Annotated in this window: 48 protein-coding genes and 3 pseudogenes; 16 read left to right on the forward strand and 35 right to left on the reverse strand. The window is 43.5% G+C overall.

Annotation, left to right across the window (positions count from 1 at the left end; translation table 11 throughout):
* A partial coding sequence (locus A8990_RS31885; RefSeq protein ID WP_342772948.1) for a group II intron maturase-specific domain-containing protein occupies positions 1-252 on the forward strand: 252 nt, incomplete at its 5' end.
* A gap of 422 nt (positions 253-674) precedes the next feature.
* On the opposite strand, the gene A8990_RS26315 is transcribed toward A8990_RS31885, so the two are convergent.
* From A8990_RS26315 to A8990_RS26325, 3 genes are all read right to left on the reverse strand, one after another.
* On the reverse strand, positions 675-2,156 hold the full coding sequence (locus A8990_RS26315; protein ID WP_116192014.1) for an LGFP repeat-containing protein: 1,482 nt from the start codon (positions 2,154-2,156) through the stop codon (positions 675-677).
* Between the two features lie 109 nt (positions 2,157-2,265).
* Entirely contained in the window at positions 2,266-2,664 is a 399-nt protein-coding gene (locus tag A8990_RS26320) for a helix-turn-helix domain-containing protein (protein WP_181909791.1), read from the reverse strand.
* A 20-nt stretch (positions 2,665-2,684) separates the two neighbouring features.
* Positions 2,685-3,233: an AraC family ligand binding domain-containing protein gene (locus tag A8990_RS26325; protein WP_181909792.1), complete on the reverse strand. Its 549-nt coding sequence runs from the start codon at positions 3,231-3,233 to the stop codon at positions 2,685-2,687.
* Between the two features lie 548 nt (positions 3,234-3,781).
* On the opposite strand from A8990_RS26325, the gene A8990_RS26330 reads away from it, so the two are divergent.
* Both A8990_RS26330 and A8990_RS26335 read left to right on the forward strand, forming a co-directional pair.
* Positions 3,782-5,521, forward strand: coding sequence for a proline--tRNA ligase (locus A8990_RS26330; protein WP_116192017.1), 1,740 nt, complete (start codon positions 3,782-3,784; stop codon positions 5,519-5,521).
* Between the two features lie 36 nt (positions 5,522-5,557).
* Complete coding sequence (locus A8990_RS26335) at positions 5,558-6,004, forward strand: GyrI-like domain-containing protein (RefSeq protein ID WP_116192018.1); 447 nt, start codon at positions 5,558-5,560, stop codon at positions 6,002-6,004.
* On the opposite strand, the gene A8990_RS26340 is transcribed toward A8990_RS26335, so the two are convergent.
* Positions 5,989-6,726 carry an MgtC/SapB family protein gene (locus A8990_RS26340; RefSeq protein ID WP_245996233.1) on the reverse strand — a complete coding sequence of 246 codons (738 nt, stop codon included), beginning with the start codon at positions 6,724-6,726 and terminating at the stop codon, positions 5,989-5,991. The two genes, A8990_RS26335 and A8990_RS26340, sit on opposite strands and share 16 nt — an antisense overlap.
* A 143-nt stretch (positions 6,727-6,869) precedes the next feature.
* A complete protein-coding gene (gene xerS, locus A8990_RS26345; protein ID WP_116192058.1) occupies positions 6,870-7,952 on the reverse strand; it encodes a tyrosine recombinase XerS in 1,083 nt (360 codons plus the stop codon).
* Positions 7,953-8,087: 135 nt separating this feature from the next.
* Between xerS (A8990_RS26345) and A8990_RS26350 the strand changes: the two genes are divergently transcribed.
* The 7 genes from A8990_RS26350 to A8990_RS26380 all read left to right on the forward strand — a co-directional run bounded on the left by A8990_RS26350 (position 8,088) and on the right by A8990_RS26380 (position 14,878).
* Positions 8,088-9,542 carry an RCC1 domain-containing protein gene (locus A8990_RS26350; protein WP_116192019.1) on the forward strand — a complete coding sequence of 485 codons (1,455 nt, stop codon included), beginning with the start codon at positions 8,088-8,090 and terminating at the stop codon, positions 9,540-9,542.
* Between the two features lie 220 nt (positions 9,543-9,762).
* Positions 9,763-10,125, forward strand: coding sequence for a GntR family transcriptional regulator (locus tag A8990_RS26355; RefSeq protein WP_116192020.1), 363 nt, complete (start codon positions 9,763-9,765; stop codon positions 10,123-10,125).
* Between the two features lie 5 nt (positions 10,126-10,130).
* Complete coding sequence (locus tag A8990_RS26360) at positions 10,131-11,027, forward strand: ABC transporter ATP-binding protein (protein ID WP_116192021.1); 897 nt, start codon at positions 10,131-10,133, stop codon at positions 11,025-11,027.
* The gene (locus tag A8990_RS26365; RefSeq protein WP_116192022.1) at positions 11,027-11,716 is read left to right on the forward strand and encodes a hypothetical protein; all 690 of its coding nucleotides are present in this window, start codon (positions 11,027-11,029) and stop codon (positions 11,714-11,716) included. Before A8990_RS26360 ends, A8990_RS26365 begins: the two co-directional genes overlap by 1 nt.
* Before the next feature lie 199 nt (positions 11,717-11,915).
* Positions 11,916-12,536 carry a cell wall hydrolase gene (locus A8990_RS26370; protein WP_116192059.1) on the forward strand — a complete coding sequence of 207 codons (621 nt, stop codon included), beginning with the start codon at positions 11,916-11,918 and terminating at the stop codon, positions 12,534-12,536.
* Positions 12,537-12,794: 258 nt separating this feature from the next.
* A complete protein-coding gene (locus A8990_RS26375) occupies positions 12,795-14,204 on the forward strand; it encodes an immunoglobulin-like domain-containing protein (RefSeq protein WP_116192023.1) in 1,410 nt (469 codons plus the stop codon).
* A 110-nt stretch (positions 14,205-14,314) separates the two neighbouring features.
* Positions 14,315-14,878 carry an NUDIX domain-containing protein gene (locus A8990_RS26380; protein ID WP_116192024.1) on the forward strand — a complete coding sequence of 188 codons (564 nt, stop codon included), beginning with the start codon at positions 14,315-14,317 and terminating at the stop codon, positions 14,876-14,878.
* 145 nt (positions 14,879-15,023) lie between these two features.
* Here the strand turns inward: A8990_RS26380 and A8990_RS26385 are convergent, their stop codons facing one another.
* Positions 15,024-15,509 carry a C40 family peptidase gene (locus tag A8990_RS26385; RefSeq protein WP_116192025.1) on the reverse strand — a complete coding sequence of 162 codons (486 nt, stop codon included), beginning with the start codon at positions 15,507-15,509 and terminating at the stop codon, positions 15,024-15,026.
* Positions 15,510-15,761: 252 nt separating this feature from the next.
* On the opposite strand from A8990_RS26385, the gene msrA reads away from it, so the two are divergent.
* Positions 15,762-16,751 carry a peptide-methionine (S)-S-oxide reductase MsrA gene (gene msrA, locus A8990_RS26390; RefSeq protein WP_116192026.1) on the forward strand — a complete coding sequence of 330 codons (990 nt, stop codon included), beginning with the start codon at positions 15,762-15,764 and terminating at the stop codon, positions 16,749-16,751.
* A gap of 81 nt (positions 16,752-16,832) precedes the next feature.
* Here the strand turns inward: msrA and A8990_RS26395 are convergent, their stop codons facing one another.
* A complete protein-coding gene (locus A8990_RS26395; RefSeq protein ID WP_116192027.1) occupies positions 16,833-17,249 on the reverse strand; it encodes a hypothetical protein in 417 nt (138 codons plus the stop codon).
* 182 nt (positions 17,250-17,431) lie between these two features.
* On the opposite strand from A8990_RS26395, the gene A8990_RS26400 reads away from it, so the two are divergent.
* The gene (locus A8990_RS26400; RefSeq protein WP_147306875.1) at positions 17,432-17,803 is read left to right on the forward strand and encodes a hypothetical protein; all 372 of its coding nucleotides are present in this window, start codon (positions 17,432-17,434) and stop codon (positions 17,801-17,803) included.
* 527 nt (positions 17,804-18,330) lie between these two features.
* Here A8990_RS26400 and A8990_RS26405 read toward each other — a convergent pair.
* Genes A8990_RS26405 through A8990_RS26420 form a run of 4 tightly spaced genes read right to left on the reverse strand, consistent with a single transcriptional unit; the run spans position 18,331 to position 23,430 of the window.
* Positions 18,331-19,818, reverse strand: a complete 1,488-nt coding sequence (locus tag A8990_RS26405; protein WP_116192029.1) for a TniQ family protein — start codon at positions 19,816-19,818, stop codon at positions 18,331-18,333.
* A 1-nt stretch (position 19,819) separates the two neighbouring features.
* Positions 19,820-20,797, reverse strand: coding sequence for an ATP-binding protein (locus tag A8990_RS26410; protein WP_116192030.1), 978 nt, complete (start codon positions 20,795-20,797; stop codon positions 19,820-19,822).
* 13 nt (positions 20,798-20,810) lie between these two features.
* Positions 20,811-22,790 carry a hypothetical protein gene (locus A8990_RS26415; RefSeq protein WP_116192031.1) on the reverse strand — a complete coding sequence of 660 codons (1,980 nt, stop codon included), beginning with the start codon at positions 22,788-22,790 and terminating at the stop codon, positions 20,811-20,813.
* Positions 22,783-23,430, reverse strand: coding sequence for a TnsA endonuclease N-terminal domain-containing protein (locus tag A8990_RS26420; protein ID WP_116192032.1), 648 nt, complete (start codon positions 23,428-23,430; stop codon positions 22,783-22,785). The genes A8990_RS26415 and A8990_RS26420 overlap by 8 nt, the downstream gene beginning before the upstream one ends.
* Before the next feature lie 853 nt (positions 23,431-24,283).
* Between A8990_RS26420 and A8990_RS26425 the strand changes: the two genes are divergently transcribed.
* On the forward strand, positions 24,284-24,559 hold the full coding sequence (locus A8990_RS26425) for a helix-turn-helix domain-containing protein (RefSeq protein WP_116192033.1): 276 nt from the start codon (positions 24,284-24,286) through the stop codon (positions 24,557-24,559).
* A 2-nt stretch (positions 24,560-24,561) separates the two neighbouring features.
* On the opposite strand, the gene A8990_RS26430 is transcribed toward A8990_RS26425, so the two are convergent.
* Positions 24,562-24,876, reverse strand: coding sequence for a Mu transposase C-terminal domain-containing protein (locus A8990_RS26430; protein ID WP_116192034.1), 315 nt, complete (start codon positions 24,874-24,876; stop codon positions 24,562-24,564).
* A gap of 134 nt (positions 24,877-25,010) precedes the next feature.
* Here A8990_RS26430 and A8990_RS26435 point away from each other — a divergent pair, with 134 nt between their 5' ends.
* Complete coding sequence (locus tag A8990_RS26435) at positions 25,011-25,355, forward strand: helix-turn-helix domain-containing protein (protein WP_116192035.1); 345 nt, start codon at positions 25,011-25,013, stop codon at positions 25,353-25,355.
* A gap of 14 nt (positions 25,356-25,369) precedes the next feature.
* On the opposite strand, the gene A8990_RS26440 is transcribed toward A8990_RS26435, so the two are convergent.
* A complete protein-coding gene (locus A8990_RS26440; RefSeq protein ID WP_116192036.1) occupies positions 25,370-26,188 on the reverse strand; it encodes a hypothetical protein in 819 nt (272 codons plus the stop codon).
* A gap of 250 nt (positions 26,189-26,438) precedes the next feature.
* Between A8990_RS26440 and xerS (A8990_RS26445) the strand changes: the two genes are divergently transcribed.
* Both xerS (A8990_RS26445) and A8990_RS26450 read left to right on the forward strand, forming a co-directional pair.
* Positions 26,439-27,494, forward strand: a complete 1,056-nt coding sequence (gene xerS / locus A8990_RS26445; RefSeq protein ID WP_116192037.1) for a tyrosine recombinase XerS — start codon at positions 26,439-26,441, stop codon at positions 27,492-27,494.
* A gap of 187 nt (positions 27,495-27,681) precedes the next feature.
* The gene (locus tag A8990_RS26450; RefSeq protein WP_116192038.1) at positions 27,682-28,134 is read left to right on the forward strand and encodes a YhjD family protein; all 453 of its coding nucleotides are present in this window, start codon (positions 27,682-27,684) and stop codon (positions 28,132-28,134) included.
* 457 nt (positions 28,135-28,591) lie between these two features.
* On the opposite strand, the gene A8990_RS26455 is transcribed toward A8990_RS26450, so the two are convergent.
* The 22 genes and pseudogenes from A8990_RS26455 to A8990_RS26565 form a co-directional block, all read right to left on the reverse strand.
* Positions 28,592-28,861, reverse strand: coding sequence for a hypothetical protein (locus A8990_RS26455; protein ID WP_116192039.1), 270 nt, complete (start codon positions 28,859-28,861; stop codon positions 28,592-28,594).
* Between the two features lie 151 nt (positions 28,862-29,012).
* On the reverse strand, positions 29,013-30,143 hold the full coding sequence (locus A8990_RS26460) for a restriction endonuclease subunit S (protein ID WP_116192040.1): 1,131 nt from the start codon (positions 30,141-30,143) through the stop codon (positions 29,013-29,015).
* Positions 30,140-31,573, reverse strand: coding sequence for a type I restriction-modification system subunit M (locus tag A8990_RS26465; protein ID WP_116192041.1), 1,434 nt, complete (start codon positions 31,571-31,573; stop codon positions 30,140-30,142). The genes A8990_RS26460 and A8990_RS26465 overlap by 4 nt, the downstream gene beginning before the upstream one ends.
* 26 nt (positions 31,574-31,599) lie before the next feature.
* Positions 31,600-33,966: an EcoAI/FtnUII family type I restriction enzme subunit R gene (gene hsdR / locus A8990_RS26470; protein WP_116192042.1), complete on the reverse strand. Its 2,367-nt coding sequence runs from the start codon at positions 33,964-33,966 to the stop codon at positions 31,600-31,602.
* 409 nt (positions 33,967-34,375) lie between these two features.
* A complete protein-coding gene (locus tag A8990_RS26475; RefSeq protein ID WP_116192043.1) occupies positions 34,376-36,115 on the reverse strand; it encodes a KAP family P-loop NTPase fold protein in 1,740 nt (579 codons plus the stop codon).
* Positions 36,116-36,312: 197 nt separating this feature from the next.
* The gene (locus A8990_RS26480; RefSeq protein WP_116192044.1) at positions 36,313-36,744 is read right to left on the reverse strand and encodes a hypothetical protein; all 432 of its coding nucleotides are present in this window, start codon (positions 36,742-36,744) and stop codon (positions 36,313-36,315) included.
* A gap of 5 nt (positions 36,745-36,749) precedes the next feature.
* Positions 36,750-37,229, reverse strand: a complete 480-nt coding sequence (locus A8990_RS26485) for a hypothetical protein (RefSeq protein ID WP_147306876.1) — start codon at positions 37,227-37,229, stop codon at positions 36,750-36,752.
* Between the two features lie 353 nt (positions 37,230-37,582).
* Positions 37,583-38,323: pseudogene (locus A8990_RS26495) on the reverse strand (histidine kinase); the annotation flags it as partial.
* A gap of 47 nt (positions 38,324-38,370) precedes the next feature.
* Positions 38,371-38,701, reverse strand: a pseudogene (gene trxA / locus A8990_RS26500) (thioredoxin).
* Between the two features lie 32 nt (positions 38,702-38,733).
* A complete protein-coding gene (locus tag A8990_RS26505) occupies positions 38,734-39,129 on the reverse strand; it encodes an Rrf2 family transcriptional regulator (RefSeq protein ID WP_116192048.1) in 396 nt (131 codons plus the stop codon).
* 945 nt (positions 39,130-40,074) lie between these two features.
* Entirely contained in the window at positions 40,075-40,932 is an 858-nt protein-coding gene (locus A8990_RS26510; RefSeq protein ID WP_425463933.1) for a methyltransferase domain-containing protein, read from the reverse strand.
* A gap of 186 nt (positions 40,933-41,118) precedes the next feature.
* Positions 41,119-42,021, reverse strand: a complete 903-nt coding sequence (locus A8990_RS26515; RefSeq protein ID WP_116192049.1) for an NAD(P)/FAD-dependent oxidoreductase — start codon at positions 42,019-42,021, stop codon at positions 41,119-41,121.
* 21 nt (positions 42,022-42,042) lie between these two features.
* Positions 42,043-42,978: a thioredoxin-disulfide reductase gene (gene trxB, locus A8990_RS26520; RefSeq protein ID WP_116192050.1), complete on the reverse strand. Its 936-nt coding sequence runs from the start codon at positions 42,976-42,978 to the stop codon at positions 42,043-42,045.
* A 111-nt stretch (positions 42,979-43,089) separates the two neighbouring features.
* Positions 43,090-43,404: a thioredoxin gene (gene trxA / locus A8990_RS26525; RefSeq protein ID WP_116192051.1), complete on the reverse strand. Its 315-nt coding sequence runs from the start codon at positions 43,402-43,404 to the stop codon at positions 43,090-43,092.
* Between the two features lie 382 nt (positions 43,405-43,786).
* Complete coding sequence (locus tag A8990_RS26530; protein WP_116192052.1) at positions 43,787-44,188, reverse strand: RrF2 family transcriptional regulator; 402 nt, start codon at positions 44,186-44,188, stop codon at positions 43,787-43,789.
* Between the two features lie 132 nt (positions 44,189-44,320).
* On the reverse strand, positions 44,321-44,617 hold the full coding sequence (locus tag A8990_RS26535) for an SRPBCC domain-containing protein (RefSeq protein ID WP_116192053.1): 297 nt from the start codon (positions 44,615-44,617) through the stop codon (positions 44,321-44,323).
* Between the two features lie 83 nt (positions 44,618-44,700).
* Positions 44,701-44,865: a hypothetical protein gene (locus A8990_RS31890; protein ID WP_245996234.1), complete on the reverse strand. Its 165-nt coding sequence runs from the start codon at positions 44,863-44,865 to the stop codon at positions 44,701-44,703.
* A gap of 426 nt (positions 44,866-45,291) precedes the next feature.
* Complete coding sequence (locus A8990_RS26545) at positions 45,292-46,206, reverse strand: phosphotransferase (protein WP_116192054.1); 915 nt, start codon at positions 46,204-46,206, stop codon at positions 45,292-45,294.
* 135 nt (positions 46,207-46,341) lie between these two features.
* Positions 46,342-47,295, reverse strand: coding sequence for a homoserine kinase (locus tag A8990_RS26550; RefSeq protein WP_116192055.1), 954 nt, complete (start codon positions 47,293-47,295; stop codon positions 46,342-46,344).
* Between the two features lie 282 nt (positions 47,296-47,577).
* A complete protein-coding gene (locus tag A8990_RS26555) occupies positions 47,578-48,024 on the reverse strand; it encodes a GNAT family N-acetyltransferase (RefSeq protein WP_116192056.1) in 447 nt (148 codons plus the stop codon).
* A 229-nt stretch (positions 48,025-48,253) separates the two neighbouring features.
* Complete coding sequence (locus A8990_RS26560) at positions 48,254-48,589, reverse strand: HIT domain-containing protein (protein WP_116192057.1); 336 nt, start codon at positions 48,587-48,589, stop codon at positions 48,254-48,256.
* Positions 48,590-49,663: 1,074 nt separating this feature from the next.
* Positions 49,664-50,946: pseudogene (locus A8990_RS26565) on the reverse strand (IS110 family RNA-guided transposase).
* Between the last annotated feature and the right edge of the window lie 469 nt (positions 50,947-51,415).

Below are 51,415 nucleotides of genomic sequence, written 5' to 3' on the forward strand. Positions count from 1 at the left end.
CACTGCGAACGATTCGATCAATGGATACGCCGAAGACTTCGAATGTGTCTGTGGAAGCAATGGAAACGGGTACGCACCCGGATCCGCGAGCTTCGAGCACTTGGCGTACCAAAATGGGCGAGTCTGATCATGGCGAATTCAAGGCGTGGTGCATGGGAAATGTCCCGAAACACAAACAACGCCCTTCCGACTTCCTATTGGGAAGTGAAAGGGCTGAAGAGTATGCTTTCTCGTTATTTGGAGCTTTGTTAACCTTTTGGAACCGCCGTATGCGGACCCGCATGTACGGTGGTGTGAGAGGACGGAGGCTAGCCGCCTCCTCCTACTCGATTCGATGATGCCTTGTGTTCGTGGGCTATGTTGGATAAATCCATCATGGAAACGCAATTTGGGCGGAAACGGCATGCTATGTTGCAAAAATCTCAAAAATCCACTCATTTTTGCTCAACACCCCCTAATTAGGCTTTTTTAACTCCAAATGAATGGAAAAATCCATTATAGCAGCATATTTGCCCTAATATCTGGAGATTAGAGTGGATAAATCCATTATAGCAATGGGGTCCTAGGTGATCCGGAGGCCAAGCAAAATCAGCTGGACTCTTTACTAACAGAAAGGAGCTATCCCGCACCGGGACAGCTCCTTTCCCGTTCCCTTTTCCTTTCCTAATCGCCATTCAGTGTACAACAACGCCGTTCGTCGGATCCCACGTCAAGTAGCCGCCTTGGAAATTCTGCCGTGTTCCTGCGCCATAAGCGAACTCATCGCCGGTCGGGAACTGGAGATAAGAGTGGTTCGAGCCTTGCAGATAGGTCTCCCAGAACCCGCTCCGGACCTGGAACGTACCGCTCGCGCTCGTCATGATGCAGCTAGCGCCAATACTGCCGCCGTCGTAATCCTGCACATAACCGTAATCCCAATAGTGAACATAAGCGCTGCCGCCGTTATCATATGGCGAGCCGTTCGTTGCCATGCCGCCGTGAGCATTGAAGTAGTTCAGAATATTGGTGTTCGTCGTGCCATTCGATAACTTGCCTTCATAGGCGCTTGCGTTCCGGTAATTCGTCCAACCGGTCTTTTTGTCCGAGGAGCCGAAGCCTGTCGTCTTGAAGATGCCATATTTCAAATCCGGCTCATCCTGCAAATAGAACCATACCGCAGTTTGCACATACGGTGATGCTTTCATCACGTTGTAGGCCGACGTGATGTTGGATGCTTGAACCGATTCGGACACCTCATCTGTCGTCCAGCCGATCTCGGTCATGAATATTTTCTTCGTCGTACCTGAGCCTTCATATGCCGCATAAGCGTCATGAATGTAGTTGATATAGTTGTTCAGCTGCGTCGTATTCACCGCTCCGCCTTGGTCGATATAGACGTGCTGACCAATGTGATCGAGCGGGTAAGAGCCGGTGTGGTCGTGAATCCAATTCCAGCTGCCGACTGCCGTGCCTTCGTAATAGGTATCGCTGATATAGTCAGCACCTGCGCTGCCCGACGAGTAGCCAGCGATATCATGGCCGAATACGCCGCCGCTGATGACCTGGACATCGTAGTTGTTGTAGTACTTCATCTGCGTATATACGTGACCAAGCATCGCGGCAAAGTTCGACGGATAGATATACGAGCATCCCGTATACACGCCTGGGGAAGGGTTAGAGCCCCAACAGTTCGGCTCATTCCAAACTTCCCAGTACTTAATGACCCCGTCATAATGACCCGCTACACGACCGGCCATATAGCCGAATGCATCGATAAAGTCGTTATAGCCATTGCCGCTGACGTTATTTTCCGCGTTGTTCTCGGTCCAATCGCTCTGCGTGCCTGGCCATGATTCGTTCGAGAGCAGGCCGATAACCTGGAGCCCTTTGCTGCGCAGTCGGTTCACTATCGTATCGTATGTGTTATAGAAGGCTGTCGTATCTGAGGTATACGGACCTAAGCGGAAGTTGAGCCGAACGAAGCCCGCTCCGCTGTCTGCAAGCTCCTGCGCAACTTGATCTGTGATGAGGATGTTGCCTGAATCGTCAATAGGACGGCCAAACTGAAGCCCTTGCGGTCCTGCGGCCGCGGCTTGCTTCACCCCTGAGAAGGCAAATGCGGTAAGCATTACTACGGCAATCAACATCGCGACCGACCATCGTTTGACTTGAACCATTCATCAAACCACCTTTCGAATGATTGTTACACCGAAATGCGCCTTCATTCGTAATTGTAAAAGGGTTTGGCGGATCTGCGTACTGGACATTCAGGACGCGGTCTTGGCACTAGTGAAAGAGCTCGCGAGTGCTTAGATGCTTGGAAGGAGCGGAATCCTCTGATGCTGGCGTATATTTTTCGGACAGGATTCGAATTTCACTTGGCGGATAACCGTAGACGCGTTTGAATAACTGGCTTAAATAGCTGCCGTCCGCGTAGCCGATTTCTTTCGCGATACATTTTAAGGAGTAGTCGGTGTGGCGAAGCAGGTGAATAGCACGGTTCATGCGGATATCGGTGAGATACTGATTGATCGTTCTGCCGGTAATGAGCTTGAACATACGGCCGAGATGACGAGCGCTGAAGTGAGCGTGATCGGCGACATGCTCGAGGGAAATCGGATGCTGGTAGTTATCTTCGAGGAAGAGAATCGAATCTTGTATAATCTCGTAGCCGGGTTCTTTCACAGGAATGATGTATGTCGCTTTCAGCTGCGAACCTCCGAGAGCCCTTGCTGAAGCAACAATATCTCGGCGATGAGGCAGCGAATGAGGGAGTAATGTCCGACATACGAATTATTGGCTTCCTTCGCGCAGGCAAAGAAGAGAGGAATAGCGCCAAATTGATCGTGGACTGCACCATTCACCGGTGTGCTTAGAATCGTGAGCAGCTGCCTTGCTTCTTGCTGGGAAGCGAAATAGGCGATCGCATCGATCTCGAACTGACATTGCAGGCAAAGCTCTGCCATCGGCTCAGTCTTGTCCGTCAATTGGGTATGAACGACCTCGGGTCCAGTTAAGTACAGCATGCCTGCTTCCACGTTGAATGGAGTGTTTCCCATACTACCGAAGCCTTTGTCTTCCGTAATAAAATGAAACTCATACGAGGAATGCTTATGAGGCGGCGCATACCAATTCGGTCCAGGCGGTACATAATTCAGCTTCATCACGTCCACATGTAATGCGCCAATTGAGAGTGCGAGCGATAAGCTCTCCAGTTTATGAAAATGCTGCTTCAGTTCATGTTCATATGACATGGCATCCTCCTTTGGGGTGGGAAGTTTGGGGTGGAAAGCGTTTTCAAGAGTGTACATGGACCACATTCGCTATCGTTGCTCAAAATTCCTCTGGAATGGGCTGGAAGCTGCTTGTGATTCCAATTTTATACAGCTAGGTAAATTAGTTTACATAACATAAAATATGTTAACAAATAGAATCGGAGGCATCTGACCGTTGACTTCTCTTGCAACTTGTTGTAATTTATTTCTCAACAAACTTCAACGACATTGATCAAGGATACGCGCTTTAGACGTTGACTGCGTCCAGAGAGGAAGCTCTTAGGCTGAGAGGCTTCCCGCAGCAGCTAGAGTTGCCCGACCTTGTAGTCGCTGCAAGGAACTTGCATTCGTATTTGCAGCCGGGTCTTCCCGTTATCAAGAGCAAAAGAGTCTTATTCGCACGATCAGAACAAGAACGGTTCGGTGCGAACAGGCTGAATTTTGGGTGGTACCACGAGAGCGCGCACTCGTCCCTTAACCAGGGATGGGTGCGCGCTTATTTATCTGGTGGAGGGGACCCGTATCCGATGAGACAAAAGCAAGCATTCATTCCAACGATGAGAGAAATACCAGCAGACGCCGAAGCGATCAGTCATCAGCTGCTTGTGAAGGGCGGCTATATCCGCCAGCTGTCGGCAGGAGTCTACTCGTTCCTGCCGCTTGGCCGCCGCGTGCTGCGGAAGATCGAAGCGATTGTGCGCGAGGAGATCGACCGCACTGGCGCGCAAGAGGTGCTGCTGCCGGCATTGCAGCCTGCTGAGCTGTGGCAGCAATCCGGCCGCTACGAAGTATACGGACCGGAGCTTGTCCGGCTGCAGGACCGCGGCGGACGCGAGTTTGCGCTTGGCCCAACGCACGAGGAGGTCATTACGCAGCTCGTGGCACAAGAGATATCAACGTACAGGAAGCTTCCGGTGACGCTCTATCAGGTGCAGACGAAGTTCCGCGACGAGCGCCGTCCGCGCTTTGGCCTGCTGCGCTGCAAGGAGTTCGTGATGAAGGATGCCTACTCCTTCGATACGGATCGGGAAGGGCTTGATAAGACGTATCGCTCGATGTATGACGCGTATCATCGGATCTTTGAACGTTGCGGCCTGCAATTCCGCGCAGTAGAAGCGGACGCCGGTTCGATCGGCGGCGAAGGCGGCACGCATGAGTTCATGGCGATTGCCGAATCCGGTGAAGACGATGTCGTTACGTGCAGCTGCTGCAATTATGCGGCGAATATGGAGAAGGCGGTAAGCCGCGAATCGATGGAGCTGGCTTCAGATGAGCGTCGCATTTCCGCTGTCACGCGTGAAACAGCCGCACCTCAGCAATTCCACACGCCAGGCATGCGGTCCATTGAAGAGCTGATCGAAGGGCTTGGCGTCAGCGGTGCCGAGCTGATTAAGACGCTGATTTATGTGGCAGATGGCAAGCCGGTTGCCGTACTTGTACGCGGTGATCACAGCATCAACGAGACGAAAGTGAAAAATGCGCTCGATGCGATTACGCTTGAACTTGCGGATAGCGAGACCGTCAAACGCGTCACAGGAGCCGGAACAGGCTTCGCAGGTCCTGTTGGTCTGACAGTGCCAATTCTTGTCGACTACGCCGTGAGCATCCTGCCTAGCGCGATCTCCGGTGCTAATGTGACGGACTATCACAGCCGCAATGTTGTGCCAGGACGTGATTTTGCACTCACGCAAGTTGGGGACTTCCGGAACGTGCAGGAAGGCGATTCATGCCCGAACTGTGCAGACGGCAAGCTTGCGATTATCCGCGGCATTGAGATTGGGCATGTCTTCAAGCTGGGAACGAAGTACAGCGAGAAGCTTGGCGCACAATTCGTGAACGCGGCAGGCGAGACCCATCCAATCATTATGGGCTGCTACGGAATCGGGGTCAGCCGCCTGCTCTCAGCCATCATAGAGCAAAATAACGATGACAGCGGCATGATGTGGCCAGCAACCGTTGCGCCATATGCGGTGCACCTCATCCCGGTTGCGCATCAGGATGCCGCGCAGATGGAAGCAGCTGAGCGCTTGTATGCTGAGCTGACTGGAGCTGGCATCGAAGTGCTCCTTGATGACCGAGAAGAACGACTCGGCGTGAAGCTGAAGGATAGCGACTTGATCGGGATCCCGCTTCGTGTCGTCATCGGGAAGGGGATCGCGGAAGGCAAGGTCGAATGGAAGGAACGCAGCAGCAACTCGCCTGCTGTCCAAATCGCAATCGATGAAGTGCTAGCTTCCGTTCAAACCCATATTGTACAATCATCGTAGTATTGTATCCGATTGAGAGGGGCGTGCTAGAAGCGAATGCAGGACGTACAATTGATCCGCGAGCCGAGAACGTTCGTGATTTACGGGGTATCGAAGAAGCACCAGCAAGGGACAAGCTACAGCAGCGATGTACGAGAGCTTATGGATCAGCTGTGGGGCGAGATCGGTGCGAAGAAGCTGCCGCATCTCGGCATCAACCATATGATCTATGGGCGTGACGATGAGGTGATTGCCGGTGTGGAATTAAAGCCGGAAGCGGCGGAGATCGCGCACAACCTGAGGGCATTCAATGTTACACTCAGCTCGTACGCTTACTGCAAGCATATCGGTCCCTATGATCGCCTCTGCGACGCCTATGATCGTATTCATGCCGCAGCCGCCGAAGCAGGCTTGAAAGCTGCTCATCCAGGAGTCGAGGTATACGGCCATTGGGATGAAGATACATCCAAGCTCGAGACGGAAATCTATCAATCGGTTGAATAAATCAAAAAGACCGCTTTTCCCTCAATTGGGATTGGCGGTCTTTCACGTCTTTCAATTACTATTGAACTTCTACAACAGTCACTGAAGGGACGTCTTGGATGAGTATGATCAAGTGTTCCATCTCGAAATTCTGGGGGAGCTTGACGGTAATATCTAAACCCACTTCGGATGTCGCTTCTCGTTTCTCGGTATGAAACTGTAAAGATGGTTATCTCTTTCTCTTTAAGAAAATTCAGAACAACGTTTACAGCGTCGTTCTCATTACTCATTCGTATGGATAACTGTTCTGTCTTAGGAGACGTTAACCAATGAATTTTGCTATGCAGCAGCTTTTGGGCGATCATCATAAGAATAGTCGTGCCAATACCCATGATATAAAGATCAGCACCGATCGCCATGCCTATTCCAGCAGACAACCATATTCCAGCTGCCGTTGTGAGCCCTTTTATCGTATGGCGCTGCATGAATATCATTCCGGCTCCAAGAAATCCAACACCGCTTACAACTTGGGCAGCAATACGTGATGGATCGAGAGCGATCCCGCTCTTGTCTGTCATATCTCCAAATCCATACTTCGATATTAACATCATCAGTGCCGCTCCAGCCGCCACAACAAAGTGGGTTCGTATACCTGCTTCTTTCATTCTGTTTTTACGCTCAAATCCAATCACTGCTCCGCAAATGCCCGCCAAAACGACACGTAGTAATAATCCATACTCCATATCAACCACCTCACTTTTCGCATGCCCTTATTAAACTTACGACAAAAGCGAGCAAAGAAAACAACAAATACGAAGAAAATGGAAAGAAGCCTCGAAACGATTGAGAACAAACGTTCGCGGCTCCTGTTTTTTAGCATTTTAACCTAAGCTTCCTTCTGGCGGTCGATCGCTTCAGCCATCGTCTTGTCTGTCAGATGCGCATAGATCTGCGTGGTCTCAGGCGACGCATGACCTAATTGCTCTTGCGTCTTATATAGGTCGTTACGCAAGTAGTAATCCGTCGCAAACGAATGGCGCAGCTTATGTACCGACAGATAAGGCTTGCCGAACCGCTTCGCATACTTGATGACCATCTCTTGAATGGCGCGCTTGGTCATTCGTGCGCCTTCCTTCTTGCCATTGGCAATGGCGAGGAAAAGCGCTTTTTCCCGCTTCGGCGCTTTGTACTGCGAATCCCGCTGCGCCAGATAGAGCTGCAGGTCTCGAATTGCCTCTTGGCGGAAGTAGACGGGCGTCTTGAACGTATCGTCGTTCTTGCCTTTGCGGTACACGTAGAGCAGCCGCTTCTTGATATCGAGATCATCCACGTTCAAATTGAACACTTCCGATACCCGAAGTCCGGAATTGAGAATAAGACTGACAATCGTCGTATCTCTCGTCCGATTGTTCTGGTAGGAGTAGAGCGCCTGCTTGTTCGTCGCCATCTCTGTGCCATAATCCTCGTTTATGTAGCGAATAAACTCGTCGATCTCCTGCTCCTGCAGCAGCTTCCCTTCCAGCTTGGCGGCCGTATCCTTCGGCTTCGCCGTCCGTTTGATCGAAACCTTCGCCATCACATTCCGCTTCAGAAGCGGGTAGAAGTTCTCATCCTCGGCAATTTGGCTCAAGTAATGAAAGAGCGAACGAAGCGAGGACAGCTTGCGGGAGATGGTCGTTCTGCCGTTAGCCCCGTCTGGACGCGTCATAAGGTGCATTTTGAACGTATCGATACTGTCCATATGGAGCTTCTCCAGCTCTTCCAACGTGACGTCGCGGATCGTCGGTCCTGCGGCTAATCCTTCGACAATAAGCCAAGATAAGAACGTATCGTAATCGCGAACATATTCGAGCAGCGAGGATGGGGACAGATCCGGCAGCTTGTAGCCGATAAACTTCTCAATATACCAAGGCATCGTCGGTGTTCTGCGATCGAGCTCCTGACGATCCTTTACTTTAATGATGTTCACGCGCATCCCGCCTTTCTAACGCTAACTTGTATAGCTTTATTGTAATCATGAACCGCAATCGTGCGCAACATTCGTATGGATCTAGGCGTTTAAGAAGTATCGATTATTTCAAAAGATAGAAGGGGAGTACGAATCATGAGACGTTACCGGATAAGCCGCTTGAGCAAGCAAACCATGATTGCTCTGATTATGGCAGTCAGTCTGTTTGCAGGTACAGTTCCGAGTTTCGCTAACTCGCCTGTGCCTTCCGAGAGGCCTGTATTTACTCAAATCATCGCAGGCACGTTCTACTCGGCTGCACTGCGCAGTGATGGAACGGTATGGACATGGGGACGGAACCTATGGTCGGAGCTGGGGATACAAGAGAATATGGTATCTACTTCTGTTGCTGCGCCTGTGCGTTTGACTGGATTGTCGGACATCGTGTCGATCTCGACGAGCGGAAGCGGGTACCAACTGGCCGTTAAGAATGACGGTACTGTATGGGAGTGGGGCAACTCGCTTGATAATTTGAAAAAAGGAATTCTGCCAAGGCAGGTAAAACCGCTGAGCAGGTTGAGCAAAGTGGCTGCAGGCGCTAAGTTCGGGTTCGGACTTCTTTCTGATGGCACGGTTTGGACATGGCCGCGAAGCAAGGAGCCTTCTGCAGGCGGTGCTGCTGCTACTGTACAGCCTATGCAAATAACGAGAAATTCTGACGTGTTGTCGTTATATGCATCAGGCGATACGGTCTATCTGTATAAGTCGGACGGTACCGTCTGGACTATCACCGCTTCCCTCGATACTGCAGGTGAGGTCCGGCTGACAGCACCTGTACGGCTTAAAGATTTTCCTACACTTACGCAGTGTACGGATATTGGTTACGCGCAAGCTTGTATTGACGCTAACGGTAAGGCTTGGCTGAAGAACATGACGGAAGGCGCGAATCCGAAGCCGGTCCCTTTTCATCCGGAGTTGAAAGTAAAATCTATTAGTTCCTACATGTTTGGTAAGGCTCTGCTTCTCACGCAAAGCGGCGATGTGTATAGCTTTGATATGCTGAACAAGGCCGATAAGGGGAAGAAGATCCTCTTCGCGAAACCGATTAAGACGATCGCTGCCGGTTCCTATCATCTCCTGGCGCTCGATGCTCAAGGGCGAATTTACGGCTGGGGCGCGGACAACTGGAATGAGACTGGCGGACCTGCCGTGTCGCCGGATCATATGGTTTATGCGCCAATGGAGATTAGGCGAGATATTACGATACTGTCTAACGGCAAGCCCTTAGCAACCGTGTTCCCGGCTATTCTTGCTGGCGGCTCGATCTCCGTTCCACTTAAGGATACGCTTCGCAGTCTTGGCGGCGATTATACGGTTACGGTGAATGGCAACGCGCAGTGGGTGAGTACCATCAGCTATAAGGGTAAGCAATACGTGGTGCAATATAAAGACGCTGAGGTGCTGCTGAATGGCGCAGCAACCGGTGTGTCGCTTCCCGCAAACTTCGGCTCAACCTCAGGCGTCACGATGCTTCAATGCGCTGTGCTTAAGCAGATCGGCATCAGCTGTACGTGGAATTCACAGACTGGCGTACTCAGTATTTCAGGATAGGATTGCTTCATCAGCTCGAATAGTTCGAATAGAGCAATTAGACCGATAAAGCCGCACTCTCACAAGGGAGTGCGGCTTTTTGCCGTGCCGTTCTGGAGCGGGAAATGAGCGTTTCGGATGGGCATCCGTGGAATTATGATTTCATATGTTGACTTCCATACCACGTTACTTGTATAGTTAGTTACATAAGTAACTAACCAAAGTGGTGGTGCAACAGACGATGGCTAATCAAATCGACGACAGTCGTCCCATCTTCGTGCAAATTGCCGAACGAATCGAGGATGACATCATCGGAGGCGGCTTGCCCGAAGAAACGCAGGTCCCTTCAACGAACCAATTTGCCGCTTTCTACGGTATTAATCCAGCTACGGCGGCCAAAGGCGTCAACATGCTCGTGGATGAGCAAATTCTGTACAAGAAACGAGGAATCGGCATGTTTGTAGCAGCTGGCGCCAAAGAGAAGCTGATGGATAAGCGGAAGGAACAATTTTACGAGCAGTACGTGGTCACGATGATCCGGGAAGCCGAGAAGCTCGGCATCACGGCAGAGCAATTGACGGAAATGATTCATAAGAGAGGGTGAGTGCAATGAGTACGAAAGTGGTAGAAGCAATCCATTTAAGCAAGTCGTACGGCACAGTGAAAGCCGTGGACGATGTCAGTCTCACGATAGAAGCGAACAAGATCTACGGATTGCTTGGTCGTAACGGAGCGGGTAAGACGACAATCATGCATATGATTACGGCGCAGCTGTTCAAGACGAGCGGCGAGCTCCGTGTCTTCAGTGAAGAACCGTATGAGAATAACAATGTGCTTCGCCAAGTTTGCTTTATCAAAGAAAGCCAGAAGTATCCGGATGCATTCCGCGTGAATGACGTGCTCGCAAGCGCAGCGTTATTTTTCCCAAATTGGGATGCTGGTTATGCGCTTGAGCTGCTTGAAGAGTTCCGCGTTCCATTGAAACGTCGGATGAAGAAGCTATCGAGAGGTATGCTCTCGGCTGTCGGCATCGTAATCGGGCTTGCAAGCCGAGCACCGCTGACCATCTTCGACGAACCGTATCTCGGGCTTGATGCGGTGGCAAGAAGCTTGTTCTACGATCGCCTCATGGAGGATTATGCGCTGTATCCACGGACTGTCATTCTATCGACGCACTTGATCGATGAAGTGAGCCGGCTGCTTGAGCATATTATCGTCATTGATGGCGGCAAACTGCTGCTTGATGAGGAAGCGGATCTGCTTCGCGGCAGAGCGTATACAGTGACTGGACCAGCGGCGAAAGTAGATTCATTCGTTAGCGGGAAGAAGGTCATTCACGAAGAGCTCCTTGGCGGCTTCAAGTCGGCCTCGATTTATGAGAGCCTTATTGCGAGCGAACAGCGGAAGGCGGAGTCGTTAGGGCTTGATTTTGCACCCGTAACGATTCAACAGCTCATTGTTTATTTAACGAATAACAGCAAATCACGCAAGGAGGCTGTCGTCTAATGCATCCTGTACAAGGCGTTGTCAAAATGTATATGAGAGAGAAGATGGGATGGGTCCTTCTCCCGTGGATTATTCTCGGATCAAGCTTCTTCATCAACTTGTTTATCGCTGCACTCATGCCAATGGATGAGCATCTCACGACAGGCGGCATTGCCTCAATCTTTGTCTACATGGGGGTTATCGGCATTCTGTCGATGTCGCAGACATTCCCGTTCGCGCTCGGGTTAAGCGTTCGGCGCAAAGATTTCTTCGCAGGCACCATCCTGATGGCTGTCATGGTGAGTCTCTTCACTTCAATCGTGCTCTATCTTCTGTCCTATATTGAAGGCTTCGGCTTGGTAGGGTGGGGCGTGCAGCTGTATTTCTTCCACTTGCCTTATCTAAGCGAAGGCAATGTAGCGGAGCAAATTCTCGTATTCTTCTCGATCTCACTGTGTTTGTTCGTCACCGGGTTTACGATTGGCTGCTTCTTCCGCCGGTTCGGCAAGATTGGAATGACAACTCTTGCGATCGTCAGCATCGGAGGCGGAACATTGCTCTCCTACATGGCGACTTATTTCGACTGGTGGGTTACGATTGGGCATTATTTGGCGGATCTAACGGCTGTGAATATGGCGTACACGCTGCTGCCAATTTCGGTTGTTCTAGGCTTTATCGCCTATCTCTTGCTGCGCAGAGCGACAGCATAGCAAGAGACTGCCCAGCAAGTGACTGCTGGCTCAATCTGTCAAAATGAGAGCAGAATGAGAGATTTTTTAGATGATTAGAATTTCCCCTTAAAACGGATGGCAGGCGTTGAACATGCTACAATCAGCCACATACCAAACGTTATGAGGGGAATGAAGCATCTTGATCAAACAGAAAAAGTTGGCGGCGCTGGCATTCGTCATGCTTATAACGGGAGGCTTGTGTTTATCGGAACAAGCACCTGTATCAGCAGCAGCTGCCCCAATACTCAAACAAGGCAGCCAAAGCAATGATGTGGCGGATTTGCAATTCCGTCTGCAGACGCTCGGCTACTATAAAGACACAATTACGACCAAATATGGGATGACCACTCGCAGTGCGGTCATTAATTTTCAGAAAGCAAATGGCATCAAAGGGGATGGAATCGCCGGTCCAGAAACGTGGAGGAAGCTGAAGAAGCTCTCGGTCAACAAGCCTGAGCTCTCGAAGCTGGCCCGCATCATCTATTCAGAAGCGCGTGGAGAGGTGTATAAAGGCCAGGTGGCGGTTGGCGCAGTCGTTATGAATCGTCTGAAGTCGCCGCTGTTCCCGAAGACGGTCACTGACGTTATCTTCGAGCCTTTCGCATTCACCGCTGTAGCGGATGGTCAGTACTGGCTCATCCCGAATAATTCAGCGTTCCTGGCCGCGAAGGATGCGGTCCGCGGATGGGATCCGACGAAGAATGCGCTCTATTATTACAATCCAACAACTGCGAAGTCGAAGTGGATCTTGACGCGTAAAGTAACGACGAAGATCGGCAGACACGTGTTCGCCATATAGCTGGAAAATGTTGAACCGCCCTCGGGCGGTTTTTTTTATTTTGCGCCGCAACCTTATGTTGGGGATACGCGTTTGAAGTGTAAGGAGAACGCAATAACGGGATTCAGCAGAGGAAGCAATGATTGAACTTAGGTGGATTTACATTTAACACCATTAAACACAAATATTTCTATTTTACCCCGGAAAATCGTCACAAGCCGCCGAAACGTATCTATAGTGGAGCGTTTTCACTAATTTATGGTGTTGGGAGAGAGGCACATGAAGAAGTGGGCAGTGGTCATGCTCGTCCTATCGATGTTTGTATTTGCAAGCAGCACCGCTCTAGCACATGGGAACGATCATAGGGACGACTGGAACAAGAATCAGCTGCAGTCATGTAATGAGGTTGTCGCAAGCTTGAATGCTACGCTTGCCAAGGTAAAGAATGATTGGACGCGCGCTGTACTGAAGCGAATGATCGCGAATTTCAAAGCAGAATGTTCGCAAGGCAGCAGCAATAATGGCAGCAAGAACGATTCAAACATTGTAAACGCCGATAAATCTGCGCTCGGAATTACTTATCTCGGCAATGATAATGCAGGATCGGTTACACTGCCGGTTATTTTACCAAGAACGGGCAAGAACGGCTCCAGCATCAGTTGGGTATCGAGCAATCCAAGCATCATCTCGAACGACGGATTAACGATTCACCGCGCAACGAACGTCGATATTGCCGTAGATTTAACGGCGGTCATCAAGTATAACAGTGCATCGGTTAGCAAGACGTTCCGTGTCATCGTCAGAGCCAATCTGCCGCAAATGACGGACGTGGAGCGCGTGCAGAGGGATTCAGCAGCTCTTACTATCAAGTTCGGCGGATCTGACACCATTAACAGTGTAACGCAGCCTCTCGCAGAGCTGCCGTCCAGAGGCGTGAACGGTTCTACGATCAAATGGACTTCCATGCTGCCAACAGTCATCTCGAATGATGGCAAAACCGTCGTCAGACCGAATTATGGATCGGGTAATGCTGTTGTGGTGCTCACGGCTGATATTAAATCCGGCACTTACGGCGAAACCAAAATATTCGTGCTCACGGTGAAAGAAGGACTTCCGGATGCACAGCGCGTGGCGGCGGATAAAGCTGCGCTGCAAATTACATTCGGCGGTTCCGACAACATTGATCGTGTCACAAGACCGGTAACATTGCCTGCTGTCGGTCCGAATGGCTCGACGATCAAATGGACGACGAGCGCAGCTAACATTTTGTCGGCTGACGGTAAGACGATCCATCGCCCAGCAGCTGGCGGAGCTGACGCTATCGTGTTGTTGCAAGCGATTATCTCCAGTGGTTCCTCCACGGATGTGAAGATATTCTTGCTGAAGGTCAAGCCGGAATTTTCAAGTTCCGATATGGTGGCAGCGGATAAAACGGACCTCGCGATCGGCTATAAGGACGGCGACAGCTCCTCCTACGTTACAGGAGCGCTCACACTGCCAACAAGCGGTTACTACGGCAGCAAAATCGTCTGGTACTCGAGCAATCCATCGTTGATCACAGATAACGGAACATTGCTTTATCGTCCATCGAGCGGCCAAAGCGATGTGACTGTAACGCTAACAGCTTTCATCAGCAATGGCAGCTCGGGCGATATTAAGACGTTCACGGTGAATGTCAAACACCTGTAAGTTCGGTTGATGGAATAGAAGTTGTTGAACTCTGCACTACTCGGCGCTATGATAAACAAAACAGCATTCTCATTCTTCTATTCTAATTCGAACCGGGAGACTTGTAGGCGATGGAGATTAATTATTGTATGACTTGCGGCGCTCCTCTTACGGTGCGTGACGTGGACGGTACACCTCGTAAAGCGTGTACGGCAGAAGGTTGTAGTTTTGTGCATTGGGGCAATTATAGCGTCGGTGTCGGCGCGCTGGTTGTAAGGCAGGAGAAGGTACTTCTCGTTCGCCGGGCTCAGGAGCCTGGCAAAGGCTTCTGGACGAATCCAGGCGGCTATATCGAGCAGCATGAGCTCATTCATGAGACGATTGTCCGCGAGGTGAAGGAAGAAGCCGGCATCGATGCGAAGGTTCGCAGTGTCGTTGCTGTGCGCGACTATCCCCGCAACATCCATAACGTATACATCGCGTTCGCGATGGACTATGTTGGCGGCGAACCGGTTCCGGATGGCGTCGAGGTTGACTCAGCCGGCTTCTACAGCCTTCAAGAGATGGAATCCATGAATGTCGCTGGCTTTACGAAATGGCTGGTGGACGTTGCACTGCACCGGGGAGGTGCTGGTCTTACGGAGGATCGCGAACCGATCGTGAAGTTTGACGGGTACGGACTGTTCCGGGTTTAATTGTACAAGTGGAATGAAAAAAGAGCTGGAATTGAAACAAGTGCCGATTGTAACGATCGCACAAATTTCATACAGCTCTTTTTTCTTTCGTTGTTGTATGCGCTTGCTCTTGATGTAAGGGTTCGTGCTAGTGGTAGGAGTTGCATTAGCTGATAACTCTTCTTGCTGTTACGTAAGCTTTCTTCCAATAGCTTGAATTCAGGTCCGAGATTTCAACGCCGTTGTTCGCGCTGTGAAGGATCTTATTGTTGCCCGCGTAAATTGCAACGTGGCTGATGCTCGATCCATTCGTATTGAAGAATACCAGATCACCCATGCTCAGATAACCTTTTGGCACTTTCGTTCCTTTTGACGCCTGATCAAAAGATGTACGAGGAAGCTTGATATCGAAGTTATCGTATACATATTGCGTAAAGGATGAGCAATCGAAGGCGTTCGTCATAAAAGGGACTGCACCGTATAGATATGGCGTGCCTATGTACTTCTCACCGTAGGAGATTAGCTCCTTGGTTTTCTCTGTTGCGGCGTGCGCATGTGTTGCTGAGCTAACTGCTAGTGCTCCGAATCCGATCGTGGCGCAAAGGCTCACACTCAGGACGCTCTTGAGTAAACGTTTGTTATTCCATTCCATCTGTTTAATCCCTCCAGCTTCTGCAAGGTGCCATTTGTCATTAACCACTATAACATATGAAAAAACGCCCACAATTTACCATTAGGAGTCGAAAGCTGGCAATTTCAACGGTTCTCTTGTTTTATGAGATTTACATGAGAAATTTCTCATGAAAACCGTGAGAAAGATGAGAAGCTGTCGATTTGGAAAGATCGGGCAGCATGAGGTATGATAGCGTTATAGAAACTTCCAGTGGGAAAGGTGATTAGACGTATGCGTGAGGATGAGAATCAAGTTAAAAGTGACGGAGTAGATAGTCGTTTCGAGCAAGCGACCTTCGCCGGCGGATGCTTCTGGTGTATGGTAAAGCCATTCGATGAACAGCCTGGTATCGAGAGCGTAGTATCTGGTTATATGGGCGGACATACGGTGAATCCGACCTATCAGGAAGTATGCTCGGAGACGACGGGACATGCGGAAGTCGTGCAAATTACGTTCGATCCGGCGATTTTCCCATATGAAAAGCTGCTTGAAGTGTACTGGCGGCAAATCGATCCGACCGATGCCGGCGGTCAGTTCCATGATCGCGGAAGCTCGTATCGGAGCGCAATCTTCTTTCATTCCGAGGAGCAGCGTATTGCCGCTGAGCGTTCGAAGGCAGAATTAGCGGCTAGCGGCCGTTTCGATAAGCCAATTGCTACGGAGATTGTGCCGGCAGCGCCATTCTACCCGGCAGAAGATTACCACCAGGATTATCATCATAAGAATCCGCTGCGTTACCGGATGTATCGCCAAGGTTCCGGCCGGGATGCTTTTATCGCGCAGCATTGGAATACGTCGAAGGACCGCGAATCGAGACGAAGCGCGCTCACGCCGATTCAATATGAGGTCACGCAAAATAACGGCACGGAGCCGCCATTTGCCAATGAATATTGGGATTTCAATGGGGAAGGCATTTATGTCGATATCGTCTCCGGCGAACCGCTATTCAGCTCTGCGGACAAATTCGACTCGCATTGCGGTTGGCCAAGCTTCACGAAGCCGATTATCGGCTCTAATGTGAAAGAGAAGCAGGATCTGACCCATGGCATGATTCGAATGGAAGTACGGAGTGTTGCAGCGGATTCTCATCTCGGCCATGTATTCGATGACGGACCGGGACCGACGCGGTTAAGATATTGTATCAACTCCGCTGCTCTTCGGTTTATTCCGAAGGAAGAGATGGAGAAAGAGGGATACGGGTATTACTTGAAGAGTCTTTAAGGTCGGAATGTGAAGGGACCGTGGAGCTGTGCTCCACGGTCCCTTTTTGTTGTCATTCATAAATCTCCATACTCGGAATGACTATTCCTTGTCGATTGTAGTGATTGTGTCTTCTTTGTACTCGAACTTCACTTTCGTGCCGGCTTCCCATTTGGCTACCTTGTCAGCGATCTCAGCGCTTGCTTTATAGGAAAGCGCGCCAACGCCAGTTTCGATATCGATCGTCTTGTCCGCATTGATTCCGTTAAATACGCCGGACATTACAGTTGGCGCGTTGTCTTCGGAAACAGCTTCGTCAGTCGAAGCAGCGTTGTTCGCTGCAGCCGAATCGTTCGTAGAAGCGGAATTGTTAGCCGCATTAGTAGATTCCGTCGCACTCGTCGAAGCATTAGCAGCGTTCTCATTCGCGTTGTTACTCTTGCCGCAGGCCGTGCCAATAATCGCCATGGAGAGAACAACTGCAATGATGGACAGGTTTTTTACAAGATTGTTTTTCATGATTTTCACCTCCAGACGGTTAAACGCCTAAGGAGTTGGGAAAGTTTCGCTTCGCAATGTTAAGAATATGTAAATCCGATAGAGTAGCACAACTCACGCAAGTGTAGTGTTGCCGTGACATGAAGACAGGTGGGGCTCCATATATTTCTGTGAGACGTCATCTAACGGAGATGAAGCTGATCATGAGGAAGAAGAATAATAGCGGAAGAAATAAGACAACAACGAAGATAAGTAAACCTGAAGCATGGAATTTTCAATCGGCGCCTAACTTGCATCCGATGAAGGTGACGATTAATTTGCACAAGCCAGGCACAGCGCCAGGTTATATTTTTGTGTCGCCATATATAACTACGGAAACGCTTTCATGGCAAGTGCGAGCAGGCGATTCGCCAGAAAATATGAATGTCGTCGCTAGTGGCGTTCCACGTAAAGGATTCGAGACGGTTATTGATGTGCCGGCTGAAGGTCCGTATTTTCAGGTGCAAGCGCTGGATGTGTCAAGTCATGTGATTGGAACGTCTCGAATTATTCGTGCTTATGAGGATGATGAGTGATTGAATGATTGAATGAGGAAATGAACATTTGGTTAACATAATATTAATTATGTAACTCAAAAGCAAAAATATGAAAAGATCCTGAGTTGTTAGATATTCAAGATCGTTTGGGCTGAACTGAACTAAGTATCAGGTTATCAGGATCTAAATTCTAAGGATCTGAATTATAAGGATCTAAATTATAGGGATCTAAATTATAGGGATTCTAACGAAGCTGTGAGTTAGGATTTTAAATTGAGCAATAAAAGTAAAAATAAACAAAACAACAGATTTAAAGATTGTTAGAAAGTCTTATACACTACTTTTTCACAAAACCCGTATTTTATACATATGTCTATTTGTAGATTAAACCCCTTTTTATATAAATAAGTTTTTGTCGGTTGACAAGAACTTGATGTCATAAATGACAAGAACTTTACCTCATTATCGGGCTCGGGCTAGCTGCCACGTTTATCATTCATCAGATTCAGATTCACAAGAAAAACCATCGCAGTATAAGCGATGGTTTTTTTACTATCGAATATCGACTATATTCTAAGCCTAGACACATATCGATTCACGTATTCAGATAATTGTTTATTTTCGGTTGATGGATTTTCATAAACCTTCATGGCCATGCCCATTGGCGTAAATGTACGCATTTGACGATATTCTTTTCGGAATCGTTTAGTACTGGATATACATTTCATGTCTTTGTTGAATATTCGTTGATTTGTCTCATGTGACATCGCTACTTCTACTTCTTGTATAAATCTAATCTCATAGCTATGTCTAAAGACAATCATCGGTTGACTAAGCTCCATCATTTTATTTATCTCAGTCCATGATGGGACTCGTATAGCTGCGGCACTTTCCTTTGCTATCGACAGCCACTGGTGGAAGTAATTCAAGCAAAATTCTATAGTGTAACGGTTTAAAACCATACGTGTTAATCCAGGGGTATCACTCACCTCCAAGTTAATTTGAGCCGATAACCTATCTCTTAGGTCCACAAGCGTTTCTTCAATAAGCTGTGTAACGAAGTTTCTACTTCCAGATTTGCTTGCTGGAAATTGATGATCCTTCTTCGATGTGATATAAAAATGCTGAGCATTGAGTATTGACTGCCTCCAAAAAATATACGCATAAGCGTATGGGCAAATAGGTGGAAACTCCCCTTTTTTTAACTTACGCAATTCTTGCAGCACTCTTATGCAATTATGATGCTTACATAACAACTTATTTCTTATATACTTGTCAATTGATTTAAAACATTGCTTATTTTCTTCGTACAGCTCTTTGGTTAGTTGTATGTCCGAATTCTGTCTTGAAGTTTTGTGCTGATGAACTTGAGATGTGAATCTGCACTCTCTGTAGAAAGTACTTATTTCTGCAGAATTAGGATTAAAGAGTAAACGATCGTTGATTCCCCATTTCTTATCTCCCCGTTCAATCCAATCTTTAACACATTCATCCGTAATCTGAAATGTGTATTTCCAGGTAGACCATTGAGATCCAGCAAAGTCCGCCAGTTTATTTCCACATTTGCACGTAAAAGGGTTTCCCAGACTCGTATCACTAATTAAGAAAGGAATACTTTTATTACATGTTGGGCACTGCGTGATCAGTTCAGTCATATGTATGGGGCAGCGTTTAATAAGTGAAAACTGGTGTAGCCAACTATGATACCCAACACTCATGCATTGCCTACACCAGCGTAATGATTTAGGAAACCAAGTTTCTTCATGATCATTATAGTATCCAATGGGCATTAACAATTTTGTTATCGCTATCTCGTTTTGCCTTATGATATCCACATAAAGATTTTGTTCCAGTGAAACTGGATCAAAACCACTTAATCGGAAAAGTTCCCTCCTGCTGTCTCCGATGGTTGTGCCTCTTATCTTTTTCACCTCTACAGAGCCGAATAAGCGCAGCACTTCTTTCCGTGTCACCAGATTAGCAAAACATACTTTTTCAAATATTGACCACGGTGTTTCCAATAGATTAATCCATTCACTGTTCCAAATAATCATCCTATATCACCGGTTTAGCGACAGCCATGTAGATTTCGGATTCAATATACCCGGAGCGTTCAATGGCTTCTCTCCACTGCTCCATAGAAAGCCATTCACAACACCCTCCATTGGCACCATTTATCTTTAATGCATTTTCAACTGTGAAAGCAACATATTCCATGGGTATTTCAATTTTACTACCCGAGAGCCCAAACTCTTCCCTCACATCAAGAAAGAGATTAAACAATTTACTGGAAAAATGGGCAAGTCTCCCTCCAGAATCAAACGTGTTCGGAAAATAGAACCTGGTGTAGTACCATCCACTCTCTAATGGATATTCTGCTTCGTCGTAGCTCTGTAATACGTACTCCATTTCCTCTATATCTGTTACACCACGAAACTTATATTCTGACGGCATAAATCTCCCGACAATATGTGATTTTGAGTTAGCAAGAAAGAAGGATCTACGGTTCACCAACTGTTCCTGGCCAATGGTTATTGTAATCATACGTATTTTTCTTCGGATCAGTTGATTGTATATATCGATTAAACAATCATACTGCCACTCCGTAAGCTTTTGACCTTCGTCCATGATAACCACAACTCTTCGGCCAGGAGCATGTTCCGCGCTTTCATGCAATATGTTTACAATCTGATTCCGAAGAATTAACTCGTCCTTCTTCCCTTCAAAACTAAATTCAAAGTCAGTGAGCATGTCTCGATAAAACTTTTCTGCCGAAGGTACTTTATAGCTTTTACTGTCCGCAACAAAGACAGGAATAGGTGTATTCAGCAATTCCGGTAGGTAGTTTACAGCAAATGTAGTAGCTTTCGTCTTCCCTAGCCTTGGTCGACCATAAACCATTAATCCTGGAGCGCCGTCAGAGATAACTTGGACAAGCTTATCCATTAGTCGATTAATTTGAAGAGTGGGCAAAATATATTGCCCTTGTTCAATTGGATGTGTGCCTACTGGAATCATTGGCCTAATTATCATTCAGCATTTTCACCTACCAGCGAGTTATTGTTTTAAATCGACGATGGGAAGTCGGAGTATTAGCTTTCGCAGTTTGAAGCTTAGCTTGTTGCTCCCTTGCTTTTTCTAATGCGCTAATACTCGCTTGTTCTGCTGCAAGAGATTCGTCGAGATCTGAGTTCTTCTCCTCTTCCCTTTTCTTCATAACCTGTTTTGTTTTCGCAATATGGTTAGCTACCCTTTTCTTCTTGGTCTTTGCTTGTGTCAACAAATACTCGTGGTAAACAAAGATGGGGTCATCCCATTGCGTGAAGTGAATTAATTTTTTTCTTTTCAATATGTTTATTGCTTTCCTCATTTGCAATGAATGAGGAGTTAGGCACCACTTTCCTGCAGCAACAAGTAATCCAAACTCGCTTCCATCTGGAAGATACGCTCTAATCGTACGAAGATCATCCACATTAACATGTAATGACAATTTCGTGTTAAGCAAATGGGCTGAATTCGCCAGTAGATCGTTTCGATATTCAACACCCATGTACTCGATGTACGGTCTCTTGCCTGATTTATGACTTCCACGTACTGTTCTTGGCTGCTCGACTTGTGTGAATACAAACTCTGACCGTTTAGTTTCGCTTAACAATCTAGGAATCATCCCTTTATTAAGTCTTTGTTCTAAGGCTTCAAGTGGCGAGTTATAAAACAATGAACCGTGTGGAGTACCATTATAGTTGGCAACAACAACATCGAGAATTTCTTCAAGATGTTCGAAGGTCATCTCGTAGCGCATAGCCATTTTTTCTGGTTCTTTCCGTCGGGGATCCTCTGGATGGCTGCCGGTTGTATTAACCATCCGTTGCATGCTGCTCGAGGTCAGTGTCTGATGGAATCGCTCAATATGAGGACGTCGCATTGGTTTATCAACGGCACCTAGACAAGTTGCACATCCAATTAAGTTCCGAAGTCTTTCCCGAACCATTTCAGCAAGATGTGATTTTGCATTATCAAAATGTATAACATCCCACACTGCCCACTCAATGTCTTTAAAGCGCTCTGATGGATAACCTCCTGTTGGTTGGTATGAAAGTCCGTGAATAGTCAGATTCATTTTTTGAACGGGCATTACTGCCTTCTTCGCGGCGATCATTACATCAGTTGCGTTATATTCTTTGTTGAGAGAGATGTGTGGTCTCCCGATAATGTTATCAGTCGCACGATCAATAAAGCTTAGGACCCAAAGTCTATCCAATGTAAGTACAGCATCGTCACCCTCCAACGTTTTAATGGTAATAACCCATATTCCATCAAATCTGTGGCCATCAAATTCCACATCTTGATATGGTGTAATGGTTCGAGGATAATTTTGTTGACCTATTCCTGAGTTCTTCGCTTTTTGTTCAGCATCATGGCCATAACGAGAAGACGCTTTACCGAAATGTTTATCTCTTAAATTCTCTAAGTGACGACATAAGGCTCTGTAGCCCAAATGTTCAGTGTTAAACGGGTATTCACTTCGCGGAATTTCCAACTCCTTACACTTGTCTACAAACTTTTTATGAATGTATTTTGGCCGCATTACGGGTTCCGAAAGTTTCTTCCTACCAAAGAATAAGTTTTCGATTTCATCACTTATTTTTGGATGCTTCTCCAGTAGTAAAGCAAACTCACCCGTTTTTCTAGATTCATTAAACTTTCGTGAGCGCGGATTTAGTTCATATGGCTTTAACTTTTTGTTCGGAATCAGTCCTCTGTAACCCCAAGGGACACCATACGGATCATACGATATACACCTTGTATATAGACGAATCAAATTCTTGCGGTCCACGCCGGTTAAATTGTAGATCTCTGCCTGACTTTTTTCATTTTCGACATAATGGTCTATTGCTTCCTTACGTTTCAAATAAACAGCCTTGGCTTCTGCAGTGAGCAGATTTGTATCCACTTGTAGCCATAAATCTCGGTTAAGCTGAGCGAGAGTAAGGTCTCCTTTATCAATAATTTTCGATCTACTCACGTAGCCACACCTCGGTCTCCTTGCAGAGTATTGATTCGTCAATGTTAAGAAGCACTTCACCACGATAAAATAGCCAGAAACATGCCTCCAATATTATTGGATATGGAGTAGAAGTTATCTCTGATAATGCTTGGAGAGACAATTTGTCATGTCTGACGAACTTTATTAGATGGGATGCTACACTGGGTACTGGATTGTTTTTTACAAAGGATAATATTTTCAGACGATTTTCTAAACCTTTGTAGCTACTTCTTAGAGATCTGTCCGTCATGATTTCGTAAATGATTCCATTCTCTAAGCAGTATTGGCGCTGCGCTTCAATTTGACGAACTGTTCTGTAGTTACGCGGATCATCGGAAAGTAATTCAGACTCATACTTGACCTCGCGGTAAACTACCCTTCCATCTCGATATTTAATCAGCATATCGAAAATAGTTGTATGCAATTCACCATCTAATAAATATGGAATCTCGGGATATTGCTCGCAATAGGTTTCAACTTCCCAACTCGTTTCAACTCGAACGAAGTTGTCAAATTCTAAGTCACTATATAGCGTTACATCCCGATCCACTTTTGGACCAAGTGAGTTCCAATAGTTATTTCCGTATTTCGAGCTTCTTGGCATAATAATTGGTTTCATAGTAACCCTCCAAGCATATTTGATGTTCTCTGTATCACATTCATTTTGAACATGATGTTTTACTTCCCGCTGCTCTGCTTATTTTCTCAGCTGTTTTTGATCAATGGATTTAAAGTACTCATGCACTTGGTCAAGGAGAGGCTTGTGAAAACGGTTGAAAGCTTTCCTGATTTGAAGTGAATGTGGAGTCGCAGCCCATCTTCCATTAGCAGTTAAATGACCAAACCAACTCCCATCTGGTAAGAATGCCGCTATTGTCCTTAGATCCTCAGTATTGATTTGCAGTGTCATTTCAACATTTACCAAACGCCATGATCTAGAGAGCTCGATGCTCCTATACTCAACCCCTCAAACTGTATATAAGGGAGCTTGCCAGATTTCATTGAACCCCGGACGATTCTGGTAACGAATATACTTGGAACAAACATTTCAGAGCGAGCAGTAGCTTTATTGGGACGTTTCATTTGATCCATCTCCTATAATTCACTTCCATGATATGTATAACCAAAATGTTGCTATTCAATACAAAGCTTATAAAAATGCTGATCTAACAGGCTTCTGAGGTAAAAGAATACTCAATCCAAGCCAACAATCCATCAATTTCTATCTAGACATTCTCACTGTGAACGCATGTTCATAACCTACACATTTCCTTCGATCTGCTGCTCGCCTAATTCAACGGACTCATAGTGGTATATTAATCAATTAAGTGATATATATATGAGAATGAGTTGAACGTTCAATTGAATATTCAATTCCTCACCATTCCTATTTATTTAGTACTAGAGTTCTAGAATTTATTTTTTTGGGAAAACTAGTAGAAAGAAATAGATTTGTAGAGGAGAAGTTAGTGATGGCTAAAAGAGCAGTTAAAGCAGAATTTGACCATGTTGATTGGAGAAATGAAACAAGGTTATATACCGAAATCGGGAGACGCATAAAAGAAGCGCGGAGAAGGAAAGGCTTCACCCAGGAAGACCTCAGTGAGCGAGTAAGTCTCTCTAGACCATCAATCTCATTAGTAGAAAACGGACAGCAGAATATTTCAATGTATGCAATTTATGAAATCTGTTTTGTGCTTGATGTTTCAATTCATACAATTCTTCCAAACAATATGAGAGACTCTTAAGCTCATTTATTACGCTTAGCTCTTCGAAGTTGCTCCTTCAAGACCCTAATTGCACTTTGGTATTGATGAGTTTCCTCAGTCTCTTCGGGCAGATGAACTGAACTGGCTAAATCGATGGAGTCAATCTCGAAAATCAGTATATTAGAGAGGTTACGGGGATCGTACAAAATGATGACCTTCCACCCCCCTTCTACCGTTGCATATTCGAACCACTTCTTCTTTACCATGGTGGCACATGTATAGACTAATCCGTTAAAATGCAATCCATTACTTGTAACAGTTGCGAGACCAAGTTCGAAGTTAGTTTGATCGTTCATAGAATCACCTCATCCATCATTATGAACAGAAATCGAAGGAATAATACCTACAGGTCTCAAAATAGGAAATTGAGACCTGAATGTGCATGTTATCGCATTAAGCCTTTGAGTAATCTATATTTGAGGTGTAAGTAATGGATAATAATGTGCTAGAGATCATCGGCCGGAGGATTAGAGATCTTCGAAAACAACGAGGGTTATCTCAAGAGCAATTAGGTGAGATGGCTGGTGTACACTTCTCTTATATTGGTAAAATAGAACGAGCTGAAAAGAATGTTACGGTAGTTAATCTAGAAAAAATTGCGGCAGCACTAGGGGTTTCCTTCTTTGATTTATTTCTATTTGGTAAGTTCATCAGACCTGAGCAAAACGAGAAGGATAAAATTCTTAATTCATTATTTCAGAATCTTGCTATTATGAAAGTGAATGACCTACGGAAACTAAATGGCTTGATTTATAGCTGGAGTCAAGATCAATAAACCACCTTCTCCGATTATGGATGATGGTGGTTTATTTGTTGTGCTATGATTGAATATCTCCTCTGTTTGTTCTCTAACATATTCCGCATGCGTGTTTCTTCATTCATATTCATTAAATAATACCTCGATTGTATTCCAATCATTCTCCGATAATTTCTTACATCCTTTAATGAGTAATATCCTTGCAGCCCTTGCTCGATTGTTAATTCTTCATCTGGCTTACAAACCGATTTAAATCTCTCTCGTCCTAGTTTTATAAACGCTTGCGTAACATCGATTACTGGATCAGATAGCTTAAGACTCACGGTACCGAAATCAATAAATCTGTCTCGAGAAGCGAGTATCTGTGATGAGTTTAGACAGATCCAGCTCCATGTTTTAAGTAGGATTGTATATTCATTTTTTTTCTCTTTCCATTCCCCGACTAAATTAATGACTTTTTGTTCTTTTGTTCTTAGCTTATATTCATCCAATTCATCTTTCGAGGCCCAATTATCACGATTTGGTACAAACTTCAATATGTGTCTGCCGAACGCATTTTTTGGTTCAAGGATATGCTGTTCTTCTTCCGTTAGATCCTTCCATCGTAAAGTACTCGTAACAGGTAATAATCCTCGGTCGTCTAAAAATTCCTTTAAGCCGACTTCATCATGATCGTACTTCCTAAAGTTTACGAACTTTCCAACGACAGAGTGTTCGAGCCACTCGATTCTGCGTTCACCAACTAATTCTTGATATTGACGAATTTTTAATTTGAGAATTTCCATTTGCTTGTCCAGAGTAAGTAATCTCTTGTACTTCCCACTTACAAGGAAATGCATTAAATTGCACATATTCTTCAATTCCTTCATAACGAAGGATTAGCCAATATTTAATAAAACTATTCCATGATACCAATAAGGACAAAATATTGCTCGCATCCGAATAATACTACCTCTCTCGTATTCGCTTCACCGTTTATTCTATTCACGCATGATTTATCATCAAAAGAGCACAAATGTATGGAAGTTATTTCTGATGTACACAATTTAGTTATCCACCTGGATCTTCTATATAAACATTTTTGCTGACTGGAGGTTTGATATGCATAATCACATAAGAAATGACCTCACTACGAGAATTGAATGTAAAATGAGATTACTACCATGGTACGTACAAGAATTTCTTGAAGGAAATAGGTACAAAAAATCTCCCAATACACTTCTGAACTATGTTTATGATTACATCTCATTTTTTGATTGGCTCATTGCCAAATGCTTTTATCACGGTGCAAGAGAAAATATTCCTGTTGAAGTATTGGAAAAGCTAAATACTTTAGACATAGAGAGTTATACAACAACCCTTTCTAATGAAAAAGGAAATACAAAGAATTCTATTGCACGAAAGGTAGCGGCTTTGAAGTCCCTATTCGGTTTTCTTAGTCATTCTCTAGAAGACGAATCAGGCTTTCCTTGCCTTAAACGTAACGTTATGGTTAAAGTCCACAGTGAACCGAACTACGTCTCAGCTGAGAAAAGGGCATCGCTCATTGAGGACTATATACTTTTGAATGAAGATATCGCAGAATTTCGACTGTTTATCACTGAGAAATATGGTGATTTATGCAGTTCTAATAAGCGAATTTTTAATGCTTATCAAAAAAATAAGGAACGAGACTTAGCGATAATTAGCCTTGTTCTTGGATCTGGATTGAGAATCTCTGAAGCCCTTTCACTAGACCTTGTCGATGTTGACTTGAATTCAGCATCAGTTTCTATTGTGAGGAAAGGTAAAAAAGAAGCCGTAATCATTAGCAGAGTTGCTCAACATGATTTAAAATCTTATCTAGATACTCGCCAATCCCGTTATTTTGTTAATGGCGAAATCCAAGCCGTTTTCCTCTCGCAGCCAACTGGTCCACATGGTATGGTTGGCCGATTAACTATCAGAGCTGCGCAAAAAATGTTAGAACGGTATGTAGAATTATTCGGAATGCCTGAGTTAAATCACCAGAAGCTCAGACAATCCTTTGCTACTATGTTCCATCAAGAGAACAATAATCTAGAAAAGTTGCAAGAACAATTAGGCCAATCGGATTTAAATGTGACAAGAGTATACAATCATGTAGCTACGACTAATCGGAAAACGGGTAAAATTTGATAAGGCTTATGTATAAGCAAGCTATTGGGCATTGTTCTGTTTCTCGTTGGTAATCCGATGAATTGCATTATATGAGCTCCAAAGAACCCGATAAACAAATAAAAATTCGAAGCACTAACCCGCTTCGGATTTTTTTGTTGTCATTGCGTTAAATTGCGTCTCTTGAATGATTGGAGCACTTTGGATATTGATTAAGTATACACCTTTATTTCGTTTACTAGTTGATAAAGAACAAATGTTCGCATATACTACCACAGAGGTGATATGTGTGATCTCAACGCCAGAAGAACTTGTGATGATCAAAGAGTGCTGCCTGCTGCCGCTCATGCTGGATATGGTGGAAAAGCAACGAAAGGACTTGGAGACTTCGACAACACCTATGAAGTCTCTATACCTGGCAGCGCTCCTCAAACTCCAAGACATGATCCATGCCGATCTCGTGTACACGCGGAACCAACTACGAACGGCAGATATTAAGCTGTGGAAAGTCGACGCTTCTGAGGTCCGCGAAAAATCAGCGTTTAAATACGAGTACATGAACAAGGGGTACCGCGGAGTATTTGAGATGCTCAGGAGCCTTGTAAAAGCTGAATTATCGAAGAAGTTCGGTCAGTATATCGCTAAGGTATTCGAAAAATAAAAGACAGCTCTGGATGGAATGATGGATCATTCTTACAGGACTGTCTCTCACTATCCTCAAAGTACAAATGATTCAAATATTGGATGACGCAGTTTACTATCCTTCGTGTAGCACTGAAATTTAACATTGCAAGTTAGTACCGGCTCAAACAGTCCTTACTTTCTCCTGTAACGATTTGCTTGGCCACTGCCCGGAACGCATTCAATACGTAGGATGGAGTTTCACCTTCTAGGATTTTCTCGATGTATCTTCCAATACCTCCGTAGCTGACTAGGCCATATCTAGATACATATCGAGGCTCGTGATCCAGTACTTCTCCTTACTCGTTTTTAAACTTTTTTCTTAAATCACCTCAGCACCCATAAACTGTAAAAATATGCTTTTCATCGTGTCTTACGATCAACCCGTCATCCCAAGCTTTTTTCGGTGTAGCTGCTTATTTTGAACAAGAATCTATTTAATCTCTCATCTTTGTATAGCTTTCCTGCACTTCTTTATTCATCTCTTCTAACCATAATGCAAATTCTTCTACTTCAGTTACTGTTGGAAACCACACATGTATACCATTGCAAAATAAGAATTTTTCTACGTTCCATTTTTTCGAGTCACCTATATCATATCCACCTGCCATTAATGAAAATGTTTTAGATGATGGGTAAAACATTAAAGCATCAACATAAATTTCCTTTTTCAGGAAAGGTTTATAACAGTGAATTACAATTTTCATTTTTGCTCCCCCACGAACTCTTTTTTTCAAATGCTAAGACCCATTATACAGTATTTCCCATAGTTCAGTAGCAAGAAATAGACAAAAAAAAGACATCCCTGCTCCAAGAGGTTAACCTCCCATACAGGAATGCCTGTTGAATCACAACAGCTTATATTAAGATTGAACTCAAGAGACTTGCAGCTATTATTTTCGAAATATTTCTAGGTTCATTTAAATTATTACTTATTTCATTTACTTTTTTTAGAAGTAACACAAACTTATTTTGTTCTTCTATATCAGGTATCGGAACGAAAATATTCTCAAGCTTAGTTAAGCCTAATGTTTTATTTCTTCCAGCTCCACCTGGGGAAGCACGATTAATATCCTCAAGTCCCTTTTTATTAATAAAATGATAAAACAGGAAGTAAGGATTTACTTGTTTTAAATCAGGACGACAAGAAATAAACCTGTGTGACCCAACTCTTCCATCATCTTCAATAGAGGCAACAGCAATTGCACCTTCCCATGCGAAAACGTTACTAAAAACAACATCTCCTGCGTGTATTTGATAAAGTTTTTTATTTCCAATTTCCACCCCTGTCAAGGCTGGTTTATGGAAAGTTCCTTTCCCAAAGCTCCTTATACCTAATTCGGGATATAATTCGTCATCTTCAACTTCAACTGGTCTTCTAATGATTGGTGCAATTTCTTTCATTGGTTTATTATCTACATCACTCGTTATTTCTGTATATTTACTATATAGAAATTGCGATAGTAGATCACTCTGATTTCTTATTTCTATCTCGAGAGTTTCATTAAGTTTATTGAATTTATTATATTGCTGTACAACTCTTTCTTGAATGTGTATATCTGGTAAATTTAGATCAAAATTCAGAAACACCTCTTCTTTAAGACGCTTTCTGTTAGTTGTTCCAATACTCCCTCTTAGGCATAGTTGCATGAAATAATCAGTTTGTGAATATAGCTTGAAAAACTCCATGTTCACATATTCTTTATTCACTTCAAAACTTAAGAAATCGTTTGTTATAGCAGCAACATCTATTGTTTCAGGTATGATACCGAAAGCGCCGTTTCTAGCATCAATCCGAGACATGATAAATTGCCCTCTTCTTGCAATAAACTGATTCTTTGTTCCAATATTTATACCCTTTTCAATATCTCTTGTGTAAACTCCATTATGGTACATCCTGATTGTTAATCTTCTATACTCACAATCATCTTTAATTACTAATGGCTCTTTTACCCTACTTAATATTTGTCCAACTTTAACATTTATCATAATTTCAATTCCTCTTCCATCTCATGCAGTATCTTAATAATTTTAGCTTGAGAGGATTTTAAACTTACTATTATTTCGCTTAAAGATTTGGATTCACTTTCGGTCTCTCTAGAAGGATTCTTCAAATCCAAGTTGTAATTCGCTCTTTTAATATCTTCAATATTTACTCGCCAAGCCGATTCGTTTTCAACACGATTATTCCACCAGAGCTTCTCCACTTCAAATTCTTCTAATCGTATCGGTTTTGTTTTAGAATAATTTTTATACCCTTCAGGCAAAGGATGTTCGAAATACCAAATTTCTTTAGTAGGTCTCCCTTTCTCAAAGAACAACAAGTTTGTATTAATTCCTGTATAAGGTGCAAAAACACCACTAGGCAAACGGACAATCGTATGCAAATTGAACTCTTCAAGCAACTTTTCTTTAATCGCAGCCTTTACGCCTTCGCCAAATAAGAAACCATCTGGCAGTACAATTCCTGCACGACCACCATCTTTGAGTAAGTACATCAGTAAAACCATGAACAAGTCAGCAGTCTCTCTAGTTCTGAACTTTTCAGGGAAATTAATTTCAACGCCATCTTCTTCGATTCCACCAAATGGTGGATTCGTTACAATAACATCAACTTGATCTATGGGGCGATATTCACGTACATTTTTCGTCAACGAGTTGTCATGCTTAATTTTAGGTGCATCGATATCATGTAGAATCAAATTGGTCATGGCCAACATATGTGGTAGAGGCTTCTTTTCAATTCCCGTAATCGTGTCTTGCAGTACCTGATTAGCCTCAATATTCTTGATTTGATTTGTATTGATAAGGTGTTCAATTGTGCTGGTCAAATAACCACCTGTTCCACAGGCGAAGTCCAACACTTTCTCACCAAGTTGCGGATTAACCATATCTACAACAAACTGTGTTACTGGTCTAGGCGTGTAATATTCACCGGCGTTACCTGCATTCTGCAAGTCCTTTAATATGTTTTCGTAGATGTCATTAAACATATGGCGATCTTGCTGCGTTGTAAAGTCGATCTCATTGAGCTTATTGATTACCTGACGCATCAGCGTACCAGATTTCATGTAGTTGTAGCTATCTTCAAATACAGCCTTTACGATGAAAGCTTTTGGATCACTGTGTTCGTCCAATTCCATCTCTTTTAAATCTTTGAACAGTTTATTATTAACGAAGTCCAGAAGAGCATCACCTGTCATGCCCTCATCATTAGCTGCCCAATCACGCCAGCGAAGACCTTCTGGAACAATCGCAACATACTCGTCTCGCATTAATTCCCATTCTTCTTCCTTGGCATCAAATACCTTCAAGAACACCATCCATACCAATTGCGATATACGTTGTGCATCTCCATCGACACCTGCATCTTTACGCATTGTATCTTGTACTGATTTAATTATTGCTGAAACTGACATCCTTAGTTATCCTCCCAGAGTGCTTCTTATGCTGAATAGATTACTTTTTCTAACTCTTTAATAGCAGCCATATATCCTGGTTTACCACCGAATCGTTTAACAATTTCCATTGGAGAACCAAAAGTTTGAAACTCAGGAATCTTTAATATTTCAATGCTCTCAATATTCGCAATTCCCTCATCCGCATACTTCTCCAACAAAGCCTCTAAAACGAATCTGGCTTGTTCGCTATACTTTGCAAAATAATTGCGCTTCTTAACGTTCTCAGCGCGTTCTCTGCGTGTCAGAGGCGGCATATCGAATGCTACATGGCATATCAAGTCAAACGGGTCTAAATCCTTACCCACTTCGTCCTGAAGCTCATCGAGTAATATGCCTTGCTCTTCTAGTTCCTTTAAAACGGCATTTTTCTTGTCAGCATCATTCCATCTGGTAAGAAAATCATTCATGGATTGATATTGATTCTTCACATTCTTCTTCGTATAGTCGATCAAAGATTCGGTAATCAGTTTACCATCTTTGTCGTAATAATACACGCGATGGTTTAGCACTTTCACTTCGACATTATGCACGTAATATTTGGTAGGAGGTTCTCCTCCTCCACCACCTCCAGGTGGAATGCCAAAGCCACCTCCTGGAGTCTCACCACCTGGCTCACCTTCGTTATCTCCACCATCACCTGGTTCATCTTCAGGAGGAATTCCACCACCTTCTGGTGGTGTCATTATAATAACTGGATCACCATCGAAATCTGGGTCAGCAAACAGCTTGGTTACATTACGGAAATCTATAATCGTAAAATATAACTTTCCAAAGTCTTCTCGGATTCGTGTACCTCGACCAATAATCTGTTTGAACTCAATCATGCTGCTGATATTTGAATCCAACACGATGTATTGGCATGTTTTCGCATCAACACCAGTTGTCATGAGTTTGCTTGTTGTCACTAGAGTAGGATAAGGTTCTCTAGGATCAATGAAATTATCAAGCTCCGCTTTACCTTCCTCGTTATCACCTGTTATACGCATTACATATTTCGAGTTTTTAGCAACCATATCAGCATTCTCATTGACGAGTGCCTGTCTCATTCGTTCAGCATGGTCAATGTCCACGCAAAAGAAAATCGTTTTAGCCATACGCGATTTATTAGCCTTCAAATAGTCTGAAACCATTTTTGCAACAGCATGAGTACGTTTCTCCAATATTATGTTCTTGTCATAATCCTTGATATTGTACTCTCGATCCGCAATCTCATGGCCATACTTATCACGTTGCCCCTTGGTTGGTCGGAATCCATCAATATCTTTATCAAGATTAACTCGAACGACTTTATAAGGAGCAAGGAATCCATCTTCGATGCCTTGTTTTAGCGAATATGTATAAAGTGGCTCACCAAAATAACTCAAGTTGGAAACTTCCTTCGTTTCCTTAGGCGTTGCAGTTAGACCAACATGAGTGGCTGCAGAAAAGTAATCCAGAATCTCTCTCCAAGCAGAATCCTCTTTTGCACTGCCTCTGTGACACTCATCAATGATGATTAGGTCAAAGAAGTCTCTGGAGAACTCCTTGTAAGCATTTTGGAAATCATCATTTCCAGATATGCCCTGATACAGCGCAAGATAAATTTCATGCGCCTTATCAATCTTACGATTTTTGATCTTTGTCATCTTATCGCCAAATGGAGCGAAATCGTTGGTCATTGTCTGATCGACAAGGATGTTCCGATCAGCGAGGAAAAGTATTCGCTTCTTTGATTTTGCCTTCCAAAGACGATAAATAATCTGAAATGCTGTATATGTCTTACCTGTTCCAGTAGCCATTACAAGAAGGATTCTGTCTTGGCCTTTAGCAATTGCTTCAACTGTTCGGTTAATAGCAATTCGTTGATAATAACGAGGGCTTTTTGATTCCTGGGTAAAATAATAGTCCTCAACAATCGTTTCCTCAGATTTAGTATCAATACCTTTGGCTATCTTATATCGCTGCCACAGTTCTTCTGGTGAAGGAAACTGCGATAAAGTAAGTTCACGCTCAACTGTTCCAGTTGTTGCAGTTCGATCATGCTCCAAGAAACCATCGCCATTGGATGAGTAAACGAATGGAATATCCAAGATGTCACCGTAATTGATAGCTTGCTGCATCCCTGCACCAATACTGTGCTTATTGTCTTTTGCTTCAATAATGGCAATTGGAATGTTGGCTTTATAATAAAGGATATAATCTGCACGTTTCTTCTCACCACGAGTAACCATTTTCTTACGAACGATAATACGCCCATCTGTGAATGAAACTTCTTCACGAATTTGCCTTTGAACATCCCATCCAGACTGGACAAGAGCTGGATTTATGTACTTCGTGCATATGTCACGTTCTGAGAGGTCTTTTTTATTCACAACCAACCCTCCAATTAACCTGCTTTATAGTCCATTAGTCATATACTATGATAAAACGGAAATTGCTTTTAATAAAGGAATTTGTTAGAAAAAGCATATAGCATGCCCTTTATCGTATTAAAATTGCGCTTAGTTTGTTGTTCCCTTGCTTTTTCTAATACGCTAATACTCTCTTGTTCTGCTGTAAGGGATTTGTCGAGATCTGAAGATACGACCACAGTTTAAAGTGACGATATTGAATACGTGTGTAATGCTTTAACGAGATACTTATTTGGGGTTGCTTAGCTTCAGCGTAATATAAAAAAGCCAGCTAACCAAATTTGATCAGCTGGTCTCGTAGGCTTGTGCGGCAAAAATTAGAACAAATCATATACTTAATTATAACCATAATGTTTATCAATATTTTAACTTACCGACTTTCATATTTTATTTTGAAACTTCTAGAAATATTATTCGCGTATAAAATATATTCAATTTGAATAGAATCCAAAAATTTAAAAAAAGAATCTGCCAATTCATTAGGATCAAAACTTATTTGATTTGAAGCAAACAAGGGTTTGATTTCTTTCATTGTTTTATGGGGATTAGTTTTTATCCACTTATTCAAACAGTCAATTATTATCTTTGTTGATTTAGGATTAAAGTGTTGAAATAAAAACCATCTAAGATATTCATCGAACATTAAAGCAACTTCACTTTCATCTTGCTTATTTAAGAAATAAATTCTGTCTTTTGATAGAATTAAGAGATTTACTACCTTTTTTACGTCCCTTGGATTTATGTATTGAATCTGCATGATATCATTTATTATTTCAACAAGGTTTTTCTTCTCATCATCACTAAAGGCTGACTGCTCCTTCAACAAAAAGTTAATATAATTATTATATTCCGTTGGATTGGGCAGATAGAAAGGTACTGTGATGTATTTCTGCAAAAAGTATTCCCCAAATTCAAGTTTATCTTTTGTAGTAATTTCACCTTCAAAAACAAATTTATTTTTTTCTGCAATTGCAAAACAGATCGTTTCAAAGTTGACTGAAAGCACCACAATTATTTTTTCATTTTGTATTATTAATGGCAGTGCATTAAAGAACTCAATAATAGTCTGACTATCACATCTATCTAATTCATCAATAAAAACAACTATTTTTTCATTTTTTTCTTTTGACCAAATACTAATTAGCTTGTTTAAATCCTCCTTTATTATTTCTCTATTCCCAAGTCTGTTTTTATAATCAGGTAGTTTCAAGTGACGGTTAACTCTATCTGTTATTGGTTTCGATATTAACTTAAACTGTTTTATCATTGGGATTATTAAATTATAAATAACTATTATTGTTGAGAATACACCAACGAAATTGGTTGGCAAGTCGTTCTTCTTAATAGCGTCCACTAAGGGTTTGCCATTATTCACAAAGAATAGCCAATAGATAAAGATTGATAATATTATTATATTAATAATAACAACCAGTTTTTGTTCTTTAATACTCGCTTTAAACATAGTCCATTTGTATTTCATAACACCTTTCCAACCCTGATCCTTCTCATACTCAGCATACATTTGATTTAAAAAAGAAAACCATATTTTTTCTTGCGCATTATACTCAGAAGCATCAAATTTGACTATCCGGGTTGTACTCAACTTTGCTTTTAGTCCAGGTGTATCTATCAGTCTTTTATTTATAGCTTTAAGTTTTTCCTCAATTAATTTCAGAAAAGAAGATTTCCCTTCTCCCCAACTTCCATATATGCCAATTGTAACGGGTGGTTGTGAATCATTATTTGAAATTAATTCTGCTATCGATAATGCATATTGTTGACGAGATAAAGTATCTGTAATAGTTCCAATATCAGGTAAAATATAACTATCGTGTTTAGGAAGTTGCTTTGAAACATTTTTTCTCCGTTCCGTTTCTTCTTCAAATTCAATCTTCCTTAAAGCACTTGTTGTTCGCTCTAGCTCAGCGTTCACTCTATCCAATTGCACTTCTGGACGACCACTGTAATCTTCATAGTCTAAATCGTGATCTTCCTCAGTGCTTTCATACATTCTTTCAAGTTCACCATGTATAATCTCTTTTTTATTGTTTAATTCCTCTAGTTTCTCCATTAAAGCTAATTTATTATGATCGTTCTCAAAGCTGCTCAATTTCCATCACCTTTCGTATATGCTCAAATATAATGCTGTTTTTTCGAAAAAATGTATTATCGGAGGACTTCTATTGCCACATCGGGGATAATGTCCGTTGAGTCTGCTGTTTTTGGGCAGAAGCACGAACCTGCTAGATCACTATGTCTTTTAAAAAACCGCACTCTAACCAAGTGCGGTTTTTTGATATTGAAAGTTCACACTGACTCTTGCTCCTGAAACCTTTTATATATCCAACAGAACTGCTGCGCAGTACTAAGTTCTGTTGGCATATCGCGATCATATGGATATTCAGTCACGTCTATGTGATCCCCAAAAGTCTCTTTTAAAGCGTTATAAATTATTTCTGGGTCACAGAATCTTGTAGCGTTTGAATACTCTCTTTCTTCTAGTTCAGCTTTCCTTATTACACCATCTGCACTTTGTGCCAAGCCTAGAAACCCTAGTAAGTACTTTATTACTAAATGAGGATTCTGCTGGATCTTCTCTTGTACATATGTTTTTGCTGAATCGGCATCTCCGTAATTCGCCCATATACTTAATATTATATGAAAGTTATGCTTAAATACATCATTTAAACTTTGATTTGAAAAATATTCAACAATTCTAGCATAAAGTACTCCCCCCAAGTGGACTACGAGTTCTCTAATAAGGCAAATTCCTTTGGTTTTGAATCCACCGAAACTTTGTCAAACCACTTCAAACATTCAACAGCATAATCTATTGGTTCAGCTATTTCTATTATCTTTTTAGCAATCTCAAATTTTCTTTCAATGTCTTTTATATTCCTAAGTAACTCGTTAATCAGAATCGCTGATTGAGACCAAGTATTTAAAAAGCTAAACATTATCTGTTCATTAGGAAACTTACTAGCATTTTGTGCAAACTCCAAAGTCATTTTTTCAGAGCCTAAATCAGATAACCGGGTTACGTTTCTACGCAACTTCATTATAAAACTATCCATATTTTTATCATTTACGCATAAATCAATAAAAGCTCCAGTAGCTACATCCCCAGCTGAATTCGCATGAGTTATTAGCTCTTCAATTATAGAATCAGGTACATCATTATCTGGTATTCCATATGAAAAATAGCGTTGAAAATATATGTCCAAGTAACTTCTTTTCCATCAGAGTGCACATCATTTATAACGTAACCGCTATCTATAATGGGGGGTATTAACATAAGATAATCTCCCTTTCCATTATTATGACGTTCAACCAACTCATTTAATCTATTAACATCCTTAAGATCGAAATGATATAGAATAGTGTCGTTCTTTCGATCAGATGTATCAGTCTTCATTATTGTAAAACATAAGATTGTTCCTAAGACAGCAATAATTAGAATTAAAGAACCAATTATCCATTTTGTTCTCATAATAATTCATCCTCCTATTCAAACCCAAAACTCCGCTAGGCAAATGCTTGTCCTCTTACAATTGTGCCTGAAGATACGCTCGCCTTAGCGCTCCGCCCGATCGGCCACAAAGAAAAGATCAACATTGCTGATTTTCTTCAAAAGTCCATTGACGACGGAGCCTTTCCGCCATTCCTGCCATCGGCTTTGCTTGGAATGCCCGATCACGATTCGAGTGACATTATGCTCCACCGCGTACTTGACCAGCTTTGCGGGCAGCGATCGCCGGGAAGAGATGGGAATTTCGACGAATTTCCCTTCTACTTTCTCGACCATTTGGACAAGCGAACGCTTGAAGGTCGCCGCTTCCTTCGACAACGGCTTCTGCGGATTAAAGAACGTAACAACCAGTAGTTCTCCGCCCAGCCGCTTGGCGATCTGCTGGCCTCTGCGTACGTAAATAGAGCCATTCCAGTGATATTGTGCAGACACCAGGATTCGCTCCGTCGCGCCGGAAGGTCCTAGCAGGCCGGCTTCCTCCCGATACTTTTCGAGCGAATCGTTGACGCCTTCGGCCACCAGACGCAGTGCCAATTCCCGCAGCTTGCCGAGGTTCCCCCGTTGAAACAACTTCGGATTGTCCTGCTGCAGATGACCATTCGACAAACGCTCAAGCAGCGTCTCCGGCGTGACGTCAATCAGGCGCACTTCATCCGCCATTTCCAATGTATCGGACGGAACGGTATCCCGAACCTCGATGCCGGTCAGCTTACGAGCGAGCTCGGTGGCTTCCTCCAATTCGTAGACGTTCACTGTCGTGATCACGCTGATGCCCTGGTCGAGCAAAAAGGACTTTAATAGTCCATAATAACGTTGATTCGACATAAAACAATGTCTCATGCAGCAATCCGATAACTATTTAATATAAATTGTTTCAACCCCTCGACGGAGAGAACTCCGATAGCTTTGTCGATCGGGGCGCCATTTTTAAACAGAATGGTTGTCGGGATGCTCATAATGCCAAACTGAGCAGCAGTTTCTGTACTTTCATCCACATTGACTTTGAGAATCTTCGCCTCATATTTAACTTCCAAATCAAATGCTTCGAGAATCGGGTGCAAACGAGCGGCAAGGCCCACACCAAGATGCCCAAAAATTTACTAATGTAAAGCCTTCGCTTTGCAAATCCGATTTAAATGAGGAATCCTTCGTATGGCATATCGTCATTCGCTTTCTTCCTCCAATTCATCAATTGATACTCACTTTGTGCAACAACCGATCATGACATCGGAGATCCTGTATTTCTTTAGGCATGTAACTGTACACTTATCGATCTCTGTTTTAACATGTTCAAGACTGAACCATCCGTTATCCATCTCGTTTTGACTTTTCTTCTCGTTTCTAACTGCTTCATAGGCATCTGCCAGTGAGATATGTGTTGCCGGAAGTTTAAGTTTATAACCTCCGTCACGGCCCTCCTTAGCTTCAATGAGCCCATTCTTCAGCAATCCGGAAATGATTTTTCTCAAATAAGCGGCATGTACATGTAGATTTTTAGCCATTTCCGAGCTAGACAACGTTCCTCCATGCTTGGCCAACAGCAGCAGAACGCCCAGTGTTACATGAAACCTATGCGTTCCTAATTGGGCATCCAATTCTGCTTACCTCCTCTCACCAAGAGGATTCCTACCCAGGAAAAATCCTCTTACGTCAGATCCATAAGGACAGCCACCGCCACTTTACTGCCAGAGGCTGCGGCATAAATTAATTGGGAAGGACCCAAATATGCCGCATCTCCTGCCACATATAGTCCCGAAACGGTACTTCTACCCATAGCGTTCGCAGTTATCCCCCGTGTTCCATGGTGTTGCATCCCAACTCCTTGACAAACACGGCTTTGGGCACCAATTTAGGCGTAATGAATCCTCCGCTTCGATCCACATGGGTACTATCATTAAATTGTACCCGTTCCAACAAGCCGTCCCGGCCATAGAATGCTGCAACGGGGGTTTCAATCACTCGCATTCCTTTTGACGCCAGCCGATCTTTTTTGTTCAAGGGTCAAAGGGGCATGACCGTTCTGCTTACAACCAGATCCATGCTCCAGTTGTAGAGAAGTCTTGACTTATGAAAAACCTTTGGGCCCACCGAAACAACGATAAGAGGCTGATCCCTCAATTCCCATCCGTCGCAAAAAGGACAATTCAACAGACTTTTCCATAAAAGTTGTGTAGTCCCTCTATGTCCGGGATAATCTCCTCCAATCCGGAGCCAAAATCAATTTCCGAACTTGCATAAGCGTGCGAGCCTTCGTGTATATTCAAATCTGGGTTCCCTTTTGCGAATATCCGTAATTTCGTTCTGCCAATGCTAAACCGACGAGTATTTCAGTGCCTCTTAGGCAATACGCCTAAACTCGGCCGGTTCAATCCCATCTCTGATCAGATATCCGTGGGAAGCATACGTAAACCCATTTCCTGGGCTGTTTATTGTAAAACAGCGCAACGGTACCAATGCCGCATTGCCATGTTGTTATCGAAATAAAACTAGCGTTAATAAGGGGAGCTCGCAGAGAAAGAGGGCACTACCATTTACAATTTTCAACTATCGTTTCCCGTCGAGATGGCCTCGCCGTTCAACAGACTTTGTCTGGTGTACATGTTCTGTTCCTTCAATCGAATAAGCACCTTGCCAAAACGCCCACCCTGCTGGATGACCACCTTGTCCGTCGGATAAGTCCGTTCCAAATAATCGGCTACGGTTTTCCTGTTCTGGTCATCCGCAGGCAAACCGAAAATTCTCAGCCATTCCATAACCTCCTGGAGCGCCGTTTCTCTAGATACCTCCGTGGTTTTCATTTCCCGGGTTACGAGCGACTCATAGGAATACCCTTTGAGATACAGCAAATGGAGCAAATAAGCCATCTCCAAATGGTCCGTTTTCATGGGCTGATCAGTGACCAGAGGCCAAATCTCTTTTACCAGACTGTGCTCCCTGGAGCCGACAGACAGGCTGATATAGCAAAACTGTCGTGCGCAGCTCAGTACCTTCTCCACACTCTCCCAATTGACAATAACCGGGCACATGGAGATAAATACGAAATCAAATGCTTTTTTCCACCCCTTTGCTTGAATATCAATGTCTTCGAAAGGCTCAACCACAATCTCTACATTTCCGTTCTTTAATCCCGTTATATTACTTTTCAGCAGCTCAACTAATGGAAGACTAGGCTCCACAGAAGTAACACTGGCCCCTCTCTCCGCAAACGGCACTGTAAATCCGCCTGAGGCTGCTCCAATGTCTAATATGGAGGTATCTTTAAATGTCACACCCTGTCCTTCCAGCCAATTCATTATCCGTTTTGTTCTTTGCCTGCCTTCTTCGTTAAACGCCTGCTCGTTAAATGATTTTGCCCTATGGTCAAAAGTGTGTGCTGGATCAATTCTGGCTTTTTTCATTTTGCTAACTGCTGTATCTGGATCATTCTTCCAAGCCTTTTCTCAAACGGCATCATTAAAAAATCGTTCGTCATAATCCTCCTCATCCCTTCTGTAATATGTAACCATTACAATTATGACTTTTGAAAAAATGCCCTTCTCTCTAAGAAACTTTTTTCCAAAAGAGAAGGACATGTCCACTTAGAGTTAAACGAAATCTTCTTCTGTCAGTTCCATGTTGATGCCAACTGCTGCTTTGCTTCCGTCTGCTGCAGCATAAATCAACTGGGAGGGCATTACGTAAGCAGCATCCCCGGCAGCATACACACCTGGAACCGTGCTTTTGCCCCACTCATTCGTGGCGATACCGCCAAACTCATTTACCTCATAACCGAGCGATCCCTGAAAAGACGCCTTCGGTTTCCATTCCGGTGTAACGAATCCTCCCGTTCTCTCGATCCGCGTGCCATCCGTAAATTCCACCTGCCGCAATTTTCCCTCATGCCCGATAAACTGCGCTACTGCTTGTTCAACCACTTCGATGTTTCTGGATTTCAGCAACTGTTTCTGCTCGGCATTCAGAACAGCATGCCCATTCGTGCAAATCACGAGATCTTTACTCCAGGTATAGAGCAACTTGGCCATATGAAACACTCCAGATTGCTCGGAAACAACAATTAGAGGCTGATCCCGTGACTCCCAACCATCGCAGTAGGGACAATTAAACAAACTTGTTCCATAACATTCACGCAAACCGGGAATGTCCGGAAAAACCTCCCGAAGTCCCGTGGTGATCAGCAATTTGCGTGCTTCAAGCTTTCTTCCGGTTGATGTTACGACGACGAACCTGTTATCAGATCGGTGAATCTCGGTTACTTCCCAAGGTAAAAGTTCTACGGAAGGATACCCCAGAACCTCCTCATAAGCAATACGCCTGAATTCGGCTGGTGTCACACCGTCTCTTGTAATAAATCCATGGGAGGTGTGTGTAACCGCATTTCGGGGCTTACTGTTATCGAATAACGCAACACTGCGCCTGGCCCGCCCAAGTACCAGTGCCGCATTTAGTCCTGCCGGGCCTCCGCCGATAATGGCACAATCATAACTCAAAAGGATCTCCCCCTTAAAAAGTTACCCAGTAAAAGTGAAGTGTTCATTAAGGAATTTCTCACAATCTAACGCAGCCATACATCCACTGCCCGCCGCTGTAATCGCTTGACGATATTTGTGATCTTGAACATCGCCGCAAGCAAAGACACCCGGAATATTCGTCTCAGAAGATCCCGGCTTCACAATAATGTAGCCATACTCATCGGTATCAATTTGACCCTTAAGAAAACCTGTATTCGGCGTATGGCCAATCGCTACAAAAATAGCGTCAGTTTCGATAATCTCTTCCTGACTGTTCTCATTATTTTTCACCTTTAAGCCCGTAACGCCTCTTTCACCTGCAATAACCTCTAATGGAGTGCGATTAAGGCTCCATAGTATCTTTTCATTGCCGCGTACGCGGTCCTGCATAATTTTCGAAGCGCGTAGCTTGTCCCGACGATGTACTAAGCGAACTTCTGTTGCAAATTTAGTTAAGAAGTGCGCTTCCTCCATAGCAGAATCACCGCCGCCCACAACGATAATCTTCTTGCCGCGGAAAAAAAAGCCATCACAGGTCGCGCATGTACTTACGCCCCGTCCGATGTTTTCCTTCTCGTTCGTAATGCCGAGCAGCCTTGCGGAAGCACCGGTAGAAATGATCACTGTTTCCGTTTCTAAAGTACCTGTACCTTCGACTGACAGCGTGAAAGGTTGTTTCCTCAGGTCAATACTGTCGACCCGTCCTGTACGAAATTCAGCGCCAAAGCGTTTCGCCTGCATCCGCATATTGTCCATCAATTCAGGCCCCATTATTCCCTCTGGAAAGCCTGGAAAATTTTCGACTTCCGTTGTGGTTGTCAATTGACCACCCGGTTCGGGTCCTTCGATCACCAAAGGATTTAAGTTAGCCCGTGCCAAATAAATAGCAGCGGTCAGTCCCGCAGGACCTGTTCCAATGACGATTGTTTTATACATATGTGCCTCCTAGCGTTTTTCAAGACCATTCACTTGCCGCACTACTATTTTTTTGGAGAAAGCAGATGCTATACTTGCTAAAGCGATACCTGTCGGCTTTTGTGTGTTGATTTATTTGGAGGCAGCAAGCTGCTGCAGGGCACCTTTCGGCAATATGCCTAATTCTTTATATAGGGGCTTTCCATCTTTGAATATAATGGTTGCCGGTATGCTCATAATTTGAAATTGTGAAGAGGTTACCGGATTTTCGTCTACATTAACTTTAACTACTTTAATGGAATCATTTGCTTCCCTTTCAAACTCCTCTAAAACAGGTGCAAACATTCTGCATGGACCACACCAAGGAGCCCAAAAATTCACTACTGTTATACCTTCAGTTTGCACCATCTCTTTAAAAGTAGAATCTTTCGCGTGTTGAATAGCCATCTTGATCATCCTTTCGGAATTAAATATATTAAAGATATATTATATCTTTAATTACACATGAGATTTCAACTGTTCATCTGTTGGAGTTTAAGGCTCTGTTTTCACTAATTCCAATGTCTGGAACTATCCGCGGCAGTGCTATATTGTTGTCCTCCCATCCTACTCACCTCCTTTCACAGGCCACTTTCGATTTCCGTGAGGAATTTTGTCTGTACGTGACGGGGAAACTATAAGGAATTGCTCGGGACAGCATTGAGTTCCGCCGGCCTCCACCGATAATGGCAAAATCCCAATCGTCACAATAAAATCCTTCTCACGTATCACGTTTATTAATCGATATTATAGATATATAATATCTACAAATAGTCAAAAAACTGGTTGATTAATCCATTCCCATGAATTGCCCGGCCAGTTCATGAATTTTTTTGTTTTTCAGATACTGCTCCATTTGGTGTTCTGCTTCGGTGACGATTTGTTGAATCAAACATTCGCTGCCGTGATCAAGGCCGCACTCGAACAGCGAAGCGGTTCCTTCGATTGCGTGAATAACGTCCAGGAATGAGATGTCTTCCCAATTGCGTCGAAGCCGGTACCCTCCGTTCGCGCCGGACATAGATTGGATGAGTCCAGCCTTAACTAGCTTGGTCAGCATTTTAGACAGATATGTTTGGGAAACGCCTAGTTTCTCGGCCAGCTGTTGCACGCTTAGCGGATTGTCCGGCGCTGTTGCCACCAAATAGCACATCGCGTGAAGCGCATAATCGGTTGCTTGCGAATATTTCATAGTGCTCCTCCTTAGGTAATTAAAGACTTCATGAATCCATGATAACTTTATTTTGTGTAAGATGCAAGCGTCCGCAATCAATTGAACATAACTATCTCCGTTAGAGTTACTAAGCTTTGTTCTAAATTCTTATTAGCCCATCATTGCCAAATTGGATGTAATCGGTGAACCTGTGTGCTCTACACGCTCTTTTAGAGCAACGTTCATCTCCATGAACCCGCGTTTGGTGTCTCCGTCCAACATTCGGGAAACGAACGGAACCATAATCCCAGTAAAAACTTCTCGATGCACAAACAACGTGTGATTACTGTCTATAGGTTTCAGTTCAAAAATATGCTCACCGTCGAATATTCCCTGTACACCGACTTTTCCAAGCCAACTGAATTCATACGGCGGGACCAATTTCAAAATCTTAGAACGAAATCTCATGCCTTTACCATCCCATGACTCGACGGGTCTCTGCCCTAACATTCCATCGTCATACTTATCCAAGGTGTGGAGACCGATTGCGTTTAGCGGAGCATATCCGTAATTCGTTCGAACTCTGCGATTAAACGTACAAAATCTTGCTTTGCTTCGGTTAGAGCTGTAACGTCTCCTACACTCCGCCTAGCTTGCGCAATGAGCTCAGCAGCCTTTTGTATGCCTGTTACACCGCCTGCTCCTGCTCGCTGCATATGTTTTCTCCACGTTGAAATGATCTCCGGTGTTGACCGTCCTGCTAGATCCTGAGGCGTAGGTAATTCCTTCAGCGTAGCCATGGAACGTTTGCAGGTCCAATCCTTAAAATGTGAGACTATTGGTAGCACTGCTATATACTGCACTCTGGATAATCGCATCATTGAGGCTAGCAGATCGAAACTGGCATAAATATTATCCTACGCTTCTATATGCTGCAATTGGCAATGGGTTATATGAACTTCTTAGTTATAATCATCCACTATGGAAGATGGAGCCAAACGGACTGTTATATTCAATGATTCCCATATTACTGTTTACCTTGATACATAAAGCGGCATCAGAGAAGGCGAATCGTACCTTATCGCGGCCTTTAAACGACAAAATGGTGCCGATAGCCCCATAGCTGCAACGAAATAATGAGCCTAATCCGACAGTGCTCGCATGATGTTGGATTTCGCCTCTGCCGCAATCGCTTCATTCCCGTCATCGACCGCTTGCATCAAGATCAGTACGGGGATGTATACCGCGATCAGCCGCGCCAGCAGCTTCGTTTCCTCGTCCGCTCCTCCGTAAGTTTCGAAAAACACGCCGCGAGCGTAAGGTGGTAAAAAGCTGTAAGCAACGCTCAAATCGCAAGCCGGATGGCCTACGCTCAGATCGCCCCAATCAATGATGCCGGAAACGATCCCGTTCTCATTCACAAGCATATTTTTGAAATGAAGATCGCCATGTAGCAGTACATTCACCGCCTCGACACTGTCCGTTTGCAGCCTGCTAATATACGCTTCGATCACACTGGACTCCTCCGGCGACAAGTGTTCAACCACCTTCGATAGAAAGCCCTCCAATTTCACTTTGCGCGATGCTATGTCCGTCAAGCTTCGATGATCTTGCTGAACTCCGCACTTCAGCGCCGCCTGCACCGGAAACTCATGCAATCTCCGCAAAAATTTCGCCAGCGTTTCTGCCGATAAAACCCGCCGTTCTTCCGTCAAACCGATGGGGAAATCTCCTGGCACGTAGGCATAGCCAAGAAATGGTGCCGGGTATTCGTCACTTGCTTCGCCATAAAACAACGGTTTCGGATAGGGGATGGTCATATATGGCTCCAGCTTCGGCAGCAGCTTCCCTTCCATACGAATTGAGCCAACTGCAATCGTTCTTCTTGGAAACCGGAACACGTACTCGTCACCGATGAGAAAAACCGTATTGTCCCAGCCCCAGCCCAATCGCTTCACTTGCTTCGATGACAGCTGAGGGAATTGTCTGCCGATCAGCGTCCGCGCCTGCTCTTCGTTAACCCCCCACTCCGCATCCCATACATTCGTTCCTCCCATGAAATGTCTGCCTCCTCGTTCCTTACTTTATTTAGACGTTTACATTCCCTGGAAGTTGCGCATAACTGCCCGTCCCTCAATGATGACCGCAATCGAGTTTGCCGGCAGCCTGTTGGTTTTACCCTTTATGATTTTTCATACTTTATTATTAAACAGCTCGTGATAAAACGCTTCTCTGCCTAAAAGATTAAGAAAGTCAATTTTTCTTTTCTCATAAAAATCTTGTGTATCTCCTCTTTCAAAATACCAAACACAATCTATTAGAATACTCAGCTTAAATACATCATATAAATGTCTTTCTTCGATATCGTACAAAGGCCTATGTTGTGAATATTCTGATATGACTTTCTTTGCTTCCAGGATATTAAGATTATCTTCACCGTATTGCCAAGCCCAGTTTGAAATAAGTCCTATTAGATCGAAAAGAAGATATGTGTAGTTAGCATCGTCAAAATCTAATAAGGCGCTAAATTCATCATTGTTATAGAGAACATTTGAAAAGTGAAAGTCTGCATGGCAAATTCCTTTTGGCAATGATTCAGGGAGCTCCAGTTCAAGCAATTCTTTTTCTAGCCATGCCAGCTTATTTTTGGAGTTTATTGTATTGATCCGTTTTGATTCGTGCCTAGCTAGCTCCCGGCAAAACTCGACGCTATAATTCCAGCGGTCATCTTTATGAATAGGTGAATAGTTTTTAGTCAAACTTTGTAGCTCAGCAGCCTTTTGGATCAGTTGCTTCACTTGCTTCTCATTCGGTTCTTCAATGTGTTCACCTTCCATAAACTCAAATAAGACATAGGGCTTCGAATTATGAATACCAGCAAGGTTACCGTCTTTATTCTTGAATGGTGCTGGACAAGGATAATTACAATCTTTCAAAAAGCTGAGCAAGTTCGTTTCAAATAAAACCGAGTTTTCATTGCGGTTTTCATAATATCTAAATACATAATGGCCCGCAGTCGTTTGAATTTTAAGATTCGTTTGTACCGTTCCATTTGTAAAAGGCGTGGAGTCCACGTATGTTCCCAAGTTGTAATTTGAACAGATTTGCGAAAGTTCGTATTCTGAGAAAGTTGTTTTTACAGCCATTTCTTATTCTTCCTTTGTGCTTATTTAGTATTGAGAAAACGGAATACGTTCATCATTTATTTAAAGGGGCTAAACCAAAGTTCAGCACTTAAGTTAGAAATGGGACACTCAAATTTTACCATATTTTTGATTTGACGTGATAATTCAATGATAATTAGCGCTATACTCCCCGTTAACGTAATAATGGCCGCCATAGTGGCAGCCGTTTAAGTATCGTTCCTCGTTTGTTTAATGACAAAAGTAATGTTACCTCTCGATGAATGTGCGTATCCACCAATTTCTTCAAGGTTTTGTCCATTCATACTTTATATCTTCAAGCTGCTCTTCATTGACATTTCCTCTGTCAACAATCATAAATCCGTTTCTCTCATAAAACTTCTGTGCTTTCTTATTGACTTCAAAGGTGTATAAAAATAGTCTACCTTTAGATTGCTGTTTGGCGAGGTTCAGGAGCCTATTCCCTATTCCTCTCCCTTGATATTGCGTATGAACGTATAACTGATTAACCCAATTCTCGTTACAAGCTAGTATGCCTACTACTTGCTTCCCTGAAGCTTCAATTGCAAGGTATACCTTATTATTTTTGACCAAAATGTTATTCAGAAAAAATACATGATCTTCAAAAGAATGTATCGCTACTTGCCCAATCGCTTGTTCCTTGCTCTCTCTCCACATCTTAACCGTTTGTAATGCATAGGAAGGGTCATATTCGATAATTGTAAATTCCATTCGAATTAGCTCCTTTTGTAATATTTATTCATATATACAATTTCGGTTCAAAGGCGGGGTTGCTATGGTGAATATTCACATCAAGCACATGGGCGAAAGTACACTGGAGTAACTTCTGTAATCCGACATTCCAATGAGCCGCAAACGCATGTATCCGTTCAGTATATTCATTCATTCGTCCTTCGTACTTTTTCAATGATTTCATCTGTTGCGCTAAACTGCCCGTTAATCAACCTTTGTTTAATGGCTGACCGAAAACCACGTGAAAATGAAGATGTTTCGAATCTTGGTATTTTCCTAAATTGGTTATTACTCTGCAAGCCCCGTGTTCCGCAACGACTTGCGAAGCTACTTTCTTAACGACATCCATAAGCTCGATTAGAAGAACGTTATCGCCTTTCTCCAAAGTAATCAGTGATGAAATATGCCTTTTCGGAATCGTCACTATGTGCACTGGATAGAATGGACGGGTGTGATGATAAGCAAGTACATTTTCGGTTTCAACTACTTTTTGTACAGGTGTTCGCCCACTTAATACTTCTTCGCAATAAAAATCTTCCGACATATGCGATCACCTCCCGTGCTTGCTTGTATTGTTTTAAACCCACTTCCAATTTTACTCTTTCTAATTCCCTCAGCAGTAATCTGCCTAACTTAATCAATTCGTCAGTCCCGATAAATATATTTATGTTTCCTGTACTTCTGGTTTCATCTATAGTTAAAGTCACTTGTTGTTTTATCTCATTTAGAGTGAAGATATATTGTCTTGGCTCATAATAGCACCTGAAAATTGCTTGTTTTGCCCCTTCTAACATAGATGTTATTGTATAAGCAAGATCACTAATAAAATCAGTTAAATAAGAAATTGATACCTCCAGAATCACCATTAGCAATGATGATTGTACACCATCCTGATTTTATACTTTCAAATCGCAGAGTAATCAAAACCTCAGTCCTCCTGAATTACATTATCCTGCCTGTTCTAGAGCCTACACAGTGAGCAATTGTGCCCGTTCAGCACTCATATTTTCCTAATTATTTCAACGTAAAAGGATCGCTTACCAAAAATATTTGCGGACTTTCAGATTTATCACCAAGACGTATAGGCTTCACAACCCGATACACACCTGCTGGCTGTTATCCTCGCTAAAATGAAATAGGACATATTCCTTCCCTATGTATTCGTATAGTGATTAAGCAATCCTCCCTCTATGGAGAATCACTTTGCTCTTAAATGCTCTCGTTTTCTTAGATTTTGACCAAGTACGCTTCTTTACAGATAACATCTAGATGGAACGAAGTTGTAGATGAAGAAATTTGTGGGGCTGGTAAAGGCGCGAAAAAGTCTCCACCTAGACCACTCTCTGTAAAAAGTGGCTGCTTAGGTAAAGTATGGTTGCACCTTCGGATCTCCACATAAGCTCATGGTGGTCAACCCTCCCACATCTCGCAGAGTCTACGCTCCCACATCTCGCAGAGTCTACGCTCCCACATTCCTTCATTCAACCTGTCCATGAGGTGGAGGTCAGATATGCTGCCCGACAGGATCTTCGTCCGTATGGATAGTGCCTTTCCGACTCATCCGTGCTTCTTGTTATCTGTTTTTCATTACTAGGTCATTATCAAAGGGAACTTTCAATTAGGCTGCTTGCGGTAATTCTGCGAATCGCGGGATATCCTGGATCATTTTATCTTCACTAAACTCATGTCCCTTCTTCAAAATACCGAACAGGATCCGTATGAGTTTGTTACACAACGCGATGAGAGATTGCATCTTTTTGAGCGGATTTATCGTTTGGTGTAGTACTCGTGCAAGGCTCGAAAGGCTGCATTTTTAGCAACCAACGGCATCATCACTCTAAAGAGCAAGGCACGAAGGCGCTTCCGGCCTCTCTTTGTTATCTTGGTTTGTCCTTTATGTGTACCAGATGCATTTGTTTTTAAATTCAATCCAGCGAGCTTCGTTATCTGTTTAGGATGACGGTACTGACTAATGTCACCTACCTCAGCAAGGAATCCTGCGATGGTGTCTCTACCAATCCCTTTCATGGCCAACAATTGCGGCACATGAGGAATTTCTATGAGTAATTCATCCAATCTTCCTTCCAACTCTTCAAGCTTCTTATGAAGCCATTCGTACTGAGTAAGCAAGAGCTTAAGTTCCATTTTTGCCAACTCAGAGCCAGTTCTTATGCCTACTGAACAGCTCGCTGCTTCCTTTAGATTCTTGATCCGACCTAGACCAAGCCCTCGCTTTGCAACCTCTCTCAGGTGCTGTAGCAAGGTTTCGTCCGGTACGTTTACAAGCTCATGTGGTAGTAAATAGAGGCTCAGCATTTGGATGGCAGACTTGCACTCCCAATCCTTAAATACCGTAAGAAACTCTGGAAAGTACCGATCTAGCCAGTTATGGACACGCGCTTGGACTACACAAAGGTCAGTCGTTAGGTGATCGCGAATCTTCATCGCTTCCCTCAATTCCGCATAAATGCCCTGAGGAAGGCTTGGTACAGCGTATCTCCCGTCTTTGACCAGTTGTGCAATGACTTTCGCGTCCTTAACATCATTTTTAGTTGGAGAGTTGTCATCTAACTCTTTGCTTTTCTTCACATGCAGCGGATTTACAACAGCATACTTAACCTGCTTTTCTCTAAGAAAATGAGCAAGGTTCAGCCAGTAGTGGCCGGTTGGTTCCATGCCAACAATAACATCTTGGAAGCCTTGTTCCGTAAGTATCTTCTGATACCAGTTCACAAGTAACTCGAATCCTGCCTGGGTATTTTCAAACGTAATTGGCTTCCCGAACTCGACTCCGCGATTGTCTTGTGCACGAGCAACGTGTTTGTATTTTGCGATGTCTACACCGATAATTAAGGTAGAAGAAGTGATTTGATTAATACGCTCATTTTGATTAAAATTCATGATGTAGTCTCCTTGGTTTGTTTTTGGATCCGGTCGCTGGCGAGCATCTGGGACCCATAAACATCATACCAAGGAGTCTTTTTATTTCTCAAACCTCGTATTTCTTCATAATAGGAATGCTGCCTGTTAGTTGAAAAAACGGCAGCCAATGCTGGCAATGTCATTAAGTTAAGGTGTTGAACCAAATATCTATGCAAAGGAGCAGGTTATCGAAAGATAGCCTGCTCCTTTTTTGCGTGAAAAAGAGTAAAAGAACTTGACAAGCAGTTGAAAATGTGTGGCGAAGCCCCTTGAAAAAACGAGGAGGTTTCGCCCATGAATACGTACGCGAATTCACTAAAACAAAAGCTGACATCCCTTATTCAAGAAATGTCAGCCGCACCAGCACTGTATGTCAAAAACCCCGAAAAAGACTTTACGCGAAAGAAAAAGTTACCCTTTGAAACGGTTATGCAGCTCCTGATCTCAA

The sequence above is a fragment of the Paenibacillus taihuensis genome (genome assembly GCF_003386535.1).
GTDB lineage: Bacteria > Bacillota > Bacilli > Paenibacillales > Paenibacillaceae > Paenibacillus_Z > Paenibacillus_Z taihuensis.

Excerpts from the sequence above, each read along its gene's own strand:
- A8990_RS26315 (WP_116192014.1), bottom strand. The coding sequence starts at position 2,156 with ATGGTTCAAGTCAAACGATGGTCGGTCGCGATGTTGATTGCCGTAGTA.
- A8990_RS26325 (WP_181909792.1), bottom strand. The coding sequence starts at position 3,233 with ATGTCATATGAACATGAACTGAAGCAGCATTTTCATAAACTGGAGAGC.
- A8990_RS26330 (WP_116192017.1), top strand. The coding sequence starts at position 3,782 with ATGAGACAAAAGCAAGCATTCATTCCAACGATGAGAGAAATACCAGCA.
- A8990_RS26335 (WP_116192018.1), top strand. The coding sequence starts at position 5,558 with ATGCAGGACGTACAATTGATCCGCGAGCCGAGAACGTTCGTGATTTAC.
- A8990_RS26340 (WP_245996233.1), bottom strand. The coding sequence starts at position 6,726 with ATGGAGTATGGATTATTACTACGTGTCGTTTTGGCGGGCATTTGCGGA.
- A8990_RS26350 (WP_116192019.1), top strand. The coding sequence starts at position 8,088 with ATGAGACGTTACCGGATAAGCCGCTTGAGCAAGCAAACCATGATTGCT.
- A8990_RS26355 (WP_116192020.1), top strand. The coding sequence starts at position 9,763 with ATGGCTAATCAAATCGACGACAGTCGTCCCATCTTCGTGCAAATTGCC.
- A8990_RS26360 (WP_116192021.1), top strand. The coding sequence starts at position 10,131 with ATGAGTACGAAAGTGGTAGAAGCAATCCATTTAAGCAAGTCGTACGGC.
- A8990_RS26365 (WP_116192022.1), top strand. The coding sequence starts at position 11,027 with ATGCATCCTGTACAAGGCGTTGTCAAAATGTATATGAGAGAGAAGATG.
- A8990_RS26370 (WP_116192059.1), top strand. The coding sequence starts at position 11,916 with ATGCTTATAACGGGAGGCTTGTGTTTATCGGAACAAGCACCTGTATCA.
- A8990_RS26375 (WP_116192023.1), top strand. The coding sequence starts at position 12,795 with ATGAAGAAGTGGGCAGTGGTCATGCTCGTCCTATCGATGTTTGTATTT.
- A8990_RS26380 (WP_116192024.1), top strand. The coding sequence starts at position 14,315 with ATGGAGATTAATTATTGTATGACTTGCGGCGCTCCTCTTACGGTGCGT.
- A8990_RS26385 (WP_116192025.1), bottom strand. The coding sequence starts at position 15,509 with ATGGAATGGAATAACAAACGTTTACTCAAGAGCGTCCTGAGTGTGAGC.
- msrA (WP_116192026.1), top strand. The coding sequence starts at position 15,762 with ATGCGTGAGGATGAGAATCAAGTTAAAAGTGACGGAGTAGATAGTCGT.
- A8990_RS26395 (WP_116192027.1), bottom strand. The coding sequence starts at position 17,249 with ATGAAAAACAATCTTGTAAAAAACCTGTCCATCATTGCAGTTGTTCTC.
- A8990_RS26400 (WP_147306875.1), top strand. The coding sequence starts at position 17,432 with ATGAGGAAGAAGAATAATAGCGGAAGAAATAAGACAACAACGAAGATA.
- A8990_RS26405 (WP_116192029.1), bottom strand. The coding sequence starts at position 19,818 with ATGATTATTTGGAACAGTGAATGGATTAATCTATTGGAAACACCGTGG.
- A8990_RS26410 (WP_116192030.1), bottom strand. The coding sequence starts at position 20,797 with ATGATAATTAGGCCAATGATTCCAGTAGGCACACATCCAATTGAACAA.
- A8990_RS26420 (WP_116192032.1), bottom strand. The coding sequence starts at position 23,430 with ATGAAACCAATTATTATGCCAAGAAGCTCGAAATACGGAAATAACTAT.
- A8990_RS26425 (WP_116192033.1), top strand. The coding sequence starts at position 24,284 with ATGGCTAAAAGAGCAGTTAAAGCAGAATTTGACCATGTTGATTGGAGA.
- A8990_RS26430 (WP_116192034.1), bottom strand. The coding sequence starts at position 24,876 with ATGAACGATCAAACTAACTTCGAACTTGGTCTCGCAACTGTTACAAGT.
- A8990_RS26435 (WP_116192035.1), top strand. The coding sequence starts at position 25,011 with ATGGATAATAATGTGCTAGAGATCATCGGCCGGAGGATTAGAGATCTT.
- A8990_RS26440 (WP_116192036.1), bottom strand. The coding sequence starts at position 26,188 with ATGTGCAATTTAATGCATTTCCTTGTAAGTGGGAAGTACAAGAGATTA.
- xerS (WP_116192037.1), top strand. The coding sequence starts at position 26,439 with ATGCATAATCACATAAGAAATGACCTCACTACGAGAATTGAATGTAAA.
- A8990_RS26455 (WP_116192039.1), bottom strand. The coding sequence starts at position 28,861 with ATGAAAATTGTAATTCACTGTTATAAACCTTTCCTGAAAAAGGAAATT.
- A8990_RS26460 (WP_116192040.1), bottom strand. The coding sequence starts at position 30,143 with ATGATAAATGTTAAAGTTGGACAAATATTAAGTAGGGTAAAAGAGCCA.
- A8990_RS26465 (WP_116192041.1), bottom strand. The coding sequence starts at position 31,573 with ATGTCAGTTTCAGCAATAATTAAATCAGTACAAGATACAATGCGTAAA.
- A8990_RS26510 (WP_425463933.1), bottom strand. The coding sequence starts at position 40,932 with ATGAAAAAAGCCAGAATTGATCCAGCACACACTTTTGACCATAGGGCA.
- trxB (WP_116192050.1), bottom strand. The coding sequence starts at position 42,978 with ATGTATAAAACAATCGTCATTGGAACAGGTCCTGCGGGACTGACCGCT.
- trxA (WP_116192051.1), bottom strand. The coding sequence starts at position 43,404 with ATGGCTATTCAACACGCGAAAGATTCTACTTTTAAAGAGATGGTGCAA.
- A8990_RS26530 (WP_116192052.1), bottom strand. The coding sequence starts at position 44,188 with ATGAAATATTCGCAAGCAACCGATTATGCGCTTCACGCGATGTGCTAT.
- A8990_RS26535 (WP_116192053.1), bottom strand. The coding sequence starts at position 44,617 with ATGAGATTTCGTTCTAAGATTTTGAAATTGGTCCCGCCGTATGAATTC.
- A8990_RS31890 (WP_245996234.1), bottom strand. The coding sequence starts at position 44,865 with ATGCAGCGAGCAGGAGCAGGCGGTGTAACAGGCATACAAAAGGCTGCT.
- A8990_RS26545 (WP_116192054.1), bottom strand. The coding sequence starts at position 46,206 with ATGGGAGGAACGAATGTATGGGATGCGGAGTGGGGGGTTAACGAAGAG.
- A8990_RS26550 (WP_116192055.1), bottom strand. The coding sequence starts at position 47,295 with ATGGCTGTAAAAACAACTTTCTCAGAATACGAACTTTCGCAAATCTGT.
- A8990_RS26555 (WP_116192056.1), bottom strand. The coding sequence starts at position 48,024 with ATGGAATTTACAATTATCGAATATGACCCTTCCTATGCATTACAAACG.
- A8990_RS26560 (WP_116192057.1), bottom strand. The coding sequence starts at position 48,589 with ATGTCGGAAGATTTTTATTGCGAAGAAGTATTAAGTGGGCGAACACCT.